Raw genomic sequence first — 57,671 nt, 5'->3', positions numbered from 1 at the left:
ATGCTACATGAAACTCCAAATAGATTTGGAAAAGAATTATCTCAAGGAATAATGGGAATACAGATGGCTACTGCATATGTTGGAAGTACTTTTATGCCACCTTTATTCGGTGCACTATCACAAATTGTTGGATTTGAAATTTTACCATATTTTATATTGATATTAATGATACTTATGCTTATATTGACAGAAAAAGTTAACAAAGTTTGCAAAAATTCTAATAATAAATCATAGTTTTTTAGGTTATTTTTACTTAAATAAAAAGCCTTAGCTATTAATATCACTAGCTAAGGCTAAACTTATCCTTAAAAATAAATATATGACTCTAATTTACTTCACTAGCTTTTTAACATTCTCGATGTCATCTGTATAAAAAAATATATACCCACACTTTGGACAAACTGCCGCCTTAACAGTTATTTTATTCATATTTCCTTTAGGTAATCTATCACTTAACTGAATCTTTTCACCATGAAATCCCCCAATTAAATTAAGTCCTTCAACCATTTCTGTATTACATTCAGAACATATCCTCATAAAAATCTCTCCTTAAAATTTCTCTATATATCAACATAAAATTAGAATTTAACTGACACTCTAAATCTCTGATTTAGCTAGTGGAAATTACTTCTACTAACATATGTAAGTAGTGAGTTTCATCATTATAACATATTGACTTTATAATTTACTATTTATTTCTTGTAATATTCATGCCTAAATATGGTATAATTCTAAAGTAATATTTTGAAATACCGTAGAGAATGGCTACGGAGGTTTTGAACGTTTTATCTCCCTAGGACTATTGGTGATATCTCATCGTAGTTAGGGGGTGGTATTGAATATGCTAGAATTAATTATAAAAAGCATTTCTGTTATTTATATTATAAGATTAATCTTAAAACATAATCTTTTTATTTCTAAATTAATTATCAAGATTAATTTTCTTGGAATTCATATAGAGGTTGATGGCAAAGAAAGAAAGCACCCATTCCGCTAAAAATAGTGTGCTTTCATCTTAATTAAATTATTTAATTCATTCAATAGCCCTAAAACAAAATAAATGTTCTAAGGATTGCTTAGTGTTGACGCACTAAGCTTTTCTTATTTACACCTCTGTGTAAGCACGAATGTCCAAATAATAAATTTGAATTCTTACTTATATTATATCAAATTTTTATAAAAAATAAACCTAAATAATTTAAATAATATTTATAATTTTAACAGTTATCTTGTTGATATTTCACTTAGGAAATCTATAGTTTAACTGAGTTTTTGGGCCATGAGAGCCCCCAATTTAATTATTAACATTTCTCTTAAAAGTATAATAGGTTCCTCCAAAGTAACATATATAAACACCAAGCATTAAAGCAACTCCAAAGATCGAGCTTAAAATAAATGTTTTATCTCCAACAAAAACTGTGATTATATTCTTATAAAACAGATAATAATTATATATAAATATTGAGACCCCAATTATTGCTATAGCAATAGGAACTATAAAATATACTGAAATTTGTTTTAAAATAATCTTATTTACTTCATTTTCTTCAATACCTAATTTTCTAAGAACATTAAACCTATCCTTATGCTCAATGGAATCTGAAAGTTGGCTAAGTGATAAAATAGTTAAGCTTATCATTAAAAGTACTACTCCCAAATATATACCAAGTATTCTCATAGCTAAAGTTGTATTTAAAATATTATTAGTTTCTAGGGATTTAATTCTTGGATCAATTACTCTAAATGTCATGTCCCCTTCGGTACTATATTTTTTTACAAACTCAGAATTATTTTTTATAAACCAATCATTTATATAGTTACTTTGAAAATAATTAGCCTCTTCATAACTCATTTCATTTTCAATATTAGCTACAAAATTAGTTTCTACAAAATCAAGATTATCACATACTTTATCTGGCAAAATTATAATATTCTCTGTACTCCTATAAATTCCTTCTCCAATAGATTCTTTATAAGCTGAATTACCGCTAATATTATATATTTCTCCTCTAATATTCAAACTTGGATTTTTACTTACATAATTATTTATTACTTCATCTTTAGTAGCATTATGCCATTGAGTAGTGAACTCATTATCTTTAAGCTCCATTTCTTCATATCCTAACATACTTCTTAGCTTATTAAAGTCACTTAATCTAATTGCTAAAATTGATTCATTATTTGCATTTACAATATATTTTTCTACCTGGCAGTAACTTTTTACATCATATCCATTATTGTTTAAGTAATCTATAACATCACTATAATCTAACTTAGGTAGCTCTTTAACACCATCTATATTAACTTCTTTCAAAAAGCTTGTACTATAATTATTTCTTATATCTATATCATAAGGAACCCTCATATCTAAATATCCAAGCGCCCATTGAGCCATTACAATAGTTATTATAAAACTTATCATAGCTCCTAAAAAAGTCATTGATATTGTAGCCATTAATATTGGAGCTGTCTTTATTTTAGATACTATTGATCCTATTAAAAATAAATTTGTTCCTTCATATTTAAAATTAACCCACTTATTTTTTGTGTATATCATTATATAAGAAATAGAATAAAACAATGCATAAGTTCCCATTATAAAAGTAATTAAAGATATGCCTATATACATCAATGATTTTACACTATAATCAATTTTCAAATTCATTAATTTAATAGTACAACTACCACAAATAACATATAAAATTACTGATAATGCAAATATTCCACTATATACTTTGCCACTTCTTTTAAATTGGAACTCAACTTGTTTATGTGCATTTAACATATCTATAAGTTTTATTTTTCTTAAAACTATAACGTTATATAATCCTATTATAAAAAACATAGATATAAAGAATATAAATGTAATTCCTAATGTATCCATATATAACTTTAGGCTAAATATTACTTCTTGCTTTGCACTTATTAAAACTATGGCTGTAATTGCTTGAGAAAATAAAGTTCCTATAAATATTCCTGCTATTATGGCTAAAATTCCGATTATTAGTGTTTCAATAAAAAACATCAATGCTACACTTTTTTGTTCTGCTCCAAGCAGTACATATGTTGCAAATTCTCTTTTACGTCTTCTTATCATATATTTATTTACATATGCTACAAGTAAAATAAGAGTTGCTGTAATTACATAAGTTGCATATTGTAATATTAATTTTAAAGCTCTAAAATTATAAGATTCTTCAGTAATTAGTTCATAACTTGAACTAGAAAGTGATGTAATTGCATAAAATAAACTTACGCATATTGTTATAGTTATAAAATAAATCAAATAATCTTTAATAGATTTTTTTGCATTACCCTTGGCTAACTTAACGTACATCTCTAACATCACCACCTAATAATGCTACTACATCTAATATTTTATTGAAAAATTGTTTTCGTGTATTTTCACCCTTCATTAATTCTGCAAATATTTTCCCATCCTTAATAAATAATATCCTATCACAATAACTAGCTGTAAATGAATCATGTGTTACCATTAATATTGTTGCATCTAAATCTTTATTTAAATTTGATATCATCTCTATTAACATTTGAGCTGATTTTGAATCAAGTGCTCCTGTTGGTTCATCAGCTAAGATTAATTTTGGATTAGTTACTAATGCTCTTGCACAAGCTGTTCTTTGTTTTTGTCCTCCTGATATTTCATAAGGATATTTTGAAAGTAAGTCTTCTATTCCTAGCTCTCTTGCCACCCCTAAAACTTTCTTATCTATTTCACTTTTTTTAGTTTTATTTATAGTAAGAGCTAAAGCTATATTTTCATGAATAGTTAATGTATCTAATAAGTTAAAATCTTGAAATATAAATCCTAAATTTTCTCTTCTAAATTTTGCTATATTCTTTTGATTTATTTCTGTTAAATCTTTTCCATCTAAATAAATATTACCTGAACTAACATCATCAATTGTGGCTATCAAATTTAATAGTGTTGTCTTACCTGATCCAGATGGTCCCATTACACCAACAAATTCACCTTTTTTCACATTAAAGCTTATATCATCAATTGCTTTAACTATATTTCCCTTATTTCCATAGTATTTTTCAATATTACTTATTCTTAATACTTCATTCATTGATTATCACCTCAAAGATATTTTAACTTATATATCACATGCTAGATTCGATTTAATATTACTTTTAGGTGACAATGTTGTAACATTACTAAATCAAAACTTAATTAACACTCTAAATCTCTAATTTAATCAGTGAAAGTTAAATGACATTCAAAACTTGCTCTGGGTTAATGGAACTTTTACATAGTGCACTCCTACTAACATTTTTGAGTAGTAAGTTTCATTACAAAACTTCCTATTGGAAAAGTAATAATAACTTTTGTATAACTATCTATTTCTGATTCTATGTCTATTAATAATCCTAATTTATCGCATAGTTTTTTGCATAAATATAATCCAATCCCCGTAGATTTACTATTTAATCGACCTGCATTTCCTGTAAATCCTTTTTCAAATACCCTTTCTAACTCATCTTTAGGTATACCAATTCCATTATCTTCAACAATTAATTTAATTCCATTTTTTATACTACATACATATACCTTAACTTTAGGATTTTTGTTATTCCTGTATTTTATAGCATTTACTATTATCTGATTCAAAATAAATTCAAGCCATTTGCTATCGCAATATACTGTTTTATCTATATTATCAATACATATATCTATGTTATTTAAAATAAAGCCTTGCTTATTTCTTCTAATCACACTGTTCACACAATCCTGTAGACTTATTTCCTTAACAAGATAATCCTTATTTACATCTTCACTTCTTGCATAAAATAATGCTTGCTCAACATATCTATCAATTTCTTCTAATTGCATAAGTATCGCTGAACTTTTAGTTGTTCTATTATTTTCTTCTATTAACTTTATAAGAGATATAGGTGTTTTTACTTCATGAATCCACTGTTCTATATATTCTTTATAATCTTTAAGTCTTGATTTTTCTTTGTTAATTTCTTCTCTCATAGATTTGCTTGATTTCTTTAGAAGATAATAATATGGTTCTGCTTCAATGAAAGGTGGCACTTCTACTACTTCGCTTATTAAGTATTTTTTATCTATATTTGAAACACATTTCTCGATTATTTCAAAATAATCCTTTCTTTTTCTATAGGCAATCGCTAAGTATATAAATAAAATAATAATCCATGAGAACACTATTATACTTACTGATTCAAATTCATTACCTATACTAAGAAGAAAGATAGATAAAACTATTAAAGCTATAATATTTAAGAATATTGTTCCTATCTTACTTTTTAAGTAATCTTTCAATCTCATATCATATAACCTTGTCCTCTTTTAGTCCTAATAAAATCTTTTAGACCTATTTCTTCTATCTTATTTCTTATTCTTGTAATATTCACTGTAAGTGTATTATCATTTACAAACATGGAACTATCCCATAAATACTCCATAATCTCAGCTCTAGATACAATTTTTTCTTTATTAATTAATAAGTAATATAATATTTTTAATTCATTTTTTGTAAGCTCTTCACTATTTCCATTATGTTCAATCATACTTGTTAAAATATTTAACTTTAAGCCATTATACTCAATTACATCTAAATTAGTATCATTTGGATATGCCCTTTTAATAAGTGCATTTATTCTAGCTAAAAGTATTTGGGTATTATAGGGTTTCGTAATAAAATCATCTCCACCTAAAGTAATTGCCATAAGTTCATCAATATTTGTGTTTCTACTTGTTATAAAAATTATAGGTATTTTTGAAAAACTACGTATCTCCGTACATATTTTAAATCCATCATCCTTAGGTAAATTTATATCTAATAAAATTAAATTCGGATTATTTTCTTTTACTATTTCAGGTATCTTGTCAAAAGCTTTTGGTTTTAAAACTGAATAACCATTTATTGTTAATACACTTCCAATTTCATTTTGGAGTTGTTCATTATCATCTATTATCATTACCGTAAACATGCTTTTCTCTCCATCTATAATTTGTCTATCTTATTAGTTATTTCATAATAAATTTATAAAAATATGTTCGTTGAAAATAATTTATATAATTTTGATATACACACTAAAAATACCGCATATTCTCTTGAATAATACGGTATCTCTCTAATTTAATATTTAATTTTATCCTAGTAATATATTAAAATTATTCGTTAAATTAAATTTTTCACCATATATTATACTTATTTTTCTATAAATCTTTGCAATACATAACTTCAATAGCACCACTAAAATTCTTAGACTTATCTGTTAAAACAAATCCATGATTTTCATAAAATTTACGTGCTCTACTATTTTCTTTAAACACCCATAACATAACTTTACTAAATCCAGCATTTTTAATATCTTTTAAGATATAGTCCATCATGGCTGTTCCATATCCTTTTCCCCAATTATCACATAAACTATGAATACAAATAATTTCTGAGTATCCTTCCATTTCTTCATCTCTTGCCTTATCCCAATATGCTATACAATGGGGGTTATCATCAATTGCCATAATAAATCCATTTCCAATGTTTTTACTTAGCAACATATTATATAATTCTATTGCTTTATCCAGATTAGTGTATTTATCTAAATCTTCTTTAGATAAAATTTTATTAAATGAACTTTTCCATGATTCTGTTTGTATATAAGCTAATACATTAGCATCGCTAACTTCTACCTTTCGTATATTAATAACTTTTTCCATAATTCTCCTCATTTTGACTCTATATTTTTTATATCCAAAATATAACTATATTATAAGTTTAGCATAGCATTTTTTTCAATATATTACTATTGAGTTTTCAAAAATTAATTTTAGTTCACAGTAACTCCAAATTATTTCTTTTTAAGGTAATGAAGATCCTATCACTGTATGTTTTCTTACTAAATAATAAAACTCTTCAGTAACTTTCTCATCTAAAGGATTATTTTGAAGTTTTTCTATTACAGGTATCAAAATCGATAAGTCATTTTCATTTAACACATCTTCAATATTACTAACATTAGTTAGATTATTATTTAACATCATTAAAGCAGCACTTAATAGCTCATTTTTATTATAAAATGATGTTGACCTATATACAGAATAAGCCTGACCCGTTGCAGAAGCTAATCCTGACATATCCACAATCTGGCTATGTCTACTTTCTTCAATTGATTCTATCCTATTAGAGAGCATATCTAATGTATATCTAAACTCGACATCATTCTGTTCTATTAATTGGTTATAATTAAACAATTTAATAAACTGATAAAAAATTATTACTACTAATACTGCTATAACACCTATAGTTTTACGTTTTTCACTTATATTTTTCATATTCCCTCTTTCTATGCATAACTTAATTTTATTTCATTAATTTAGATTTACTTTTTATTTATCTATTTTTTTCTTTTGTCTGTTATCTATTGCTACTCCAATGGCTAAACCAATAGCTATACCAATGGCTAAATTTTTATATATTATACCAAAAGTAACACCAAAGCATAATCCTACTCCCAAATAACTTCTGTTTATTCTTTCCATAGCTACCTCCCATAAACTTGTTATTTATATATTGCTTTTTACAATAGAATCAATATATATTTATATTATCTTTTTTAGTCAATAATTTTTGAACTATATAAATAATAAAGTAGATAATTAATATATTTATAAGCAATGTTCCAAGATTTATATAGAATGAAGATAATAATGTTTTATTTAAAGAGTTATCATATATTGTTAAATAAGCAAATGGATAACCAAAGTTTGTTGCAAATTCTCCATAATTATGGGAAGGTAATAAATATGCTAACAAAACTACTATCCATGCTGACATATTAAAAATTTTCTTATTAAATTTCATAATCTCCTCCTATTTAATTTTTAGAAAGTTATTAAACATTGCAATTACAATTTAACCATAAGACATATCATTATCTTCCATTACATTCCTTTTCAATAATCAATTGAATCTCACAGGTACTGCATCTATATACAGGTATTTTGCATCCTTTTAAGAAATTAAGCTTTGCTAATAAAATTTCAGTATCTTTCGGAGTATTTATTACTCTCCCTACCTTTTCATCCTTTGGAGTCCATTTTATATCCTCTTTAGCTGAATACACAAAACCTTCAATCATTATTTTATTACAAAACGGACATTTCACTCTGATTCCTCCTTATACCATAATCACTTTTATTAGGATTAAAACATCCAAAAGCAAGTGAACCATGTATAACTATTTATCATTATAATCTATTATTTCATCTATTTTACTCTCAAGTCTACTTAGTCTGATATACAATTCTTTTAAGTACAATGATTGTTTCTCTTCTTGTTCCTTTAACTTATTAGGTATATAATAAACAACATTAAATATAATTAATAAAATTAATGCCATAATAAAAAATTCTATCCCCATTTTACATGTCCCTTTCAACTTCCTATTTTTTAAGCACAACCATATACAATATAAGTTAATTATATCATATTTAACCAATATAAGACTATTCACTTTTCAAAGATCATTTAATCCCCAACAATTTCATAATTGAATTTTATTTTTGAATTTTAAAGTAAAAAGGTGCTTCTATATAATTTGCTTATTCCGTCGCATATACTCCAAGTCATGGAAAAATTAATAAGTGCACTTCAGAACTAAAGGAATGAAATTATAAGACGTTATTGATATATTAACATTTTAATAATTTTCTCAAGAGTAAAAAATACCGTATATTTGCTTGTTACATGCTCCCTTTCAATTAACAGATTTTTATTTTAAATCTGTCTACCTTAAAGGAAGAATATCATTGCGAATACTACGGTATTATAATTAATTTATATTAAATTTTAAAATAACATTTCTATTGTTCATTATTTAATTAAATTCTCTTAAATATTAACTCTAAATCTCTTAATCCTTGTAATACTTCTTCTCTTGAAAAATTATTTTCTATTAAATCTTCATCACTTTTTGTTAATAATTCTTCATAAAAATCAACTGCAACCTTATAATTTGCTTCGGACTTATCTTTTTCTATTTCCTCAAAAAGAAAATTCTCTGCCTTATTATATTCCTTCTTAACTATTAGGCTTTTTAAAATAATACGAAGAATCTCAGATGAACCTGTATCTTCTAAATTCATTACTTGCATATTATCATCCTCTTTCTTAACTAAAGCTTTTCCAAAATTCCTTGCTAGTTCATTAATTAATTTCTCTATATTCATGTTTCCCAATTCCCTTAATAACATTTTAAATAATATAATTATATACTATACCTATTAAAAAAAGAAGTAAATATGTTATATTAGCTACTCCGTCGCAAGTTTCATATCTTTATATTCATTATCACTAGCATCGTGAAAATATATCTTTAAATCTTTACTTTCTTCCCCATTATAAATATTATATATCTCAAATGAACTTGTAATAACTCTAACTAAATTTCCTAGCTTAGTTTTCTTGATTAGATAATAAAAAATATTAAATATAATATACCTTATAATTGCGCCTAAAGTATTAAATATTATGTCATCTATATCTGTAGTATTAAATGATGTAACTAGCTGAATTATCTCTATTATAAGAGATGCTAAAAAAACATATAATGCTATTAAACAAAGCTTATTCTTTTTATAAAAAGTAATGGAATAAATAATATTATATTTCCTATAACATTATATAATGCATTCCCTATTTCCATAAAATTATCATTAAACATACTTATAGTTTTTACTAAAGGTATATAATTAACATAAAAACTATTATCTAAATTAAAAAATTTATAATTAACCCTATTGATGATAGAGGTATTAATCCTACTTTTGAATCATATATCTTTTCAAAAAAATTTCTCATCTTAAAGCTATTAATTTTTAAGCTCTTTTCTTTTTAAAATTATATTTTTTATTTTACTATTTAATATTTTATTTTTAATATAATTAATGAAATTATTTTTTTCATCTTCGCTTTTAAAAGCATTATTTGGAATTATAATTTTACTTTTATAACTATATAAACTCTTAGGTACTATTATTACATAGTTATCTACTACATATACTCCAATAAAAGGATTGTTCAAATTTATTTCTATTCTATCATTAATACAATTTATAATAAGTGAATCTTTATCTAAAGTTAAAGTCTTTTCAGCAGTAAAATATTCATCTTTTCTACAATACTTTCTAGCATCTCTTTTAGAAATTCTATTTAAATAATAAATTTCTCTCTTCTTTAAAAAGAAAAATACTATACCAGTCATTATTATTGTATTTGTAAAAATGTATAGTGGAGTTTTTAAAGTTATTGAATAATATATACCACTAATAATACCAATGGAGCTGATTACATACTTATATTTAGTAAATCCTAATTTTAAATTCCAATATTTAATTAAAAATTCTATATCCCCAATACTATTCTTATACTCAATTTCCATAATTATCTTCCCCTATAAATATAATAAATTTAAATTTTAGTCCCTAACCATCTATAAACCTCCATCTAAGACTATCTGCTACAATAAAAGAAGCCATATCCTCATCTAAAAGTACATTTTCACATGGACTATCAGGATTAAAACAATCATTGTCTGCCCAAATTATATATCCCTTATATAAAGCTAAGTAACATGAAAAAATATCACAAAAGTAATTTTCTCTATATCCAATTAAATTAATTCTTCTCAATCCACTAAATTGCATCTCTAAAGATTTTTTTATAATTTGACTTTGAAAAGTAATATTAAGTTTAAAGCTTTCTGAATCTTCACATCCCATATTATCTTCCTTATCTACTTTTGCTCCACTAACATATTCTATATGTCCAATACAAGAATCATGAAAATAGGAATACTTATCTAAAATATCTTTAATATCATTATTCTCTCTTATATCTTTCCAAATATTGCTCATAGTAATTCTCTACCTACTTATTTTCCTCTTTAAATTCTTTTACTTTATAATGTAATATTTTTGTATACTTTTAATTCACTCTTCTAATATAAATATTCTTTTATTAGTTGCATCTAGTTTGATCTTGCACCCAATAGGTAATGTTAACATTGGATGTGTATGGCAACAATCAAAGTCTGCTAAAAATGGAATCGTGTTTTCTCCTATAACTTCTAATAATATCTCATAAGGTTTTCTACCCGTATTATTATCATTAAATAGTTCATGTTTTCCTAATATAATTCCAGAAACTTTATCAAATACTCCACTTAATTTTAGTAATGAAAAACTTCTTTCAATAGTTGCATAATCTTTTAAAGAATCTTCTATAAAGAGGATATCTCCATTTTTTATTTCTGGCATATACTCAGTCCCCCAAATTCCCATCATAGTATTTAAATTTCCTCCAATTAATCTTCCTTCACAAATTCCGTTATTAACTGTGATCCAACTATTTTCTAATATAATTTTAGACCTATCTTGTTTTTCCCAATTAATATATTCCTCTGTCCAAAACTTTGGCTTTTCTAATTCATGTGGATAATCTAGTTTATCAATTAATATATTCTTAAAATAATTATAAGTTTCACTGACAAATGGTTCTAGCTCTCCGAAAGAAGCTACTAATGCTGGTCCATAATAAGTAGAAATACCCGTTTTAGCATAAATACCAAGTAATATAGCTGTAACATCAGAATATCCTATTATTGGTTTAGGATTCTTTTTAAAGAATTCATAATCTATATATGGAAGTAGTGAATTAGAATTCATGCCTCCAATAGTTGACATAATACATTTAACATTAGGATCTCTTATAAGAATATTTAATTCCTCAGCTCTTTCTTTTATACTACCCGATCTATAAAAATCGCTTTTTCCTGTTAAAGAGCCTTTAATTATCTTAAAGCCTTTACTTTCAATATAATCAATAGCTCTCTTACTCCTATTTGGACAATTACTAGTTATAGGTGTCGATGGGGAAAAGATACCTATTGCATCACCTTCAGTTAATTTCAACTTAGTTAACATTCTATCTAAACCTCCTTACCATATTTATTAGTTTTTCTTAAATAACACATGCAGCAATATTCTCCAATACCTAATTATTAAATCATATTCTACTTATGACTATTATAAAATTCTTTTAGATCTGCTTTTACATCATCTGGAATAAAATTCTTCTTAATTCCTCTAATAGCTCCTTCAAAGGCATATAACCTATGGATACAAGCTGAATTATCTATTTCTTGTATTCTTAACCATGCATCCTTGCTTCCAACTTTTTTTAATTCTTCATAAGTTGATATTCCAACCTCATTTAATTGCTTTTCAACAACTTCTCCTATGTTAAGGCACCTTGATAACTCTCCCATAATTGTCACTCCTACAATACTTACTTAATTATTCATTATCTTAAGTATATCTTCTCCATACTTTTCGTATTTCTTTTCTCCCATTCCTCTTATACTTAGAAGTTCTTCTTTAGTTTGTGGAACTTTATTTGCAAGCTCCATAAGGGTTGAATCTGAAAATATAATATATGGCTTAATTCCTTGAGAATTTGCTTTATCTTTTCTCCATAACCTTAGTTTATTAAATAAATCTTTATTGATTATTTTTTCTTCCATATCTTCACTAAGCTTACAAATGACTTTTTCTTGTGATTTTAATACCTTAATTGATCTAGGATTTAACTTTAACATTGAATATGTCCCCTCTTTTAAGTTTACATACCCTAAATCTATCAATGTTTTAATTAAATCTCTTATAAATTTACTACTATATTCTTTCATTATTCCAAATGTAGTTAGCTCATTTAATTTATTTTGAATTATTTTTGGTCCAGTAAAACCTCTTAACACATCTACTAAAACTGAAATCCCAAATTTTTCTCTGCTTCTATAAACACATGATAAAATCATTTGAGCCTCTGTAGTATAATCTCTAAGCTCCTCATTATTTAAACAATTACTACAATTATTACAATATGGTTTTACATTATTATCTTCAAAGTATTCTAATATAAAACTTCTATAGCATTTATCATACTCACAAAAATCAATCATACTTTGAAGCTTTTTTATTTCAATTTCTTTTCTTGTGCTACCAGCTGTTGTATATAGCAAATATTCTAAAGTTCTTATATCATCTCTGTTAAATAAAAGATGACATTCTGTTCTTTCTCCGTCTCTTCCGCCTCTACCTATTTCTTGGTAATAGCTTTCAATATTTTTGCAAAGACTAAAATGTATTATATATCTTACATTTGATTTATCTATTCCCATTCCAAAGGCATTAGTTGCTATCATTACATTATAATTATCTTTTAAAAATTCATCTTGATAGTAGTTTTTTTCTTCATCCTTAAGACCACCATGATATTTTGCTATAGATAATCCTCTTTCTTTTAAGTAATAATATAAAGCATCTACTTCTTTTCTTGTGGCACAATAAACAATTCCACTTTCTTCTTCATGTTCTTTTATATAATCTTTAACAAACTCTGCCTTATCTTCTTCCTTATGAATAGATATAGCTAAATTTTCCCTGTCAAAACTACCTAGATATGTATAGGGATTAATTAATCCTAATAAATTTAAAATATCTTTTCTAACTTCTTTAGTTGCTGTTGCTGTAAAAGCTGTAACAACAGGCCTAACCTTTAAGCTATTAATAAAAGGTAATATATATCTATAGCTTTTTCTAAAATCATGTCCCCACATAGAAACACAATGTGCTTCATCTACTGCAACTTGACTTATCCAAAGCTTTCTTAACATCTTATTAAAGTATTCACTTTCTAACCGTTCAGGAGCTATATATAAAAGTTTTATTTTACCCTCATAGCAAAGATTTAATATTCCCTTTATCTCTTCTAAGCTTTGAGTACTATTTATATAAGCTGCACTAATTCCAACATCATTTATTGAATCTACCTGATCCTTCATTAAAGATATTAAAGGAGATACTACTAAGGTTATTCCATTAAAAATCAAAGCAGGAATTTGGTAGCAGACAGATTTTCCCCCTCCTGTTGGCATAATACAAAGGGTATCTGAACCTCCTAAAATATTACTTATAATCTCACTTTGCCCTTCCTTAAAGGAGTTATATCCATAATATTTTTGTAAAATTTCTATTGCTTTATTTAAAATGCTAATCACTCCTTTCTTCTTAAGATTTTACCATATTTTTTACATATTAAACTACTAATGATATAATTATGATAAAAATTTTTATTATATGGAGGTTGTGTTATGCTTATCGCTTTAATATTCTTTGCAATTTTATTTGTCTGGTTTGTTTGTGTAGTTCTTCAACATGATATGGAAAATATCAAGTTAATTTTTATTTCTATTTTTACCATATTAATTAGTATAGGTATTAATATTTTTGTAATCAATGTAGATACAACTATAGGGTTTATTTTTCGCTCTATCTCTTTTTTATTTTTAACTTATGGAATCATTTCTGGAATTCAATATCTTATAAGAAGATAAAAAAGGTGCTGCATCAGATTGATTTATAAAATCAATCTGATGCAGCACCTTTTTCTTTAAAATCCATCACAGTTAACCTTTACATAATTATTATTTTAAAATACTAATTAATTTTTCACTTTGATCTTTTGTTAAGTTTACCTTTTTAGTCACTTTTAATAATTTTTCATATAATTCTTCTTCTTGAAGTGCTCCTCTTAAATAGTTGCTTATATCATTACTTATTTCTAATACTATTTGAAGTGCTTCTATCCTATCTTCATTATTCAACTCATTATGCTCTATTAATCTATATAAAATATATCCACATACAGAACATAATTCAACATAATCAAGAATATTACTATCAGCTATAGTACTAAACATATATTCAATTTCTACAGATGAATATTTTTTATAAATATCATTATTTATATTAAAGTGAACTGATGCATTTATAAACTCATCCTTAAGATCCCCTGTTACTTTATTATTTAAGTAATCTAAAACTAGTCCGTATATCATAGAATCCATCACCGTGTCCCCCTACTTTATTCCTATACTTATAATTTATCATATAATTAAAAATTTTTGAATTGTATTTTCTTATTATTTAGAAAATTTAAATAAATATTAAATAATGCTTTACTTATTCATATAATAGATATATAATAAGTATATAGAAAACACAACATAATATCGCGGGATGGAGCAGTTGGTAGCTCGTCGGGCTCATAACCCGAAGGTCGTAGGTTCAAGTCCTGCTCCCGCAACCAATAAAAACAGTGTAAAACTAAATTAGTTCTACACTGTTTTTTTATTGTTTTATATTTTTTTCAATTAGTATTAATGTATTGACATTTTATTCCTACATTGCTACCATTATATTAAACACTGTTAAATAAATAAACATCGTTTAACTAAGAGGAATATTATATTAGGAGAATTACAATGGCTATAGAAAATAGAAGAGAACGTGAAATTGAAGAAATGAAAGAATTAATTCTTTCATCAGCAAGTGCTATTGTTACATCAGAAGGATTTGAAAAACTATCAATTAGAAAAATAGCAAAAAGTATTGAATACTCCCCTGCTATTATTTATCACTACTTTAAAGATAAAGAAGAAATTATTAATATTCTAATGCAAAGAGGATATAAAAAAATTATATCTGCAGTATCTTCTGTAAATACTGAAAGTCTTTCTATAGAAGAAAGACTAACTGAAATGACTAAAAACTACATATATACAGCGCTAAAAATGCCCGATGAATTTCTAGCAGCTCAGTTAAATACATCTAAGGAAGCTTTGAATCATACATCTTATTTATTTAAAGGCGCTTCAAAAGATAAACTTGCACTATCTGCATTATATAAATGTCTTACAGATATGCAAAATGATAAATTAATAAGTGAAGATAAAATTGAATTAACTTCTCAAATTATAGCAGTTTCTACTCTTGGACTTATTATAAAGTTAATTGTTGAAAAAGAAGTTATCTCTGAAGAACAAAAGGAAAAATTAATTGATTTCTATTCAAAAGAAATTGTATTAAAAATAGCTACTACCATTCAAATTAAAAATTAGGGGATGATAATTTGAAAAAGATCTTTAAAATACTAATCTCATTACTGCTTATCTTAGTAATTATTTTTGTTAGTGGAATATTTTATTTAACTAGGGGTCTTAAAGAAGGTGAAAATATTACTATTAACAGTATATACTTATCTAATCTAAGTGATGGAGTTTACTTAGGAGAATTTAAGGAAGGAAGATGGTCTAATACTCTTAATGTTATAGTGAAAGATCATAAAATCACAGAAATCATTCTAAAAGATGATGTGAAATTTCCTATGCCTAATCTAAGTGATGAATTGTTTAGTGATGTAATTAAATCTCAAAATGCAACAGTTGATACTATCTCAGGGGCAACTGTTACTTCAAAAGCATATTTAAAATCAATAGAAAATGCCCTAAATAATTAAAATGGAGGAGTTTATATGAATGCTTTAATTGCTTATTCCAGTAAATACGGATGTACAAAAAAATGTGTAGATTTACTACACAAAGAACTTAATGGAAATGTAGATATAATTAATTTACAAACTTCAAAGAATATTGAACTTTCAAAGTATGACAAAGTAATTATTGGTGGCTCTATTTATATGGGAATGATTCAAAAAGAAGTGAAAGAATTCTGCAATAATAATTTAGAAATCTTAAAAGGAAAACAAATCGGTCTTTTTATCTGCGGAATGCAAAAAGGTCAATCCATAAACACAGAGATAAATGAAAACTTTCCTAAAGAATTGCTTGAAATCTCAATTGTAAAAGAACATTTCGGAGGAGAATTTACTTTCTCTAAAATGAAATTCTTTGAGAAAATGATTGTTAAGATGATTTCAAAAACCTCATCTGATAAGTCCAATATATTAAAAGATAATATAAATAAATTTGCTCTAGAAATGAATTCAATTTAATATATCTTCTTTCTAAATAATTTGGCAGTATAAATATTCTACTTAAAAAATATTTATACTGCTTTATTTATTTAGATATTACCCCTTTTAAATTTTTATAAATATTTCTATTAAAATATTTATATAGATTAAGTAAACTTCCATTTACTTGGCCTCAGTAATATACATATATAATTTATCATTATTCTATTTAATATTAGTAAACTCACTCTATAATGAGACTACCTCATCACAGACCTCTTCAAATAATTCATCATGAGAAATAACAATTATAATATTATCTTCTTTAATCTTAGATATCTCTTCTACTAATAATTCTCCTCCTTTTTTATCTAAAGCAGAAGATGGTTCATCTAATATCAAAAGACTATTATTTATATTATGAAGCTTTAGTAATGATCTAATTATTGATATTTTTTGCTTCTGACCACCAGAAATATTATCTGATTTGCTATCAATTATAGTGTCAAGTGCTGGGATATTAAATTTATTTATTAAATAACTTAAATACTCAGAATCATAATTTTTATTGCCATAAATGAGATTTTCTAAAACAGATGCATTTATTAGTTTCGGTTCCTGCTCAACCTTGCAAATTAATCTTTTTCTAGTATCATATAAATCAATATTTTTTATTGATTCACTATTATATAATACTTCTCCATCGTAATCTTCATATAAACCTAAAACAACATTTAAAAAAGTACTTTTTCCTCTTCCATTATGCCCTTTTAAAATATAAAGCTTGCCTTTTTCAAAATTGGTAGTTATGTTTTTCAATATATCATTTTTATTATCATATCCAAATGTTAAATTATTTACCGATATAGTATTAATTTCATCTATAACCTTATTTCCATTGTGTTCTCTAGGTATATCTAAAACTTCTTTAAATCTAGAATAATATGCTTTTATCTCATGATAACTTGGTATAATTCCTATTGCTGTAGCTAAATATCCTAATGCAATACTTGAATAAGAGTATATTAATTGAAAATTACCTACGCTAATATTACCTTTTATCATTCCATCCGCAACTATTAATAATAAACATAAAATAGATATATATTTAAATGATTCTATTAACACTTTATATGTATTATCAATTTTTGTTTTTTTCATAAAAGCAACTTTTACATTATCAAAAGAATTTTCAATTTCTTCTTCAACCTCATTAAACCATACATTTGTCTTCACAAGTTTTATATTTGTAATCTGGTTATTCAATGATGCAAAGAAAACACTTTGGGTTTCTTGCAACTTATAATTTATTTTATTAAGCTTATTTTTAAACAACTTTACTACAATTAAATTTAACCCTAATATAATTAATGTTGCTAATAAAACTAGCTTATTTATATATGCCATTACAAATAATATAATAACTAATCCTATAATGCTTAATAATACCTGTACTCCTGTATTCAGAAAAAATGCAGGTATTAAAAAAGCTCCATTATTAATTTTAGAAGTCATAACTGTTGGATTATCTACATTTATTTCTTTCAATTTTGATTTTCTTATATGCTTGAAAGCATCAATTTGCATATCATGAGCTAAATAATTACATATTAAATTCAATAAAAATGTAACTAAATAGCTTGATATTCCCCAAATTAATATTATTCCTATAAATGCAGCTATTAATCTAGTATCACTAATCTTATCGTAAAACACTTTGTCAATATATTCAGAAATAATAATCGGTATTAAAAGTAAACTCCCCCATTGAAAAATAGCCATTAGCAGATATACTAATATTTTAAATTTGAATTTTTTTAAATAATTTGATATAAACTTAAACATAAATCCACCCCCATTTTATACATTTATTACATTAATAGTATTTTTTATAACAATTTGTATTTTATCATATTAAACTACTTTTGTCATTTTTTACAATTTAATACTTTAATCTATATCTAAATTAAAAAGACACCGAAGTGTCTTTTTTCTTTAGTTTCCAATAGTTTATCTCAGGAATAAATAATCAACTTTTGAAAATTTATTTAATTTATCTGAATTTATATTTATAATTTCATCTAATAAGTATTCTTTTAATTTTATATTTTCTCTATAAATTAAATTCTTTTGTTCAGTTATTTTTTCACTTACTGCCATAGTCATAATAGCAACTAAGACGCCTTTAAACCTTTCTTCAGTATTGCTTGCAGCTGCAACTCCAACAGAAATTAATCCACTTAGTATAGCTTGAATTTCTAATAATTTATTTTCTTCATTTATCTCTCTATTTATATAAAACTCACTAAATCCATCTGTTAAATAGTAATTATTACATTTTACTACTACTATAGTATTATATATTTTCGAAAAATTTCTTAAGCTAACTCTAAGTGCTGTGTCTTCTTTCAATTTATAATTAGAAGATTTTTCTTTTTCTAGTTTATCTTTTTTTAATACTAGAACCTTAAATTCTTCAAGTTTCCCTGTTACTACATTTATATTGTATCTATTTATAAATCTTAAAGCTATTTCCTTCCTTAAGAATGAAATATTTACTCCTAATATATCTAGAACTATAGGGATCCCCTTTCGCCTGGCAATCCTTATTGATTTTTCAATTTCATCAATTTTTGTATTATTTAAATCATCAAGACTTATTAATAAAGAGTATGCTTTAGAAGTAATTTCTGCGTATTCCTCTAGAGAATTTGAAAACATAGGATTTCCATTATAATTTATTATACTTTTCTCTAAATCCTTTGCATAAATCGAATTGAAAATACAGTGTATAAGAGGTTGCTTATTTTTCTGCAAGCTTAAGCTATCGTCTAATGCCCTTATACCAATTTGCATTTTTAGTTTCCTCTCTTACATCCTAAAAATATTTATGTCAATACAAATAGTATCTATACTATAATATTCGACATTATTTTTATATGTGCACTTATTTTCCCTTAATAGTATTTTTATAAATGTTAGTATATAATAAGAATTAAATAATTTTAGGATTAAGGAGCATATTATGAATTGGATTGAAGAAATTAAAGAATATCAACCATATAATGAACAAGAAGCTTCTGATAAAGAAGCTATTCTTTATGCCATTAGTAATTTTAACAACTTACTTACTAGAGAAAATCCATTAGCTCATGTATCTAGTTCAGGATATATAGTAAATAAAGATAGGACTAAAGTTCTTATGATTTATCATAATATATATAAATCTTGGTCATGGACTGGTGGACATTCAGATGGAGATGAAGACTTACTTTATGTAGCTATCAAAGAAGCAAAAGAAGAAACAGGTATTAAACATATTAAGGCATTAGATGAAAAAATTTTTTCCTTAGATGTACTTCCTGTCCCAGCTCATATTAAAAAAGGGAAAAATATAGCTTCACATCTCCATTTATCTGTAGCTTATCTTTTAGAAGCAGATGAAAATGATGAACTTACTATTAAAGAAGATGAAAATAGTGGAGTAAAATGGATTCCAATAGATGAAATTGCTAAATACTCTACTGAAGAAGATATGATTAAACTTTACGAAAAGTTTAATGAAAAGATAAGAAATCTTTATTAGAAATGTATAATGTAAGGTGCTGTCTCACAATAAAAATTGATTATTGTTTTTGACAGCACTTATCTGTTTCCTCTTTCTTCTTCAGTTATTTTTCTAATTGATTCTAACTCTGAACAATTTCCTTCACAATTATATCCCCTATGTATATCAGAAACTCCAAAGTTTATATTTAAAAACATTAACTCAACTTCTTCTTCTCTAAGTATCCGTAATATTTCTATATTGATTTCTTCTTTTAATGCCTCATATTTAATATAATTCATTTCATTAGTATAAAAATATACAAAAACTCCAAAGCCATATGTTGATAATTCATTAAAACTAACTATAATTAATTCTTTATCTATCTTTTCATGATTATTTAGTAACTCCCTAATTCTATCTAATGAACTTTTAATATTTTCTACTGGAATATTAAACTTAATAGTAAATTTAAAATGTATTCTTCTTAAACCTCTTTGGCTCCAATTAATAATATTCTCATTAGCTAGCTTCGAATTAGGAATTGTTGCAACAGCCATAGAAAAAGTCTTTATTTTAGTACTTCTAAAAGTTATTTCTTCCACTATACCTTCTATATCTGCAGTCTGTATCCAATCTCCTATTGCAAATGGTCTATCCAATACTATAATTACTCCACCAAAAAGGTTCGAAAAAGCATCTTGAGCCATTAAAGCAAAGGCTATTCCACTTATACCAAGCCCTGTTATAAACCCAGTAAAGCCAAACTCTTTAGCAATACAGCTTACTCCTATAATAACGATAACTAATCTTATTATTATTGATACAAAAGGAAAAACAATATCTCTTTTTTTAATTTTCCTATAAATAAAAGAATTTTCTAAAGTTAAATTATAAAAAAAATAACATATAACTATCACTATAAATATTTTTTTAAATCTATCACTTGTGACTGTATTAATGTTTAACCCATCAAAATCTATAAATTTTAACGAAATATAAATACTATAAAAAGTTATATATAATTTCATAGGTTTTTCAAAAGCTCTAACTAAGCTATCATCTGCATAATTTTTAGTTTTCTTTACTAATCTAATAGCATAATCGAAAATTCTAGTTATTACATACTTATTTATAATAAGAGCAAAAGCTATAATTATTAGAGCCAATATATATTTGCTTATACTTACTTTTAATAATGCTTTAATAATTTCTTCTACTTGTTCCATATTTACTCCATAATAACCCTATACTAATAAATATTATTTTTACCTATTGATTTTATTTTATCCCTTAAATAACCTAAAAGAGAGGTAGAAAAATTTCTACCTCTCTTTTCATAACTATTGCTATTATTTTAATACGAAAGAGTTACAATCTGTACATTGTACTTGTGTTGGATTTTGTTCATGAGTACCAACTTCAATTACTGATAATGTACAATACTTTTCTTGTGTATTATTGTACTTACATTGTTCAACTGTACACTTTATATTTGGATTCTTATCCACCGAAATCACCACCTTACACACTTAGTATTTACGTTAAAACTTATACTATTCATAAGGTGCTTATTTTTCAAAATGGTAATTTAAAGTAAATTAAAATTCTTTTGCAATTTTCTTAGCTTCTTCTATAGTATCTGAAAGTATCTTGTCTATATCTACTCCAACTACATCAAGATTTTCAGCAGCTACACTCTTTATATCCTTAATTCCAAAGAATGAAAGTATAGTTCTTAAGTATCTTTCTCCCATTTCAAATTGTGATCCTATTTCACTTGAATAATCTCCGCCTCTTCCTGAAACTATTAAAGCCTTATCTGCTTTACAAATTCCAACTGGACCTTCTGCTGTATATTTAAATGTTATACCTGTTACACTTACATAATCAAAATAAGCCTTAACTATAGCAGGAGCTCCTAAATTCCACATTGGAGTTGCAATAACAACCTTGTCTACTTCTGCCATTTGATAAGCATATTTTAAAATTGGATGATTCTTGCTTTCTTCAGATTTAGGTCCAAATACTGCTCCTAAATCTGCTGGTCTTAAAAAGTCTATTTTTTCATTATATAAATCTAATGTTATAATTTCATCTTCTGGATTTAACCTTCTATACTCTTCGATAAAACTATCTGACACCTTAAATGTTCTTGATTCACCTTCTGGTTTAATGTTTGCTTTTATATATAATACTTTACTCATTTTTGCCTCCTACTTTCAATTACCTTTGGTAATATCTCTCTTCTTTGATATAATATAAATGATAGTTTAAATATTATCAATTTACAAGTAGACACTTTTTTTATACATAGTATCTAAATTGATACTGTTTCTCAACTATTATTCAAAAATTTTACAAGGAGATCATATATGGAAAAATTTATAATCGAACATAAAGATTGCTATATAGATGATGATACAAGCCCTCACGAAGTTTGCCCTATGGTTTTGGTTCAAAAAATACTCTCTGGTAAATGGAAGATTCTTATACTTTGGTATCTTGTTAATGGACCATTAAGATTTAGTGATATTAAAAGAAATTTACCAAATGTTACTCAAAAAATGTTAACAAATCAACTAAGAAGTTTAGAAGAAGATAATCTTATTTATAGAAAAGTTTATCCAGTAGTTCCTCCTAAAGTTGAATACGGACTAACTGAAATAGGAAACAAAATAATTCCTGTATTAAAAACAATGCATGATTATGGACAAGAATACATTTCTGATATTAAAAATGAATAATGTAAAATGCACTAATATTAAGGTATTTCTACTAATCCAGCAACTGGATCACAAACAAGTCCTAAGATATTTTTAAATACTGTTGATGCATAGGAGCTGTTTTTACTTCAAGTATAATTTTAATATCTTTTTTATTAACTAAATTTACTACCTTCCTTATAGATGGATATATGGGAATTGTTATTGCTCTTTTAATATTATATGCTGGTTTTTCAATAACTAATAAAGTTTCTGAAATAATTGAGGAAATTAAAAGTAAAATTAGAAAAGAATATTCTCAATATAATTACATTATTACAATAGACTCCGACTTCATAAGTAAGATTTAATTACACTTATATTGATAATGTAACTTTGAGAAAATAAATAGCTATACTTTGTTATCAATAGCTATTTATTTTCTCTTACCGTACATATAATATAAGCTTATTTGAGAGTAGAAATTTATATTAGAGGAAATAATTCAGCTGAGCTGAATTCTAGAATTTTTTAGAAAAGAATTTACCTTAATTACTTATTCAAAATTTCACAGCTCTTTCTTTCCACCAAAGTGACTGGTATTACATAATTAGCCGAAAATTTCATATCATTTTCTATAGATGTAATAATCGACTTTGTTGCTATATCTGCCATTTGTACTAACTCCATTTTTATTGAAGTAAGTGGCGGGTTAAAATATTTTGATGACTCAATATCATCAAATCCTATAACAGAAATATCCTCTGGAACTTTGAGCCCTTCTTCTTTTATAGCCTTGATTGCACCAAATGCTATTTTATCATTACTAGCGAAAATAGCCGTAAACTTAATGTTTCTACTGAATAATTTCTTAGTAGCATCATATCCAGCATTTTCAATAAATTCACTATTTATGATTAAATTTCTATCTACTTTTATACCCGAATCTTCTAACGCTTTTTTATATCCTCTAATTCTGTCGTTTGATGAAAATTTAGCTGTGCCTCCTGTAATATGTGCTATTTGTGTATGATTCATATCTATAAGATATTTTGTAGCATTATAGGCACCATTGTAATTGTCAGCATTTACTATCATGCACTTATTGTATATAACATCATCAGGTTTAATTGACTGATCAACTAATACAACCTTATACCCTCTGTCAATTATTGTTTTTATGGATTCATCATCATCATTCTGTCCTATAAAAATCCCCCCAGAAATAGTCTTGTTATAAAAACACGCTTTAATTTTCTCGTAACCTTCAACAGTATGTATTATATGAACAAGAACTGTATATTCCATTTCACTGGCGGTTTCTATTACTGAACTAGTAAATTCTAAATAATATGGACTTTTTGTAATTCTATTTTTAAGCCCCTCTTCTTTATGTATCAAATCTATAATAAATAAACCAATAACCCTGTTTTTACTTCCAGCAAGCATTCTTGCTGAAGCATGTGGTACATAATCATATTCTTTAATTACCCTTAAGACTTTTTCTCTTGTTTCTTCTGGAACATTTGAATAATTATTTATAACTCTAGATACAGTACTACGTGATACTCCTGCAAGTTTTGCAATTTCACTGCTATTCATAAAAACGTATCCTCCTCTCACTCATAAACTCGTATTTATAGTATAATACTATATTATTTGATTTGGCTTTTCAATATTTTATTATTTATCAACATAACGAAACACCTATATACTAAATACTTTTTTGAATTTAATATATAGGTATTTTTATAAATATACTTATTTAGTATCCTTTTTGCTTTTTAACTTATTTATCATTTAACTGTTTGAACATTTCTATCATTTCTTCAATTAATGATTTAATTGTCTCAGCTGCCATCATTTGATCTTCTGCATGCATTATTATTAATGAGAATTCAACCTTTTCTCCAGCTGCTTCCTTTTGTATCAATGAAGTATGTGCATGATGTCCTTTTAGAAGATATTCAGATGCTTCATTCATCTTCTTTTCTGCTTCATCATACTTTCCTTCTCTGACATCTCTTAATGCTTCAATAGCTAATGATTTTGCCATTCCAACATTACTAATTATATCAAAAGCTATTAATTCAATTCCATCCATTTGTAAATCTCCTATTCTAAATCCTTAAATTTTATGATTGTTTAGTTCATTATCTTGATGTACTATAATTCTTTAACATACTTCATCAGCAGTTATATTTTTAGATTGATTTTACTATTTCATTTTGTGATTCTTCTTCAACCATTTCTGCTTTATTTGCTGCTATTACAAAAGGTGCATATATTAATACACTCACTGCAAGACATATGAATCCTACAATTAATGCTGTGATATTTCCACCTGTTCCTAAGAAAGGCATTAATGGTCCTGGGGTTGTCCAAGGAATACCAATTACTACTGGTGGCATAATTTTAAGAACCATAACTGCTGTATAACCAATCATTATATTTACAATTGGTGTTAATATAAATGGAATTATATAAATTGGATTTAAAACTATTGGTAACCCGAATATAACCATTTCATTTATATTGAATATTCCTGGTGCTAAAGAAAGTTTAGCTATACTCTTTGTTTCCTTTGTTTTACAGAATATTAACATAGCTATAATTAAACCTAATGTACATCCTGAACCTCCATATTCAGAGAAAGCACTAGCTAATCCACTATATGTTATTGGATAAGGAGCTCCCCATGCAGTAGCCTTATCAGCAACATACAAAAGGTTTGCATTAGCTGCTTCTGAGAACATAGTATCTCTTATTGCTGCTATAGTATTTGGTCCATGTATACCCATAACCCATAGTGATTGAGATAAGAATGATAATATAAGTACTGAGAATATACTTTGACTCATTTTAGTTAATGGAGTTTGGATTATGTTGTATATTAATTCATGTAATCCACCTGGTGCAACCATCTTAACAAAGTAGTTAATAACTGAGAATAATATAGTTGTAATAATAATTGGTATTAATACTTTAAATGATCTTGCAACTGCTGGTGGTACTTGTTCCGGCATTTTAATTTCTAATTTATCAGAATTTGATAATCTAGACATTAATTCACCAACTAATAAACCAACTAAAATTGCTACGAATAATCCTTGAGCTCCAGTATATTTAGTTGTAATATAGTTTACGCCTTCATTATTAAAATAATCAGGATAAATTATAAAGTAAACAGAAATTGCTGTTAATCCAGTTAGTAAATCATCACCCTTAAGTGACTTTGCAAGGTTTCTTGCTATTAAAAATACTATTAGTATTGAGAAAATATCGGCTGAACCTTTAACAACTGGAGCAAATACAGCCTGGAATTTGACTATATTAGGAAATATTTTATCAAACTGTAATAATTTAAACATAAATCCATCTGCTGATAAGAAAACACTATTAAGTAATACCATTAAAGAGCCTGCCATAGTTAATGGGAATGATAATATAAAGGCATCTCTTACTGCGCACACATGTCTTTGTGCATTTAACTTTGAAGCTATAGGTACTAATATTTTTTCAATAGCTCCTTGAAATTTTTCCATAAATCTCATTGTATTTCCCCCTATTTCTTAATTAATTTTGCTTAGTGCATCTTCTAAAATTGCTTTTCCATTCATAGTTCCATATAATCTCATGTCCATTACTTCTACTGGTATTCTGCCATCTACAAGTTTTTCAACAGTTGGTTTTTGAAAACGTACTTGAGGTCCTAAAAGAACTATGTCTACCCCATCAATAGCGGTACTGCATTCTGCTACTGGAAGAGCATCTATTTCTACTTCAATTCCTTTTGCCTTTGCTGCTTCTTTCATTTTATTTACAAGTAAACTTGTAGACATTCCTGCTGAACATACTAATAATATTTTTTTCATGATTTATCACTCCTTAAATTTTTGTAATTTATATTAATTGATTATGAACTAAATTTATAATTCTTCTCCATTAGTACTGATAACATTCTTGTACCAATAGAAACTTTTCTTTTTAATTCTTCTTAAATCCTTTTGATTATTTTCATCTCTATCCACATATACGAATCCGTAACGTTTTTGATATCCATTTAACCAGCTTAATAAATCTGTAAATGACCAAGTGCAGTAACCTAAAAGATCAACACCATCTGTTATTGCTTCTTTACAAGCCTTAACATGTGAGCTTAGATAATTAATTCTGTAATCATCGTTTACAACATCATTTTCTTCAAGCTTATCGAATTCTCCAAGGCCGTTTTCTGTAATAAGTATAGGAAGATTATATCTGCTTGTTAATCTTCTTAATCCAATTCTTAAACCTGTAGGATCGATTGCCCAGTCCCAGTTTGTTGTTTCCAAATGTGGATTCTTTGAGTTTTTATAAACTCCAGGTAGTCCACTTTCTTTAGTAGTTCCCTTTTTACCTGTATTATTCATACCTTCAGATGCTCCCACTCCATCAAGCGGATTCATTGAAACTGTACTTGTTTGGTAATAATTTATACCTATAAAATCTGGTTTTGCTCTTTCTAATAATTCAATATCACCCTCTTCAATAGTCGGTGCTACTCCAAGTCTTTCATAATATTTAAATGCAAATGCTGGATATCTTCCTTTACAGTAAACATCAAGCCACCAGTTGCAGTTTAAATCCTCTGCATTTTCTGCTGATAAAACATCTCCTGGATTGCAGCTGAATGGATAAACAGGTCCATATGCAAAACTTGGCCCAATCATACCATCTGGTACGTAAGTTTTGAATGACTCAATTACTGTAGCATTAGCTAAGTTTGCAATATGATTTGCATTAAGCATTCTCTTTTGATCTTTAACGCCTGGCGGATGCATAGCTGTTAAATAACCTAATGTTAAGAATACATTTTGTTCATTTAATGATACCCAGTGCTTAACTTTATCTCCAAATCTCTTGAATAATGTTACACAATATTCATTAAAATCATTAATTATTTCTCTTGATTCCCATCCACCGTATAAATCTTGAAGATGTTGAGGTAAATCCCAGTGATATAATGTAATTATTGGTTTAATATCATTTGCTATAAGTTCATCTATTAAATTTTCATAGAACTTTAAGCCTTCTTCATTTATTTCTCCTCTTCCGTTAGGATATATACGTGTCCATGCAATTGAAAACCTGTAAGCTTTTAATCCCATTTCAGCCATTAAAGCTACATCTTCTTTATATCTGTTGTAATGATCTACTGCAACATTACCATTTGTATTTTTAAAAGTTGTTCCAGGTATTCTTGTGTATACATCCCATATACTTTCTCCCTTCCCATCTTTGTCCCATGCACCTTCAACTTGATACGCTGCTGATGCTGATCCCCATAAGAAATCCTCTTTGAATTTGTCTAACTTTTCGTATATCACTATATGCACTCCTTTATATTAATGTAAATTAATTATTTAGTATTAACCTATATATAAATTTATTTTTAAACTATCTCTTCCTGAAACAAAACACTCTATCTTTTTATAGAAGCATTTATAATTGCACCCAATATGTTGGCATCATTATTGTACTTGCATCTATCAATTTTAGTAGTAATAAAATCTGCTTCAAGATATGCAATGCAGGTCTTCTTATACTGTTCCTTTACTTTCTTGATAAACCAGTCTTCTTCTGATATTCCTCCACCTATACATATAACTTCTGGATTATAGAAAACTGTAATTACTATTAATTGAGCTACTATGTTTATTATCCATTCATCTACTGATAATTCCGCTATTTTGTTTCCATCTAAGTACTTCTTGCATACTTCATATCCATACTGAACCTGCTCATCCATGTCAACTTTGCTGTTATATATATTTATTAGCCCAGTTATCGATGCATAATCGCCCATCTTATCAAGGCCACCTATCTTATCGTTTACAAAAGGCATATTATGAAATTCTCCTGCAAATGCGTCTTTTCCATATACAACTCCATTTTCATCACATATGCATCCTCCAGTTCCTGTTCCTATAATTAAAAATGCTGAAGATTTGCTTCCTTTTGCATTTCCTATTTTAAATTCACATAATCCTGCTGATTTTGCATCATTAATTGATGACACTTTTTTATGTGTTCTTTTCTTGATTTCATCGTTTATATTTGTACCATACATAATGGCCACGTTAGGAGCGGCATATGATTTAACATTTGAATCTTCATCAATAAGCCCCGGTGCACTTATACCGATTACATCAATTTCATCAATTAGTTTTATGTTTGAACATATGTAATCATAAAATTCTGCTGCAGTATCACATTTAATAGTTTCAATTTTCCACTTATCTTTAATGTTATATTGTTTGTCCATTAATGCATACTTTATGAATGTTCCTCCTATATCTATTCCTAAATTAACTTTTTCCATAACATCTCTCCTTAAAATAAATGTCTTATAAATTACCTGCTTATAATATAATATGAATCATTTCGTAAACGCGTGTTTATTTATTGTTAAAAAAATAAATCCGTATGTTCTTTTTTTTGGGATTTGTTTACTTTTTTTGTCTTTATAACAACTTTAATTCATATATTTTATAAGTACTATTAATCTATAAATACTATTTTAATGTATTGATTTAGAAAATCTTATATCTTTTATTTCTCAGTTATATCAGTTTAACTGTCTTCCACCTGTGCAATAAATAGCTTTCCTATTACTTTATAAATACTTTAATATAATTCTGTAAGTTATTAATTTATAAACTATAGGTTACGCATTTATAACTTTGAATTATATCAATTTATAATATTTAATATAGCTTCATCATAAGTGTAAGTATAATTTATAAACACATTGTGTAATATAAAACGCTTAATAAACTCGCGTTTATGTATATATAATACAATAAAAACAATTACATTTCAATATATTTTTTTTCATTTTTTCTATAATAATGCAAAAAAGAAATAATTTATCTAAACTAAATTATAAAAACTACATTTAGAGTATATAAATTAATAATTTAATTCTAATTATACATCTGTTAATTTTCTAATTGTAAACTCATCACTCTATTAAATAGTTCAATTGTTTCTTTAATTTAGAGTATTTTTATAAATTCGTCATTCTAACTAATGGTTTTGGCATACCATTAAAAATACATTTTTTCGATTAAGATTTCTACTCTTCTTACATGGTTATTATCTTTTTCTACTCAATAATATTCTACATAATCCATAATAACCAACCTTTACTAATAGTACACCTTGTAATGAAAGGTATATTTGTAATTACTATTTTAAGTTTAAACTTAATCTTATAAAAAAAGTAACTGTTGATAAAACTTTAAAATATGTTTTATCAACAGCTACTTTTCCCTTAATATGCATAATTTAAATAAAATTTAATTTTAAAAACTACATCAAGAGTTTTATCCTTAATTCTCCATTATAAATTTTTCATTATTATTTATTCATCACCGAAAACTTTTTTCTTTAGTTCTAGACCTGCTTTAGTTACTGCAACTCCTCCAAGTCCTGTTTCTCTTAATGAAGCTGGTAAACTTTTTCCTACCTTATACATAGCAGATAATGCATCATCAAATGGTATTTTAGATTCTACACCAGCCATAACTAAATCTGCCGTACATAAAGCACTTACAGCACCTGAAGAGTTTCTTTTTGCGCAAGGTATTTCTACTAACCCAGCAACAGGATCACAAACAAGTCCTAAGATATTTTTAAATACTATTGCTGCTGCATCTAAAGACATCTTTGGAGTTCCCCCCATCATTTCTACAATTGCTGCTGCTGCCATTCCTGATGCAGAACCACATTCCGCTTGACATCCACCTTCTGCTCCTGCAAAAGTTGCATTTCTTCCTATTATCATTCCAACAGCTGCTGATGCGAATAAAGCCTTTATTAATTCATCATCACTTTTTCCAAGTTTCTCTCCTGCAGTTAATATTACTGATGGTAAAATTCCACAGGACCCAGCTGTAGGACAAGCTACTATTCTTCCCATGGATGCATTAACTTCTGATGATGATAAAGCCATAGCCATTGCTAACACCATAGTATCTCCAGTTAATGATTTTCCTTTTTTTAAATATTCTTGAAGCTTATAAGCATCTCCACCAATTAATCCACTTACAGAATATACTTCTTTTTTTCTTGCCTCTGTTGCTGCACTTCTCATGGCTTCTAATGTTCTTTGCATCTTTGAAAGTACTTCTTCTCTTGATATATCCTTATCTTCCATTTCTCTTCTTATAGCATATTCACTTAATGAAATAGAATTTTCTTCACATATTTTAATAAGTTCTTCTCCAGATTTCGCTATTTCCATATTACTCACCATCCTCTATCTTATTAATAAGTATTACTTTTTCAATTCCATCTACCTTTTTAATTTCTTCAATTAATTCATCAGATATTTTACTATCTACTTCAAAGGTCATAGTTGCATTTTTCCCTCTTTGACTTCTTCCTAATGTTAAAAATGCTATATTTACATCACTATCATATAAAATATTAGTAACCTTTGCCACAGTTCCAGGTATATCTCTATGAGAAGTGATTATAGTAGAATATGCGCCAGTAAACTTAACTTTATTTCCGTTAATTTCAACTATTTCAATATTTCCTCCACCAATGGAACAACCTATAACTTCACATTCTTTAGCGTTTTTAAGCTTCATTAAAAATTTAACTGTATTAGGATGATAATCTCCTAAATCTATATCTTTAAATATAATCTTAATTCCTCTTTCCTTTGCAATTTCAAGAGAATCTCTAAGTCTCTCATCTGAAGGCTCCATTCCCATTATTCCTGCAACTAATGCTCTATCAGTTCCATGTCCCTTATAAGTTTTTCCAAAAGATCCATGTAATAAAAAAGTAACTTCAACTACATCATCACCTGCAATAGTTCTTGCTACTTTTCCAAGTCTTGCAGCCCCTGCTGTATGTGAAGAAGATGGTCCAATCATTATAGGACCTAATATATCAAAAACACCCATGCTACTCATGATTTTTTCTCCTTTAGTGTAAATAATTTTTCAATATAAACATTATATATTTATGTCAAATAAATATCCATATTAATTAAAAAGTTTAGTTAATATAGTATCATATATTTTATTGAATAGTAATTTATTTAAATCATATAATATATTTATTCCCACTTTTCTTAATTTTAATGTTATTTTAATGTTCTTTAGATCTTATTAATATATTTCTAATAATAATTTCATTTTACATAATCTTTCTAAAGAGCATTTAAATCACCTTTTAACCTTAATATTACTAATAAGCTTAATTGCAACTTTATGCAGAATACTTAAAGTAATAAAATAAGATGATATTATTACAATTCTATACTGTGTCATTTTTTTCACTTCAATCCAAAATGATAAATAATAACCAAGTGGATATGTAACCCACAATATGAAAGGATTTTCTACCTTAAACTCATAGCCCCCAAATTTTGAATTCATAGACATTGTGATAGACATAATCATCATAATTAACAAATATATATTTAAAACCTTATTTTCTACTTTAAATAATATAACTAATATCAAAAATAAAATGGTACAAATCACCAAATGTTTTATTGTAAAATTTGGATGTAATATTTCCACAATAAGCAGAGGATCACTATTAGATGGATCATAAATAAATATTACAGTAGAAACAACAAAGACAATTAGGTGTATGATTGCAATTTTAAGTAAATTTTCTTTAACTCTAATTTCTTTCATAAATCCTCCTATTAAAGTAAAAGTAACTATCACTTTCATTTTTTCATATATTAACTTATTCTCTATATTGTACCATATTATATTTTATAACTTTTTTAGTTTACAAATTAAATAAATTCTTCTTTTTAATTAATGACTAGTTACTCAAGCTAGCAAAATTAACTTTTAAAAAGAAGTGATTTATATATGACTATTGATGAAATGGTACAACAAACTCAACTTTGGTTATATTCAACTTATTCTTGCAAATAAATTTGAATGGATTCTTAATGAAGTATTTGGAAAATACGATTTGAATTTTATTTAATTTATTGATATCATCTTAATATAGTTTATTTAATTTGTACAAAATACTATTTATCTAAAGTTTGGAGATGATTAGTTGGTAAATTTAAGAAATATTAGAATTTCTTTTTTATATATTATTAAATTAATTATGTTTATTTTAGTATTTTCTTTTTTAATTAGTGGTATTATAGATTTGAATATTTTAACCCAAAACTCCATTAAAGGTGGAATTATCCTTACTATACTATCACTTTGTATTATTGGAATTTTTTCAAGCTTGCTATATTCAATTAAATATATATATGAAGCTTATAAAGTTTATAAAATTTATAACCCTAAAGATTATATTATTAAATGGACATATATTAATGAGTTATGGAGCAAGTTTATTATCAATAATTTTAAGTTAAACTTTTCAATTGAAATAGAATCATTATCCAAAGCAGCCATAAAATTCTATTCAACAATTATTCCTATAGCACTTATATTTGTAGCTTTTGTTGAGGATTATAGAGACCATTATAAAACTATATTATCAATTTTATTAATTTTATTTATTATTGGTTATTTTTTACCTATAATCATTAAAATGTTTATAAGTATGCTTGATCACATTATTTTTACAAATAAAAGTATCATTTTAAACGAAAATTATATAATCATAAATGAAGAAATATTTCCATTAAATATTCCTAAAGAAAAACAATTAGAAAGCAAAAAAATTATAAATGGAAATATTGAAATAAAGTATGCAACTATAAGTAGATCAGCCACTAGATATGATAATAGATTCCATCTAAATAATAAAGATGTCCACCTTTTAATTATTCCTATACCTAAAGATAAAATTTCTGAAGCAAAATTATATATCAATAAATAATAAAATGTTATAAAAATATTTTATTTATAATTTCACTAAAGTATCTTTAATAAAAAAAGCAGATTATAAAATCTGCCTAAAAGTGTCGACAAAATTAACTTTTAGTATTATATGAATTTCTTCTTCTAAATCTCTAAAATCAGATACTTTAAAAGTTTTAGAATTACTTTCTTTTAAATTTTTTATAACAGGTGCATAATTAGTAGATATATTAGGTGACTGTGGATTAAGCAAATCAATAACTATTGACTCTGCTACACGAATTTTATTAATTCTATATCCTGCTCTTATTAATTTATCACTTAAATATATATCTCCTACAAATGTTTTACTTTTAATGAATTACCTTAGGAAAGGTTAATGAAATTTCAAATCCCTCAGTATAATTTTCATTTACCTCTAAATTAATTTTTAGGCCGTCAGCTACTTGTTTTGCTAAATATAATCCCATTCCTGTAGAGTTTTTTCTTTGTTCTCCAATCTCACCAGTAAAGCCTTTTTCAAATATAAATGGTAAATCATAAGCCTTAACTCCAATTCCATTATCTCTTATATTAAGTCTTATATTTTTTTCATTATCATCTGAAGAAATAACTATCTGTTTTTTACTTACTTCAATATTTTTATATTTTATTGCATTGCTAATTACTTGTCTTATAATAAATTGAATTCCTCTTTTATCTGATAAAACATTATAATCCTTAATGTCTAATATTACCCCTATACCATTTTCCTGTAATATTACTTTATATTCTTCAATTATTTCTATACAACTCTCTTTTAATGATAGCTCTTTGAAAAAATAATCATTACAAGTAGATTTTAGTCTTGCATAATATAGCATTCTTTCTATATCTTCTTGCATTTTAGTCCTTGAATATTGTAATCTTTTATATGCTATTTCTGATATTTCTTCTTTTCTATTATCTAATACAAAGGTCATTAACCCTAATGGTGTTTTTATCTCATGTGCCCAGGCTTCTACATACTCCTCATACTCATTAATTCCTTGCTTATAAGTATTTATAGTATTTTGCTTTTCTCTTAAAATTTCACCTATACTTTTAATTACTTTTACTTCTTCATAATAAAACAAACTGATAATTTCATTTTCTTTATCTTTAGTAGGCTCATTCAAAAAGTTGTTAATTGCTTCTTCTCTTTTTAAATCATTTTTATAAAGAATAAATACTATAGAAAAATATAAAATTAAAGATCCAGTAACCATTGTAGGGAAAATATAAATAAAAGCCTTATCATTAACTAACCATAGCAATACTCCAAATATAAAATTTAATATAAGTATAACAATAATCCAAATCCTGTTTTTTGTTAATATTCCACTTAACTTTTTAATCATTCTTATTGTCTCCTATGGGCACTAAAGAATACCCCTTCCCCCTAATTGTACTTATATTATAATTAGTATCTAAATTATGCAATGATTTCTTTAGCCTAGTCATATTTACATGAAGAGCATTTTCATCTATATATTCTGTTGTACCCCAAAGTTTCTCAAATAGCATCTCTTTAGTAACAAGCTTTTGGTAGTTTTTAAGCAATAATTCCATTATCTTTCCTTGATTTTCAGGTAAAATTGTAGCCTTACCTTTAACATTAATAGTAAAGGTTTGTAAATCTAATTTAATATCTTTTATTTCTAAAAAATTAGTCCTGTCTTCTAAACGACGTAGCAAATTAGTTATTCTTGCTAATAAACGTTCTTTATGACAAGGCTTATTTATATACTCATCTGCACCAATATTAAGGGCATGTAGCTCATCCTTCATTTGATCACGCCCCGTTAATACAAGAATTGGCACATTACTTTTATTTCTAAGTCCCTTACATATTTCAAAACCAGATATTCCAGGTAAATTTAAATCTAATAATACAAGGCTTGGTGAAGCAGATATAATCTCATCTATTGCATTTGAAAATTTGGTTATACAAAAGGTATCATAACCTTCATTTTCTAAAATATACTGAAGCTCTTCTCTCATAAAAAGCTCATCTTCTACAATTACAATCTTCTTCACCATCATCACCTCTAATTATCTTCTCTTTTCATATCCATAAGCTTTAAAATATTTTTATCACTACTTTTCTTTACAATATTCATATAAATTAATTCTATCATACATATTAATACAATGACAGAAGCTGAAATAACCATTAGTTTCCCAACATATTCTTTCATTGCTGTTGTAACCATTCCTGCAAATAATGTTCTTACTGCAAATATGCTACTTACTGCTGCAACTGCTATTGAAAGTGAAAAATACCACGTTATTTGATTTCTAGCAGATTTACATAGCATTTCATAATTTGCACCTAGATATGTTAATGCTTGATATCTCTTCTTAGTTTTTTGTTGATGCATTAAGAATTGTACACCCATTACTGTATTAGCTATTATAAGGAAAATAACAGCTAAATATATTGTCGTATAGCTTGCTGCAACAGTGTAAAATAATTCCCTTCCAATATTTTGAAGATAACTTTCATATCGTACCCCATTATATTCATCATAAACTGCTTCTGTAGTATTAAGTTTTTCATTAACTTCACTGATTGCCTGCATTAAACCTTTTTTCTTAACAAAGTCCTTATCTAAAGTCATATTAATATAAGTACTAACATTATTCTCATCAGTATATTTCTTAAACACATTATCAGAAACTATTAATCCCGTACTTATGGTTATCATACTATCTGTTATAATGTTATCCGAATAGCATATATCTTTTAATTTATACTCTTCATCTTCTAATGTTATAATAGGCCTCTCCTTTAAAGCCAACTCTATAATAGAGCTAAAATTAAAGTCTGGGTCTTCATAAAGTGCTGCCTCATTATCATTTAATTTAATTGGATCCTTCCCTTGTATTTCTAAAAGCTTATTATAAGAACTTAGCGAAATTAAATAAGGTCTATCAAGATATTGAAGATTATTTAATAATATTTCCTTACCTTGTGAATCATCTTGTTTTTCTACAGCTTTTATTAACCCTTCTGCTGAAAATTTATCATTATAAAACATTCCTATCTTCATTTCATATATTCCATCAATATACGCTTCCAAATCAAGTTCTTTTATTATTGCTTCTACTTCTTCTTTATTTGCCTCAAAAGTATAATCCATAATATGGGCTTCCTTTGAATTAAATAGATAACCTACTGGAACCCCATATGCAAAACAACTAATTGCAATTAACACTAATAATGATGAAACAGCTAAAGTATTTGGCTTTAAGAAAACAGACTCTTGTATTTGCCTGAAAGTAAACATCTTTAATCCACTAATATTATTTTTCTTTTTAAGTATTCCTTCAAATAAAACACCAATTCCTTGGAATAATAGAAAAACTCCCAAAAGCCCCAGTATAACTATTAGTGCCATAAACTTTAATTCTCTCCATACTATTCCCTTAATTCCTATAATAAATGCTACTGAAAGTAATATTACTCCTACAATTAATTTAATAATGACGATAACCTTATTTATTTTTCTTTTCTTTTCACTTTGAGATTCTGAAAGTAATTCTAGAACCTCTTTCTTTGAAAATTTACCACTTAAAATAATAAGTGCTATAAATCTAATAATAAAATACCCAAATATAGTTCCTATAACAGCTGAAAAGGAAAATGAAAAACTATGTCCTATTATTCCAAGCCCTACTATTTTAGCTGTTACTAAGCTTATAATTTCCGATATAAATACTGCAACAGGTATTCCAATTATTAATGATAATAGGCTGTTCCATAATTCTTCTGCAAAAAGCATTAACAATAACTTACTACGTTTCATACCAAGCATTAAGTACATTCCAAGCTCCCTGCTTCTTCTTTCTAACTGATATTTTCCTGCAAAATATACAAGAAAAAATAAAATGAATAATGATAATCCATATAATGCTGGAATAAGTAAGAACAACTTACGTACTGCTTGACTTTCCATAGTCTTTAAAAATATAATAACATCTTGTTTTTCAAGAGATAAAATAATATAAAATGCAATAATAGATATTATTAATGATATAAAAAATAATCCATTCTCTTTTCTATTTCTCTTACTATTTCTATTAACTAAATCATAAAACATTTGCACTTCCACCTCCTAGTTGTGCCATAACTAGAAGTATTCTTTCATAAAAATCTTGTCTAGATTCCTCTGGCTTTTTGCGTCTTAATTCATGAAAGAACTTTCCATCTTGTATAAATAAAATTCTAGAACAAAAGCTAGCTGCATTTGCATCATGAGTAACCATTAAAATAGTTGATTTTTGCTCCTCATTTAAATCAGATAGCTTCTGCATTAAGGATTTTGCATTCTTAGAATCTAATGCTCCTGTAGGTTCATCTGCAAGAATAATTTGTGGATTTAAAATCAGAGCTCTTGCTGCCGCAACACGCTGCTTTTGTCCACCTGAAATTTCATTAGGAAATTTATCTAATACATCTTTAATTTCCATATATTCTGCTAGAATTTCTACTTCTTCCTTACTATTATTCTGTAATTTATTATGAATAGCTATTGGAAGTAAAATATTTTCCCTTGCTGTTAAATTTTCTAGTAATTCAAAATTTTGAAATAGATAACCTATCTTATTCCCTCTATAATCTGCTAATTTATTTCCTTTAAATTTCTCAACATTTTCTCCATTTAATAAAATATTACCTTCCGTAGGATGAGTTGTAGTTGCAATACAATTAAGCAACGTTGTTTTTCCTGAACCACTACTTCCCATAATTCCAATAAATTCACCATTCATAACTTGAAAACTAATTCCATCTAAAGCCTTAGTTGCAGAATCTTTTTTGCCATAATATTTTTTCAAATTTTTAACTTCTAATATTCTTTCATTCATTGTAATCACCTTTCGCATCATTTCTTTATATCAAACAAATAAAACTCCGGAATTTCATTTATTTCTAATTATCATCTTCTAAAATTATTATAAATGGAATTATTAAAATAAAACACTTACAGTTGGTGAAAGGTTTTGTAAGTAAAAACTTAGCAATGATTTCTGAATCATTTTACTTTTTAAAACAAAATCATAAAATCTCCTATTTTGTAAAATAAATTACAAAGTAGGAGATCTTTTAAATATTATCAACTCTTTATTATATTTAGTATTTATAAAAATCACTACCACCAATAAATTCTCTAAGAATACTATTAGTTGGTACATAGTCTTTATCTATTTCTTTAAAGAATCCTAAGAATGATTTAAGTCTAGTTGCTAATATATACACTGGACTATCTGAATCTATTTTATCTAATTCTTCTAAAGCATATTTTTTTAATACGCATAACTCATATACTAAAGTGGAGTTAAACATAACATCTGCCTCTTCTTGATAGACAAATATATTTTTTTCTTCTCCTCTTCTAATAGATGGCCACATTTTCAAAGTGTCTTCTGCCCCATACCCTCTTGATAGATAATCTCTTACTATCCTTCTAACTCTTCTTATATCTGTTGTTGCTATTCTATTGTGATTATCTAAATTTAATTGAGTTAAAGCAGATATATATATTTTAAATTTTTGTTTATCTGCTATAGAGGATGTTAGCATTGGATTCAAACCATGAATTCCTTCTATTAATATTATTCCGTTATTAGGTAGTTTTAGTTTATTTCCAAGCCACTCTCTTTCGCCTTTTTTAAAATTATAACTTGGAATTTCTACCTCTTCTCCTTTTAATAAACTTCCTAAATGAGAATTGAATAATTCTAAGTCTAAAGAATATATGCTTTCAAAATCATACTCGCCATTTTCATCCTTTGGAGTATGCTCTCTATCAACAAAATAATCGTCTAATGATATTGGAACTGGTACATATCCATTTACTCTTAGTTGTACAGATAATCTATTGGCAAAAGTTGTTTTTCCAGATGAACTAGGACCAGCTATTAAAACTATCTTAGTTTCTTTTCTTTCATTAATCATATCAGCTATTTGGGCAATCTTTTTTTCATGTAAAGCCTCTGAAACCATTATCAAATCTCTAAGTTCGTGATTTTCAACTTTATCATTTAAAGATCCTACTTCTCCAACACCTAAAATACTTAACCATCTTTCAGTTTCTAAAAATATTTGAGATAGTTTTCTATTTTCCTTAAATTCTTCTACTACGTTTAAATTTTCCCTTTTAGGATATCTTAAAACGAATCCTGGGCTATAATACATTAAGTCAAAAGCCTTAATTACTCCTGTTGAAGCTGCCATTTGTCCATAAAAATAATCATATCTTCCATCTAATTCATATAGATTTACATACTCAAAGGATACATGATTCAATAAGGATACTTTATCATCCATTCCATATCCCTTAAATATTTCAATAGCTTCTCTTCTCTTCATTTTTATTTTCTTTATAGGAATATCTTTATTTATAAGCTCTGTCATTTTTTCCTTAATCTTAATTATATCTTCCTCTTTCAAAGCTTCTTCCTTATGAAGCTCCCCAAAGACTCCATCTCCAATGCTATGTTCTATTGTAATTACTGAATTATCAAATAGATCTAAAGTGGCTTTAATAAATATAAATTGTAATGTTCTTGCATATATTTTATATCCAATTGAGCTATCAAAAGTAATAAGTTCTAGTTCTCCATCTTCTGTAATATTTTTAAATAGCTCATAATATTCTCTATTTAATTTACATAATGCTATATCATAAGGATTAATTTTTAAATGATTTTCTAATAACTCTTTATAAGTAATGCCTTCTTCAATTAAATGCTCTTTATTTTCATAATTAATCTTAAATTTACTCATGTCTCTCCTCCTTGCCATAAGCCAGTTATATTTGTCAGTATATTCTAACAGCTTATCTAATATTATATACTTATTACTCAAAAATTCTACATAGATAATTGATATAAGTATAAAATTTGCCTTTACACAAATAATACTTATTGCGAGGTGGTTATATGTTTATAGTATTATTAAGAACTATCTTTCTTTATGCCTTAGTTGTTCTAGTAATAAGACTAATGGGTAAAAGACAGATTGGAGAGCTTCAACCTTATGAATTTGTAATCACTATTATGATTTCTGATTTAGCTGCTCTCCCAATGCAAGATACAAGATTACCTTTGATTTTAGGTGTAATTCCTATAGTAACTCTGCTATTTATTAAAACCTTATTATCTTTACTACAGCTTAAAAGCCAAAAAGCTAGACAAATACTTGAAGGAGAACCTTGTATTCTAATTGCTAGAGGAAAAATTAAATATGAAAATTTAAAAAAACAACAAATTAATTTAGATGAACTTATGGAAGAAATACGTCTTGCTGGATATTTCGACTTAAGTGAAATTGAATATGGGATATTAGAAAACAACGGACAAATGTCTTTTCTAACTTCTAATAATAATTCTAACGGATCTTCAAATAACTCCAATTCTTCATCAAATAATAATAGTAATTCTAAACCTAAATTACCTATTATCTATGTTTTAGATGGGGAATTTAATAGAAATTCATTAACTTCTTCTAATAAAGGTGACGAATGGGTTATAAATGAACTAAAAAAACATAAAGTCAATTCAATTAAAGATGTTGTAATTGCTATGACAGATACTAATGGAAAATTTATTTATCAGCTTCATAGAGATAAGGAGGCTACATAATGAAAAATACTATTATATCTATTGGTCTTTTTATAGCCTTAGTTATAGGGCTTTTTTTCTTAAACAACAAGTTTGTTGACCTTTGTAATGAAATTATAGTTAAATGCAATTTAATAGAAGAAGCTTTAAATAATTATGACGAAGATAAAGCCTATGAAGATGCAGTGGCTTTAATTGAGCTAATAATAGAAGAAGCTGATGTACCAGCTATTTATTTAAATCATGTTGATTATGATGTTTTAAAAAATGATGCATTAAAGCTATCCTTATATATAAGGGGAGATGATAGAGCTGAATCTCTTGCAACCCTTCATGCAGTTCGCTCAGCAGCTGAACACTTAAGAGATTTGCAAATGCCTAACATAAAAAATCTTCTATAATAAAAAGTGCCTAATCAGTAGGCACTTTTTGGGGTTTATTAACATCTTTTATTCTATTATTTCTTTAACCTTTTCTTCGGATATATTACATATTTTTGCTATATTAGAGATTGACTCTCCTTTACTTAAAAGTTTGAACACCTTCTTCGCAAGTTCAATACCTTCTTCTCTTCCTTCTTCTAACTTTTCTCTATCTCGTTCTAATAGTGTCATAAACTCAACCTCCACCTTAGGATTATTCTTAACTTCAATTACTCTTTTATGAATATTTTTAACTAAAGTTCCTGTAGCTTCTTCTGCTGTTTTATCATCTGAATGCTCTACATATTTTAAAAATTCAATAAGTTCATCACTTAAATCTTTAATAACTCCCGTAGTGTTTAAAATAATTTTATCTTGTTAACTGAACTAAATACTCTATAGTATCTTCTTCAAATTTCTTTTCACCAGTTAAATTGAATCCATGTTTTTTATAAAAAGAAATTGCCCTTTTATTTTTTTCTAATGCCCAGAGATTATTAGCGTGATACTCATTAATTGCATATTCTATAATTTCTTTTCCAATCCCTTTACTTTGAAAAAAAGTATCTACATATATTTTACAAATCTCTGTCCCATTCATTTGAATGAATCCCTTTATTAAACCATCATCATAAACCAATATATTTTTTAATATTTCATCTTTTCCAAAATAATTGTCAACCATAGTAACTACTTGCAATTCTCCAAATGAAAATCCATCATCTTTAAAAATTGGCCAATAATTTATTCGATTATTAAAAACATATATTTCTGCTATTCTTGATAAATCTTTTTTTGTTGCTTTTCTAATATTCATTCTTCCAAGCTCCTATATGATGTAAATTTAAAATTGTGTATCAATTTTCTTATAAAAAGCCTTTTTTAAAATAAATTCTACACTTATAAAAACCATAACTACTATTACAAATTCAACTTCTAGCATAATAACACTAACATTATTAGTATCTAAAAGGTTTGTAGCATTTAAAATCTCTGCTTTATTTATTATTAATACTATAGTTGTTATAATGAATGTAACTACTCCCGATATAAACCAAATCAAACCACACTTTTTATTAGACGATTCTAATGAGTTTTTATCCTTTAAAAAATCACTATTGTCAGCACCACCTAATCCGCTACTAATCATAGCAATAGGCATAAATAAATCTAATATTTTATTTATTTTTTTATTGGAATGTCTGTTGTACAATATACCTATCCAAATCATAATTACTGGAACAATAATGTTACAAACTAAAACAAATATTTTCATACTAACCTCCTTCTTATAAATACATAATTAATATAAATTATAACATATTTTGTAAATTATATATTATTCAATTTTCAAAAATGAAACTTTCTTAATTAGTTCTATATTTGAATTTCGAACTAAATAACACCGTATATTCCATTTTGAATAATACTGCATTTCATTAATTTAATATTAAATTCTATCTTCGTAATACTTAAAACAAACATTAAATTAATACAGATTAAAATGATTTAATAGAAGTCGTAATAAATTTGAACATACATAAATCATCGCAAATATTTTTGCCTTTGCATAGTTTTTATTTTTTAAACCAATCAAAAAATAAACAATCATTGCAATAAATGTAACGAGGATAACAATAGCAAGTGAGTATCTAAATAGATCTTGAATACTAACAGTCATTTTATTATAGCCCCCCTTATTCAATTATACATAAATAATACAATTACGAGTTAATTATAACATATTTTGTAAATTGCATATTATTCAATTTTAAAAATGAAATATTGATATTTTTATTACATTCATCGCAAACCCATTTAGCATTAAATGTTTTCCAACTAAGTAAAAACCATAAAATTATAAAATATAACAATAAACATAAAAATACTAAAAAAGGATTTTTATGTTTATTAAAATAGATATAATAACTAAGGTTATAATATAACTATATAATCTTATAGAATTACTCATATATACGTCCTTAACTTTTCTTCAACATTCTAATCAATGAACTGGAATTTCTCTAAAATCTTGAAATCAATCTTTTGTATTTATTATCAGAATCCTCTATTATTTTAATTCTATTATTTTCTATCATATATTCAATTCTTGATGCATACCACCAGTCTTTAATTCCTAATTGATAACGTAAAAGTAAATTTCCAATTAATCTAACTTCTTCTATTGGTTCATATCCAAGATGTTTATAAATCAAATTATCGTAAAAGTTATCGTTAACTCCTATTAGCTGTCCATTTACTACTACTCTTAAAGGACTATTATCTTTTACAAGCTCCATCCAATTATTACTAAACATTTTTATTTCTATCTCTGATATTCTCTTTTCATAACTAATAAGTGTACTAAATTGCTCTGGTGAAATTTCTTCAGAATATTGATATGATAAAACTACATCATCTATTTTTATATATTCTGGCAATTTTACAGCAAAAATTTCAGTTGCAATATCTTTTAATAAGTCACATATATAGTACAAACCACACATTTCATATGGAGCATTACTATACCATATTCGAATTGCTTCTCCTTTTAAAACATAATTTATAAGCCTATTCTGTTCATCTTTATACTGCTTTCCAACTTTTTGAATCTCTTTTAATGTATCTTCACTATTATCGTAACTATTTTGTGTATACATATTAAAAATAAGATTCTGTCTATAATAACTATCTACTTTTTCTTTAATATCACCAATATCTAACATTAAATCAAGACAAATAACCTTATCTGCACTTCCTGAAATAACTTCTTTTTCTATTGCTATTTTCATGCATGCAGCTCCACTTTCTCCAAATAAAACTTCTACCATAAAATCTCCTTTACAACCTCTAGCTACATAGTATTTACAAACCATATTATAACATATTTTGTAAATTCCACACTATTCAATTTTCTCCTAAAAATAACCAAGTAAATTTAATCTAAAATTATCTTTTTCCCAATTAGCATTTACATATTTATAAGTTAATTATTCGCAATATAAGATATTATTCAACAATTATACGTAAATTTTGCATAAATATAAAAAATGTCCTTGCATAATTATACTGCTAAGTGTATAATTATAAACATATTCGAAATGTAATGAAAATTTAGAAATGAATAACAGAAAATTTATAAAAAATCTATTTTAGTAATTTGGAACAAATTACATCCTAAATTATTCATTCTTAATTTTTCATTCTTAATTACAAAAAGGGGGCTAATTAATATGAAAAAATATAATAAAGTTGTACTTGCTTATTCTGGGGGACTTGATACTTCAATTATTATCTCTTGGCTTAAGGAAACTTATGATTGTGAAGTAATTGCAGTAGTTGGTAATGTTGGACAAAAGGATGAACTTGTAGGCTTAGAAGAAAAAGCACTTAAAACTGGGGCCTCTAAGTGTTATATAGAAGATTTAAATAAGGAGTTTGTGGAAGATTATATATTCCCTACTATTCAGGCTAATGCAATTTATGAAGGTAAATATCTTCTTGGAACTTCTTTTGCAAGACCTATAATTGGAAAGAGACTTGTAGAAATTGCATTATCTGAAGGTGCTGATGCTATATGTCACGGTTGTACTGGAAAAGGAAATGATCAAGTTAGATTTGAACTAGCTGTTAAAGCCTTTGCACCTGATATGGATATTATTGCACCATGGAGAATTTGGGATATAAAATCTAGGGATGAGGAAATTAAATATGCTTTAGATAGAGAAATTCCTATATCAATAAGCTATGAAACTAATTATAGTAAGGACAAAAACCTTTGGCATTTAAGTCATGAAGGTTTAGATTTAGAAGATCCTGCTAACGAACCTAATTATGAAAAAATATTAGAGCTATCTAATACATTAGAAAAAGCACCTAATACACCAACATATATTACTTTGAAGTTTGAACAGGGTATTCCAGTTGCTTTAAATGGTGAAGAATTAGATGGACCTACTTTAATAGAAAAGCTTAATAAAATTGGTGGAGAAAATGCTATAGGAATAATGGATATAGTTGAAAATAGATTAGTTGGTATGAAATCCAGAGGTGTTTATGAAACTCCTGGTGGAAGTATTTTATACAAAGCTCATAAAGACTTAGAAGAACTATGTTTAGATAAAGAAACTTCCCATTATAAAGAAATTATAGCTTTAAAATTTGCTGAATTAGTTTATAACGGTCAGTGGTTTACACCTCTTAGAGAAGCGTTATCTGAGTTTGTTAATAAAACTCAAGAAACAGTAACTGGTGAAGTAAAACTAAAACTATATAAAGGAAATATGGTTAATGCAGGAATGAAATCTCCTTATTCATTATATAGTGAAGAATATGCTACCTTTGGCGAAGATGCTGTTTATAATCAAAAAGATGCTGCAGGATTTATAAATTTATTTGGACTACCTATTACAGTAAAATCTAAGATGAATGAAGCAATAAAGAAAGCTGGTAAATAATCATGAAGCTTTGGGGAGGACGTTTTGAAAAAGGAGTTAATTCCTTAGTTAATGACTTCAATTCATCTATAAGAATAGATTCTAGAATGTATAAAGAAGATGTATTAGGTAGTTTAGCTCATGTAAAAATGCTTGGAGAGCAAAATATAATTCCAAAAGAAGATAGTAATAAAATCGCTGCAGGCTTAGAAACAATATTAAAAAGAATTGAAAACGGAGTAATTAAAATAGATGAAGCTTCTGAAGATATTCATAGCTTTATTGAATCAACTTTAACCTATTATATTGGTGATGAAGGAAAAAAGCTTCATACAGGAAGAAGTAGGAATGACCAAGTAACTTTAGATACTAAGCTTTATTTAAAGAATGCTTTAATAAGCTTATCTAATGATGTAATTAATCTTCAAGAAATCTTATATAAAAAGGCTTGTGAAAATATAAATACTATAATGCCTGGTTATACTCATATGCAAAAGGCTCAACCTATAACCTTTTCTCATCATCTTTTAGCTTATGCTGAAATGTTTAAAAGAGATATTAGTAGAATTTTAGACTGCTATAAAAGGTTAGATGAAATGCCTTTAGGTAGTGGTGCTCTTGCTACATCTACCTATAATTTAGATAGGCATATGATTGCAAAGGACCTTGGTTTTGCACAAATTACAGTAAATAGTTTAGATTCAGTATCAGATAGAGACTATGCTATTGAAGCTCTTTCTGTCTTATCTATGATAATGATGCATTTATCAAGATTTTCTGAAGAAATTATTCTTTGGGCTACTAATGAATTTAGTTTTATAGAATTATCAGATGAATATAGTACAGGCAGTAGTATAATGCCTCAAAAGAAAAACCCAGATGTAGCTGAATTAGTTAGAGGAAAAACTGGAAGAGTTTACGGAGATTTAATTACTCTTCTTACAGTTATGAAAGGCTTGCCTCTAGCTTATAACAAGGATATGCAGGAAGATAAAGAAGCCTTATTTGATGCGCTAGACACAGCAAGTCTTTCTCTTAAGACCTTTGCAGGTATGCTAGATACTTTAAAAGTAAATAAAGATAATATGAGAAAAGGAGCATCTTTAGGCTTTACCAATGCTACTGATGTAGCAGATTATTTAGTAAAAAGGGGCTTAGCCTTCAGGACTGCTCATGAAATAGTTGGTGCTATAGTTCTTCATTGTATAAAAGAAAATATATCCATAGATGATCTTACTTTAGAAGAATTTAAGACCTTCTCTCCTATATTTGAAGAAGATATATATGAAGCAATAAATTTAGTAAACTGTGTAGAAGAAAGAAAAGTGTTTGGAGGACCAAGCTCCTCTTCAGTTAAAGCACAACTTGAATTACTATTGGAGTCAATAAATAAAACTAAGGAGGCAATTAAATGCTTAAAGTAGGAATAATTGGGGCAACTGGCTATGTAGGTGCTGAACTATTTAGACTTTTATTAAATCATCCAAAAGTTAAAATTGAAGCTATTAGTTCTGTTTCTTACGAAGGTGAAAGTATTTCGTCTATATATAAAAACTTTTATGGAATAACTAATTTAATATGTGAAAATCAAGAAGATGTAATAAAAAAGTGTGATGTGATTTTTGCTGCTCTTCCCCACGGATTAAGTGAGGAAATAGCAAATTTAGTTCATAAAGAAAATAAGATTTTAATAGATCTTGGGGCAGACTTTAGATTAGAAAAAGAAGAAGACTATAAAAAATGGTACGACAAAAATTATAAATACAAGAATCTTCATAAAGAAAGTATCTATGCATTACCAGAATTTAATAGAGAAAAAATTAAGGAATATAAAATAATAGCAAATCCTGGCTGCTACCCTACATCTATAGAGCTTGCCTTAATACCCTTACTAAAGAATTCCTTAATTGATCTTAATAATATAATTTGTGATTCAAAATCAGGAGCAACAGGTGCTGGCAGAGGGCTTACTTTAAAGTCTCACTACCCTGAACTTAATGAAAATTTCGCACCCTATGGCATAGGATTCCATAGGCATACGCCAGAAATTGAACAATGTTTATCTGACATTGCAGAAGAAAAAGTTCAAGTAACCTTTACTCCTCATCTACTTCCGATAAATAGAGGAATAATTTCAACAATCTACTGTAACCCTAAAAAAGATACTAAAGAAAAAATAAACTTAGAAGAAATCTATAATTTATATACAAACTTTTATAAAGATGAATTTTTTATAAATATATTACCATTAGGAGATACAGCATCCATTAAGGACGTTAAATATACAAACAACTGCAATATTTCTCTTCATCTAAACCATAGAGGAGATGGAATTATTATAGTAAGCGCTATAGACAATATGGTTAAAGGCGCTGCAGGACAAGCAATTCAAAATATGAATATAGTTTGTGGTTTTGAAGAAAAAGAAGGACTGTTCTTAGTGTCACCAGGACACTAAGAAATGAAAAATGAAAAATGAAGAATGAAAAATTTAGGAATTAATTTCTCATTCTTCGAAATTAAGAATTATAATTTATATTACCATAAATACTTTCTTTGCTATTTTTTACTATATTAATTAATAAAGCTTTAATTTCTGAGCAAGTATCATAATATATTTTATATTCTTTATCACTTATAATTTCAGCCTTTGATAATAATTTAAGCCAGTATTCAGACTCATTTGATTCTTTTAAAGCAATACTCATTTTATTTATAAAGTCCTTCTTACTTTGGGCATATTGAGCTTCAGTTATATTAGCTCCTATGGAAGTTGCTGATCTTACTAATTGATTTGATAGAATATATTCTTTTTCATTTTTTAATTTTAAGTATAGTTTTACAATATTTAATGCATAATTAAAGCTTTTATCTAAAACTATATTTTTAGACAACTATCTCACCTCTTTATGAGTATATACCTAAAGTTATCATATTTATTCAAAAATTAAATTATTAATTTTAAAACTAAAATTATTACAATAATTTTTCATTCTTAATTTTACATTCTACATTTAAAAATATATTTATATAATTTGTCTTCGGACAAATTATTACCACAATTTTTCATTTTACATTTTACATTCTACATTTTACATTATAAAAAGGGGGACTTATTTTGCATTTATTATCTAATGAAGGAATAACTGCACCTCAAGGATTTCTTGCATCTGGAATTCATTGTGGTCTTAAAAAAAATAATTTAAAGCTAGACTTAGCTCTTGTATATTCAACAGTTCCAGCAAATTCTGCTGGTGTTTATACAAAAAATAAGGTTAAAGGAGCTCCTATTTATATAACAAAGGAGCATTTATCAAAGAAAAAGGCTCAAGCCATTATTATAAATAGTGGAAATGCCAATACTTGTACTGGTGATGATGGCTTAATGAAGGCTAAAAGAATGACAGAGCTTCAGGGAAAAGCTCTTAAGCTTAAAACTAGTGATGTTTTAGTAGCCTCTACAGGTGTTATTGGTGTTCCATTAAATATAGATGCTATTAAAGATGGGATTCCACTACTTACTGAAAGATTATCAAAAGAAGGCTTTGAAGATGCAGCTAGTGCAATAATGACTACTGATACCTTTAAAAAGCAACTAGCCTTTGAATTTACTATTAATAATAAAAAAATTACTATTGGGGCAATGGCAAAAGGTTCTGGAATGATTGAACCTAATATGGGAACTATGCTTTCTTTTATAACAACGGACTTAAATATTTCTGGAGAAATGTTAAATGAAGCTTTAAAAGAAAGCGTTAAAATAAGTTATAACAGAGTAAGTGTAGATGGTGATACCAGCACTAACGATATGGTTTTAGTATTAGCAAATGGTCTTGCTGAAAATGAAGAAATAACTGAAAAAGATGAAAGCTATTATATCTTCCTTGAAGTTTTAAATAAACTTAATATTACCTTAGCTAAAATGATTGCAAAAGATGGAGAAGGTGCTACCAAACTAATAGAATGTATTGTTAGCAATTGCAAATGTGAAAAAGATGCTGAAATTCTATCAAAAAGTGTAATTAACTCTCCTTTAGTTAAAACTGCAATCTTTGGTAGTGATGCTAATTGGGGAAGAATTTTATGTGCTCTTGGATATGCAGGAGTAAATATTAATCCTAATAAAGTAGATTTGTCTTTTAAAAGTTCAGTTGGAGAAATAGAAATATGTAAAGCTGGAATGCCTCTTCCCTTTGATGAAGTTATGGCAAAGGAAATATTATTACAAGATGAAATTACTATTTTAATTAATATGAATAGTGGTGAACATTTATCTACAGCTTGGGGATGCGACTTAAGTTACGACTATGTAAAAATCAATGGAGACTATAGAAGCTAAAGGATGGTATAAAAATGAATTATATAGAACATGCTAAAGTGTTAACTCAAGCACTTCCCTATATACAATCACTTGCTGGGAAAATAGTAGTAATTAAATATGGTGGAAATGCAATGACTAGTGAAGAACTTAGACAAAACGTTGCAACAGATATTGTTCTATTACAATGTGTTGGTATAAAACCAGTAATAGTTCATGGTGGTGGACCTGATATATCTGAGTTTTTAAGTAAAATAGGACAAGAAAGTAAATTTATAAATGGCCTTAGATATACCGATAAAGAAACTATGGAAATAGTTCAAATGGTACTTGGCGGAAAAGTAAATAAAAATATTGTATCACTAATAGAAAGTGTTGGCGGAAAAGCCCTTGGACTTTGTGGATTAGATGGATCTTTTATAAAAGCTAAAAAATTAGAAGGCTCTGATGATTTAGGCTTTGTTGGAGAAATAACATCTATAGATACTAAAATAATTGAAACTGCCCTAGCTTCTGGATATATTCCTGTAATAGGTTCAGTTGCTATAAGTGAAGATTGTTCTATATCCTACAATATAAATGCAGATATATGTGCTTCAAAGCTCTCATCTGCACTAAATGCTGAAAAATTAATACTTTTAACTAATGTTCCAGGACTTATGAAAGATTCAAAAGATCCTTCAACTCTAATTTCAACTTTACGTCCTCATGAAGTAAAAGAACTTTATGCAGATAATATAATAAAAGACGGAATGATTCCAAAGATCAATTGCTGTGTTGAAGCAATAAGAATGGGAGTTAAAACAACTCATATTATAGATGGAACACTGCCACACTCAATTTTATTAGAGTTATTATCAAATGAAGGTATTGGAACAATGATCTATTAACAATTCATAATGGACAATGAATAATGCATAATTAAGGAATAAACTTCTACACAGTTTATATATTTATAATGCATAATCCACAGTTAATGATAAAATTCCTTTGGAATTTATTAATTTAATTTTAATAACTCAGCTTGCCTGAGTTATCCCAATAATTATCAATTACCCATTACTAATTGTCAATTAAAAAAAGGGGGTTTTTTAAATGGAAAATAATTTACCTTTAATGTCAACTTATTCTTATCTTCCTGTTAACTTAGTTAAAGGGGAAGGTTCTTGTCTTTTTGATGATAAAGGAAATAAATATATAGATTTTACTAGTGGAATTGGAGTAAATAGTCTTGGTTATGGGGACTCGGATTGGCTTAAGGCTATAACTGATACTGCTGGTTCTTTACAACATATATCAAATATATTTTTAAACGAAAATGCTTTAAAACTAGCTGAAAAGCTAACTAAAATATCAGAAATGAGTAAAGTATTTCTTTGTAATTCTGGTGCTGAAGCTAATGAAGGAGCAATAAAACTTGCTAGAAAATATAGTTTTGAAAAATATGGTCCAAATAGAAATAAGATTCTAACTTTAAAGCAATCTTTCCATGGTAGAACACTTGCTACTTTAACTGCCACTGGACAAGATAAATTTCATAATTACTACTTCCCTTTTCCTGAAGGATTTGATTATTTTGAAGCTAATAATATAGATGATTTTATCAACAAATTATCTAATGAGGTTTGTGCTGTTATGATGGAATCTATCCAAGGCGAAGGTGGAGTTAATCCTTTAAAAAATGATTTTGTTAGTAGTATTTATGAAGTTTGCAGAGAAAAAGATATTATACTAATTTTTGATGAAGTTCAATGTGGAATAGGCCGAACAGGAAAAATATTTGGATATGAGAATTATAACATTAAGCCTGATATAGTTACAGTTGCTAAGGGGCTAGGAGCTGGTTTACCAATTGGTGCCTTTCTATGCAATGAAAAATTGTCTAAAACTTTTAATCCTGGAGATCATGGCACAACCTTTGGAGGAAATCCTGTTGTATGCTCTGGTGCATTAGTAGTTTTAGATAAAATATGCAATAAGGATAAACTAAAGGAAATAGAAGAAAAAGGGTTATACTTAATGTCATTATTAAAAGATATAAACTCACCACTAATTAAAGATATTCGTGGCAAAGGCTTAATGATTGGAATTGAAATTGATGGTACTACTAATCCATCAGATATTCAAAATAAATCTTTAGAAAAAGGCTTATTAGTATTAACAGCTGGTAAGAACGTTGTTAGACTACTTCCACCACTAATAATAAGCAAAGAAGAAATAGAAAAAGGTGTTGAAATAATAAAAGAAATACTAATAACAATGCATAATTAATAATGTACAATGCATAATTAAAGAATAAACTCCACAGGAGTTTAGAAATTTCATAATTCAGCTTGCTGAATTATTTCAACAATTATGCATTATTAATTTCTAATTATCAATTAAACTTGGGGGTATCTATGAAAAAAGATTTATTGAAAATGGAAGATTTATCGAAAGATGAACTTTTAGATATATTAAATATAGCTGACCAATTAAAATATGAGCTTAAGCATGGAATAAAACATCATCATCTTGATGGAAAAACACTTGGAATGATATTTGAAAAATCATCTACTAGAACTAGGGTTTCATTTGAAACTGGAATGTATCAACTCGGTGGTTATCCACTATTCTTAAGCTCAAATGACTTGCAGATAGGACGTGGGGAACCTATACAAGATACTGCTAGAGTTTTATCTAGATATTTAAATGCCATAATGATTAGAACTTTTTCTCAAGAAGAAGTAGAATCTCTTGCAGAATGTTCTGATATTCCAATAATAAATGGTCTTACTGACGATGAACATCCATGTCAAGTTTTAGCTGATTTAATGACTATAAGAGAAAGTAAAAATATTTTAGATGGCTTAAAGGTTGCCTATATTGGTGATGGAAACAATATGTCACAATCTCTTCTTATTGGTTGTCTAACTTCTGGAATGAATATTTCACTAGCAATTCCTAATAACTATATGATTAAAGAAGATTATATTAATAAAGGTATGCAAATAGCAGAAAATAATAATCTTTACTTTAATATAGTTAATGATCCTAAAGAAGCTGCAAAAGATGCTGATGTAATCATTACTGATGTTTGGGCTAGTATGGGAAAAGAAAAGGAAGTTAATGAAAGAATTAAAGCCTTCAAGGGCTATCAAGTTAATGCTGAACTTATGAAATTAGCAAAAAAAGATGCCATTGTACTCCACTGCTTACCTGCACATAGAGAAGAAGAAATTACTGAAGAAATCTTAGAAAAACATTCCGATACAATTTTTGAAGAAGCAGAAAATAGACTTCACGTTCAAAAAGCTATTTTGGTTAAATTAATGAAATAAAATTAAGGTTTAAGAATAATTTTAGTTTAACTACTACCATCCTTAAACTTTTTTCCTTCAGTTTTTAATTGGATATATATAAGTTTGCCTTGGATTAAATCAAATTAACCAAAATAAGCAAACTTACATATATCCACTTTTTATTAACAATACTTATACTAAAATCAAATCAAATTATATCATAACTACATATTCCTATAAATAAATATCCATTTAACTTGCCATATATAAATATTTGCTGTAGTATAATGAATATAATTTAATTAGCATCTTATAAATTTATTGGAGGTGGGACTTTTTGAATAAAAGAAGGTTGCTATCTGCTATAGCTACTTTACTTATAGTTATGAATATCTCAACTATAACTTTTGCAGATCAAGATTCTTCAGAAACACAAGAAATCCAGGAAAATAAAGTGAAATATGAGCAATTAGATAATGAAACATTAGAGCTTAATTCTGAGATTGCAGAGCTTAATAATGAAATAGAAAGTATTAATTTAAAATTAGATAAAAATAATTCTGAAATTAAAAATACCGAAATCGAAATTGAAAATATTAACAAAAAAATAGAAGATGCTAAAATTCAAATCGAAGAAAGAGAAGCTACTATGGATAAACGATTACGTTCCATGTACAAGACTAATGTAGCTTCTAGTATGATTTTATACTTAATTACTTCTGATAACATATTTGATTTATTCTATAGAGTACAAGCTATGGGTAAGATTATTTCTATAGATAAAGAGATAGTTTCTGAAATTAATGATACTAAAAATGAACTTGAAAATGATGCAAAAACTGTTGAAGAAAAACAAGATAATTTAAATACTCTTAAATTATCTATTGAAAATGACTTAAATGAAGTTAATAAGAAAAAAGAAGAACAAGAAGCTGTACTAGCTGATTTAAATTCTAAAAAAGATGAAATTATGTCTATAATAGAAGCTAATGAAGTAAGTTTATTATCTCATTCTCTATCTATTATTGATTCAGGCTCTTCATCTATTTCAGATCTTAAAGATGCCTTAAGTACTTTAAATTACATGTTACCTCAACTTAATAGTGATTATGCAATTTCTTTAGCTGAACAAGGAGTTACTTCTGCGAACACTCAAATTGAAGCTTTAGAAGCTGCAGCTTCAGTTCAAACTTTTAATGAAAATGAAACTACAGATAATTCTGGAAGTACAAATGGTGAGTACTTAGCTACATTTTCTATGTCTGCTACAGCCTATACTGGTGGCGAATATACAGCTATGGGTCTTAAGCCTACTCGTGATCCTAATGGTTTAAGCACAGTATCAGTTGATAGCAGTGTAATTCCTTTAGGTTCAAAGGTATATGTAGAAGGTTATGGATATGCTATTGCCTCAGATACCGGCAGTGCTATTCAAGGTAATAAAATCGATCTTTACATGAATTCATTAGAAGATTGTACTAATTTTGGAAGAAGAAATGTTACAGTTTACATAGTAGCTTATCCTAACCAATGGTAATAAGCTACTTGTTCAAAGCTTTCATTGTAAAAAATCTTTAAAACTATATTTTATATAATTCTTTAAAATAATAAAAATAAGCTATAGAATATTTTTAATCTATAGCTTATTTTATATTATTTATTTTTTATATTTAAGAACGATGTAACATTTAATAAATTATTCCAAACTCTTTAGCTTGTCTTAATAATTCTTCTCTAAACTTTGGATGAGCTATACTTATTAATCTTTCAACTCTTTCTGCAATACTTGTACCTCTAAGTTCTGCAACTCCATATTCTGTGACAACCATATCTACATCATTTCTTGATAAGCTTACAGCTGCTCCTTGTTTTAAGAATGGAACTATCTTAGAAATTTCCTCTTTCTCTCCAGACTCTTTATTCCTAACCATAGCAGTAGAGTATAGAGCTATAAATGAACGTCCATTTTTAGACATTTGAGATCCAACAGCAGTATCAGATTGTCCACCTGTTGCACTAAATTGAATTGGTCCTATTGATTCTGAAGCACATTGACCAGTTAAATCAATTTCTAAAGAAGTATTTATTGAAACTTGATTATCATTTTGTGCTATTACATATGGATCGTTTGTCCAATATCCATCCATCATCATAACTGATGGATTATCATCTAAGAAATCATAAAGCTCTCTTGTACCAAGTGCAAAACCTGCTACATGTTTTCCATAGTTAAAATTCTTTTTCTTACCAGTTATAACTCCAGCCTTTATTAACTTCATTATACCAGTAGTAAACATCTCTGTATGAAGCCCTAAATCTTTTTTACCCATTAATGATGCTGCAACAGCATTAGGAATTCCACCTATTCCAAGTTGAATACAATCACCATCATTAATTCTATCCGCTATATATTTTCCTATTAATAAGTCTTTTTCATTTGGTTCAGTATCTGGTAGTGTTGGAACCGGATAGTTAGTTTCTACTACGTAATCTACATCACTTATGTGTATTTCTACATCACCTAATGTTCTTGGATAATTTTTATTTATTTCTAATATTACTATATCAGCTTCTTTTAATATTCTTTTCTCATAAATATTACTTAATGATAAAGATAAATACCCATGCTTATCTGGTGGTGTTGCTGTGCCCATATAGATATTAGTCTTTTTATGAAACTGCCTCTTAAAAGCTGTTAAATGAAGATGATTAGGTATAAGTGATACATTTCCATTTTTTTGAGCCTTTCTCATAGGTCCAGTATAAAACCATCCATCCATCTTAAATGAATCCTTATATGCTGGATTCATAAAATACTCAGCAGGCTCTTGAGGTAAGCAAGTAGTAACTGTAACATCTTTAACTCTATCAGCTATCTTATGTAGATTTTTTAAAATCTCTCTTGCTTCAGCAGCTCCTAACCCAGTAACTATTACATCACCACTTTTAATTAAGCTTAAAGCTTCATCTACTGTGATATATTTTCCCTTATACATATTATTTTCTCTCATATTAATCCTCCCTAACCATTAAATCCGTACTAAAATTTAGTGGATTATTATTTTGTAACACATAATTTTTAATTTTTCTAATATCTTATAAATTTCTCAATTATCAATATGCATTATATATACTTAAATAGTAAATCTTTCTAATTTATCTGTCAATATTAACTATTAACTTTTATAAACTTTCAAATAATAATAACTATTATTTATTTTTTTTTAATTATATGATTCAATCTATTATAATATTTATATTTTCTTATAAAAAAAGATAAGATATAAATAAGTTCAAAACTAAATTTACATCTTATCTTTTTTTAATTAAAGTTATCTTAAAGAGAAGAAAATAAGGTTTCTAATAAATTATTCCTATTTTTTTTGCTTCTCTTAATAATTCTTCTCTAAATTTTGGATGAGCTATTTTTATTAATCTTTCTACTCTTTCAGTAATACTAGTTCCTTTTAATTCTGCAATTCCATATTCTGTTACAACCATATCTACATCATTTCTTGATAAGCTTACACCAGCTCCTGGCTTTAAGAATGGAACTATCTTTGAAATTTCTTCTTTTTCTCCTGT

The 57,671-nt window shown here is 26.9% G+C and carries 66 protein-coding genes, 1 tRNA gene and 1 pseudogene (2 of these 68 only partly in view); 21 read left to right on the top strand and 47 right to left on the bottom strand.

Annotated elements, in window-relative coordinates; translation table 11 throughout:
- On the top strand, positions 1-234 hold the 3' portion of the coding sequence (locus tag ACQPUY_RS07385) for an MFS transporter (RefSeq protein WP_430840501.1). The gene continues 942 nt to the left of window position 1, outside the view; 234 of the gene's 1,176 nt are visible here — the last part of the coding sequence; its start codon lies off the left edge, out of view; the stop codon is at positions 232-234.
- 96 nt (positions 235-330) lie between these two features.
- Here ACQPUY_RS07385 and ACQPUY_RS07380 read toward each other — a convergent pair whose 3' ends face one another.
- Positions 331-537, bottom strand: a complete 207-nt coding sequence (locus ACQPUY_RS07380; RefSeq protein WP_430840500.1) for a hypothetical protein — start codon at positions 535-537, stop codon at positions 331-333.
- 304 nt (positions 538-841) lie between these two features.
- Between ACQPUY_RS07380 and ACQPUY_RS07375 the strand changes: the two genes are divergently transcribed.
- Positions 842-997 carry a hypothetical protein gene (locus tag ACQPUY_RS07375; RefSeq protein WP_430840577.1) on the top strand — a complete coding sequence of 52 codons (156 nt, stop codon included), beginning with the start codon at positions 842-844 and terminating at the stop codon, positions 995-997.
- Positions 998-1,294: 297 nt separating this feature from the next.
- Here ACQPUY_RS07375 and ACQPUY_RS07370 read toward each other — a convergent pair whose 3' ends face one another.
- The 17 genes from ACQPUY_RS07370 to recQ all read right to left on the bottom strand — a co-directional run bounded on the left by ACQPUY_RS07370 (position 1,295) and on the right by recQ (position 14,115).
- Positions 1,295-3,337, bottom strand: a complete 2,043-nt coding sequence (locus tag ACQPUY_RS07370; protein WP_430840499.1) for an FtsX-like permease family protein — start codon at positions 3,335-3,337, stop codon at positions 1,295-1,297.
- Positions 3,327-4,094 (bottom strand): ABC transporter ATP-binding protein, encoded by a 768-nt coding sequence (locus ACQPUY_RS07365; protein WP_430840498.1) that lies wholly within the window; start codon positions 4,092-4,094, stop codon positions 3,327-3,329. Before ACQPUY_RS07365 ends, ACQPUY_RS07370 begins: the two co-directional genes overlap by 11 nt.
- A gap of 197 nt (positions 4,095-4,291) precedes the next feature.
- Complete coding sequence (locus ACQPUY_RS07360; protein WP_430840497.1) at positions 4,292-5,320, bottom strand: sensor histidine kinase; 1,029 nt, start codon at positions 5,318-5,320, stop codon at positions 4,292-4,294.
- Positions 5,317-5,985 (bottom strand): response regulator transcription factor, encoded by a 669-nt coding sequence (locus tag ACQPUY_RS07355; RefSeq protein WP_430840496.1) that lies wholly within the window; start codon positions 5,983-5,985, stop codon positions 5,317-5,319. The genes ACQPUY_RS07360 and ACQPUY_RS07355 overlap by 4 nt, the downstream gene beginning before the upstream one ends.
- A gap of 229 nt (positions 5,986-6,214) precedes the next feature.
- On the bottom strand, positions 6,215-6,718 hold the full coding sequence (locus tag ACQPUY_RS07350) for a GNAT family N-acetyltransferase (RefSeq protein WP_430840495.1): 504 nt from the start codon (positions 6,716-6,718) through the stop codon (positions 6,215-6,217).
- A gap of 141 nt (positions 6,719-6,859) precedes the next feature.
- Complete coding sequence (locus ACQPUY_RS07345; RefSeq protein WP_430840494.1) at positions 6,860-7,333, bottom strand: hypothetical protein; 474 nt, start codon at positions 7,331-7,333, stop codon at positions 6,860-6,862.
- 54 nt (positions 7,334-7,387) lie between these two features.
- Positions 7,388-7,540 carry a hypothetical protein gene (locus ACQPUY_RS07340; RefSeq protein ID WP_430840493.1) on the bottom strand — a complete coding sequence of 51 codons (153 nt, stop codon included), beginning with the start codon at positions 7,538-7,540 and terminating at the stop codon, positions 7,388-7,390.
- 49 nt (positions 7,541-7,589) lie between these two features.
- Positions 7,590-7,862 carry a hypothetical protein gene (locus ACQPUY_RS07335; RefSeq protein ID WP_430840492.1) on the bottom strand — a complete coding sequence of 91 codons (273 nt, stop codon included), beginning with the start codon at positions 7,860-7,862 and terminating at the stop codon, positions 7,590-7,592.
- A 70-nt stretch (positions 7,863-7,932) separates the two neighbouring features.
- A complete protein-coding gene (locus tag ACQPUY_RS07330; RefSeq protein ID WP_430840491.1) occupies positions 7,933-8,166 on the bottom strand; it encodes a PF20097 family protein in 234 nt (77 codons plus the stop codon).
- Positions 8,167-8,238: 72 nt separating this feature from the next.
- Positions 8,239-8,421, bottom strand: coding sequence for a hypothetical protein (locus tag ACQPUY_RS07325; protein ID WP_430840490.1), 183 nt, complete (start codon positions 8,419-8,421; stop codon positions 8,239-8,241).
- Positions 8,422-8,881: 460 nt separating this feature from the next.
- Positions 8,882-9,229 (bottom strand): DUF6483 family protein, encoded by a 348-nt coding sequence (locus ACQPUY_RS07320; protein ID WP_430840489.1) that lies wholly within the window; start codon positions 9,227-9,229, stop codon positions 8,882-8,884.
- An 84-nt stretch (positions 9,230-9,313) separates the two neighbouring features.
- Positions 9,314-9,649, bottom strand: coding sequence for a VanZ family protein (locus ACQPUY_RS07315; protein ID WP_430840574.1), 336 nt, complete (start codon positions 9,647-9,649; stop codon positions 9,314-9,316).
- 221 nt (positions 9,650-9,870) lie between these two features.
- Entirely contained in the window at positions 9,871-10,440 is a 570-nt protein-coding gene (locus tag ACQPUY_RS07310) for a hypothetical protein (protein ID WP_430840488.1), read from the bottom strand.
- A 43-nt stretch (positions 10,441-10,483) separates the two neighbouring features.
- On the bottom strand, positions 10,484-10,915 hold the full coding sequence (locus ACQPUY_RS07305; protein ID WP_430840487.1) for a hypothetical protein: 432 nt from the start codon (positions 10,913-10,915) through the stop codon (positions 10,484-10,486).
- A 75-nt stretch (positions 10,916-10,990) separates the two neighbouring features.
- Positions 10,991-11,983, bottom strand: coding sequence for a S66 family peptidase (locus ACQPUY_RS07300; protein WP_430840486.1), 993 nt, complete (start codon positions 11,981-11,983; stop codon positions 10,991-10,993).
- A gap of 89 nt (positions 11,984-12,072) precedes the next feature.
- Positions 12,073-12,327, bottom strand: coding sequence for a TfoX/Sxy family protein (locus ACQPUY_RS07295; protein ID WP_430840485.1), 255 nt, complete (start codon positions 12,325-12,327; stop codon positions 12,073-12,075).
- A 24-nt stretch (positions 12,328-12,351) separates the two neighbouring features.
- Positions 12,352-14,115, bottom strand: coding sequence for a DNA helicase RecQ (gene recQ, locus ACQPUY_RS07290; RefSeq protein ID WP_430840573.1), 1,764 nt, complete (start codon positions 14,113-14,115; stop codon positions 12,352-12,354).
- Positions 14,116-14,211: 96 nt separating this feature from the next.
- Between recQ and ACQPUY_RS07285 the strand changes: the two genes are divergently transcribed.
- A complete protein-coding gene (locus tag ACQPUY_RS07285; RefSeq protein ID WP_430840484.1) occupies positions 14,212-14,454 on the top strand; it encodes a hypothetical protein in 243 nt (80 codons plus the stop codon).
- Between the two features lie 90 nt (positions 14,455-14,544).
- Here the strand turns inward: ACQPUY_RS07285 and ACQPUY_RS07280 are convergent, their stop codons facing one another.
- Positions 14,545-14,967: a hypothetical protein gene (locus ACQPUY_RS07280; RefSeq protein WP_430840483.1), complete on the bottom strand. Its 423-nt coding sequence runs from the start codon at positions 14,965-14,967 to the stop codon at positions 14,545-14,547.
- A 166-nt stretch (positions 14,968-15,133) separates the two neighbouring features.
- Between ACQPUY_RS07280 and ACQPUY_RS07275 the strand changes: the two genes are divergently transcribed.
- From ACQPUY_RS07275 to ACQPUY_RS07260, 4 genes are all read left to right on the top strand, one after another.
- Positions 15,134-15,209, top strand: a tRNA-Met gene (locus ACQPUY_RS07275).
- A gap of 175 nt (positions 15,210-15,384) precedes the next feature.
- Entirely contained in the window at positions 15,385-16,020 is a 636-nt protein-coding gene (locus tag ACQPUY_RS07270; RefSeq protein ID WP_430840482.1) for a TetR/AcrR family transcriptional regulator, read from the top strand.
- Between the two features lie 11 nt (positions 16,021-16,031).
- Positions 16,032-16,418, top strand: a complete 387-nt coding sequence (locus ACQPUY_RS07265) for an FMN-binding protein (protein ID WP_430840481.1) — start codon at positions 16,032-16,034, stop codon at positions 16,416-16,418.
- Between the two features lie 15 nt (positions 16,419-16,433).
- A complete protein-coding gene (locus tag ACQPUY_RS07260) occupies positions 16,434-16,913 on the top strand; it encodes a flavodoxin domain-containing protein (protein WP_430840480.1) in 480 nt (159 codons plus the stop codon).
- Positions 16,914-17,123: 210 nt separating this feature from the next.
- On the opposite strand, the gene ACQPUY_RS07255 is transcribed toward ACQPUY_RS07260, so the two are convergent.
- Both ACQPUY_RS07255 and ACQPUY_RS07250 read right to left on the bottom strand, forming a co-directional pair.
- Positions 17,124-18,719 carry an ATP-binding cassette domain-containing protein gene (locus tag ACQPUY_RS07255; RefSeq protein WP_430840479.1) on the bottom strand — a complete coding sequence of 532 codons (1,596 nt, stop codon included), beginning with the start codon at positions 18,717-18,719 and terminating at the stop codon, positions 17,124-17,126.
- A gap of 165 nt (positions 18,720-18,884) precedes the next feature.
- Complete coding sequence (locus tag ACQPUY_RS07250; RefSeq protein ID WP_430840478.1) at positions 18,885-19,730, bottom strand: hydroxyethylthiazole kinase; 846 nt, start codon at positions 19,728-19,730, stop codon at positions 18,885-18,887.
- A gap of 169 nt (positions 19,731-19,899) precedes the next feature.
- Here ACQPUY_RS07250 and ACQPUY_RS07245 point away from each other — a divergent pair, with 169 nt between their 5' ends.
- Positions 19,900-20,460, top strand: a complete 561-nt coding sequence (locus tag ACQPUY_RS07245; RefSeq protein WP_430840477.1) for an NUDIX hydrolase — start codon at positions 19,900-19,902, stop codon at positions 20,458-20,460.
- A 59-nt stretch (positions 20,461-20,519) separates the two neighbouring features.
- Here the strand turns inward: ACQPUY_RS07245 and ACQPUY_RS07240 are convergent, their stop codons facing one another.
- From ACQPUY_RS07240 to ACQPUY_RS07230, 3 genes are all read right to left on the bottom strand, one after another.
- Entirely contained in the window at positions 20,520-21,650 is a 1,131-nt protein-coding gene (locus tag ACQPUY_RS07240) for a mechanosensitive ion channel family protein (RefSeq protein WP_430840476.1), read from the bottom strand.
- 123 nt (positions 21,651-21,773) lie between these two features.
- Positions 21,774-21,932, bottom strand: coding sequence for a DUF1540 domain-containing protein (locus ACQPUY_RS07235; RefSeq protein WP_430840475.1), 159 nt, complete (start codon positions 21,930-21,932; stop codon positions 21,774-21,776).
- Positions 21,933-22,022: 90 nt separating this feature from the next.
- Entirely contained in the window at positions 22,023-22,628 is a 606-nt protein-coding gene (locus tag ACQPUY_RS07230) for an FMN-dependent NADH-azoreductase (RefSeq protein WP_430840474.1), read from the bottom strand.
- Positions 22,629-22,796: 168 nt separating this feature from the next.
- Between ACQPUY_RS07230 and ACQPUY_RS07225 the strand changes: the two genes are divergently transcribed.
- Positions 22,797-23,168, top strand: coding sequence for a winged helix-turn-helix transcriptional regulator (locus ACQPUY_RS07225; protein WP_430840473.1), 372 nt, complete (start codon positions 22,797-22,799; stop codon positions 23,166-23,168).
- 20 nt (positions 23,169-23,188) lie between these two features.
- Here the strand turns inward: ACQPUY_RS07225 and ACQPUY_RS07220 are convergent.
- Positions 23,189-23,257, bottom strand: a pseudogene (locus ACQPUY_RS07220) (L-serine ammonia-lyase, iron-sulfur-dependent, subunit alpha); the annotation flags it as partial.
- Positions 23,258-23,338: 81 nt separating this feature from the next.
- On the opposite strand from ACQPUY_RS07220, the gene ACQPUY_RS07215 reads away from it, so the two are divergent.
- A complete protein-coding gene (locus ACQPUY_RS07215) occupies positions 23,339-23,497 on the top strand; it encodes a hypothetical protein (RefSeq protein ID WP_430840472.1) in 159 nt (52 codons plus the stop codon).
- 181 nt (positions 23,498-23,678) lie between these two features.
- Here ACQPUY_RS07215 and ACQPUY_RS07210 read toward each other — a convergent pair whose 3' ends face one another.
- The 9 genes from ACQPUY_RS07210 to ACQPUY_RS07170 form a co-directional block, all read right to left on the bottom strand.
- Positions 23,679-24,728 carry a LacI family DNA-binding transcriptional regulator gene (locus ACQPUY_RS07210; RefSeq protein WP_430840471.1) on the bottom strand — a complete coding sequence of 350 codons (1,050 nt, stop codon included), beginning with the start codon at positions 24,726-24,728 and terminating at the stop codon, positions 23,679-23,681.
- A gap of 187 nt (positions 24,729-24,915) precedes the next feature.
- Positions 24,916-25,230 (bottom strand): PTS lactose/cellobiose transporter subunit IIA, encoded by a 315-nt coding sequence (locus ACQPUY_RS07205; protein ID WP_430840470.1) that lies wholly within the window; start codon positions 25,228-25,230, stop codon positions 24,916-24,918.
- 100 nt (positions 25,231-25,330) lie between these two features.
- Positions 25,331-26,680: a PTS sugar transporter subunit IIC gene (locus ACQPUY_RS07200; RefSeq protein WP_430840469.1), complete on the bottom strand. Its 1,350-nt coding sequence runs from the start codon at positions 26,678-26,680 to the stop codon at positions 25,331-25,333.
- Positions 26,681-26,698: 18 nt separating this feature from the next.
- Positions 26,699-27,001: a PTS sugar transporter subunit IIB gene (locus ACQPUY_RS07195; RefSeq protein ID WP_430840468.1), complete on the bottom strand. Its 303-nt coding sequence runs from the start codon at positions 26,999-27,001 to the stop codon at positions 26,699-26,701.
- Between the two features lie 54 nt (positions 27,002-27,055).
- A complete protein-coding gene (locus tag ACQPUY_RS07190) occupies positions 27,056-28,495 on the bottom strand; it encodes a glycoside hydrolase family 1 protein (RefSeq protein WP_430840467.1) in 1,440 nt (479 codons plus the stop codon).
- A gap of 95 nt (positions 28,496-28,590) precedes the next feature.
- Positions 28,591-29,490 (bottom strand): ROK family protein, encoded by a 900-nt coding sequence (locus ACQPUY_RS07185; RefSeq protein ID WP_430840466.1) that lies wholly within the window; start codon positions 29,488-29,490, stop codon positions 28,591-28,593.
- Positions 29,491-30,534: 1,044 nt separating this feature from the next.
- Positions 30,535-31,416 carry an L-serine ammonia-lyase, iron-sulfur-dependent, subunit alpha gene (gene sdaAA, locus ACQPUY_RS07180; RefSeq protein WP_430840465.1) on the bottom strand — a complete coding sequence of 294 codons (882 nt, stop codon included), beginning with the start codon at positions 31,414-31,416 and terminating at the stop codon, positions 30,535-30,537.
- Between the two features lies 1 nt (position 31,417).
- Positions 31,418-32,098 (bottom strand): L-serine ammonia-lyase, iron-sulfur-dependent subunit beta, encoded by a 681-nt coding sequence (gene sdaAB / locus ACQPUY_RS07175; RefSeq protein WP_430840464.1) that lies wholly within the window; start codon positions 32,096-32,098, stop codon positions 31,418-31,420.
- Between the two features lie 255 nt (positions 32,099-32,353).
- Positions 32,354-32,833, bottom strand: coding sequence for a hypothetical protein (locus tag ACQPUY_RS07170; RefSeq protein WP_430840463.1), 480 nt, complete (start codon positions 32,831-32,833; stop codon positions 32,354-32,356).
- Between the two features lie 382 nt (positions 32,834-33,215).
- On the opposite strand from ACQPUY_RS07170, the gene ACQPUY_RS07165 reads away from it, so the two are divergent.
- Complete coding sequence (locus tag ACQPUY_RS07165; RefSeq protein ID WP_430840462.1) at positions 33,216-34,001, top strand: hypothetical protein; 786 nt, start codon at positions 33,216-33,218, stop codon at positions 33,999-34,001.
- 63 nt (positions 34,002-34,064) lie between these two features.
- Here the strand turns inward: ACQPUY_RS07165 and ACQPUY_RS07160 are convergent, their stop codons facing one another.
- The 6 genes from ACQPUY_RS07160 to ACQPUY_RS07135 all read right to left on the bottom strand — a co-directional run bounded on the left by ACQPUY_RS07160 (position 34,065) and on the right by ACQPUY_RS07135 (position 40,793).
- On the bottom strand, positions 34,065-34,235 hold the full coding sequence (locus ACQPUY_RS07160; protein ID WP_430840461.1) for a hypothetical protein: 171 nt from the start codon (positions 34,233-34,235) through the stop codon (positions 34,065-34,067).
- 100 nt (positions 34,236-34,335) lie between these two features.
- Positions 34,336-35,361 carry a sensor histidine kinase gene (locus ACQPUY_RS07155; RefSeq protein ID WP_430840460.1) on the bottom strand — a complete coding sequence of 342 codons (1,026 nt, stop codon included), beginning with the start codon at positions 35,359-35,361 and terminating at the stop codon, positions 34,336-34,338.
- The gene (locus ACQPUY_RS07150; RefSeq protein ID WP_430840459.1) at positions 35,354-36,043 is read right to left on the bottom strand and encodes a response regulator transcription factor; all 690 of its coding nucleotides are present in this window, start codon (positions 36,041-36,043) and stop codon (positions 35,354-35,356) included. The genes ACQPUY_RS07155 and ACQPUY_RS07150 overlap by 8 nt, the downstream gene beginning before the upstream one ends.
- Before the next feature lie 8 nt (positions 36,044-36,051).
- Positions 36,052-38,106 carry an ABC transporter permease gene (locus ACQPUY_RS07145; protein WP_430840458.1) on the bottom strand — a complete coding sequence of 685 codons (2,055 nt, stop codon included), beginning with the start codon at positions 38,104-38,106 and terminating at the stop codon, positions 36,052-36,054.
- Positions 38,096-38,872, bottom strand: a complete 777-nt coding sequence (locus ACQPUY_RS07140; protein WP_430840457.1) for an ABC transporter ATP-binding protein — start codon at positions 38,870-38,872, stop codon at positions 38,096-38,098. The genes ACQPUY_RS07145 and ACQPUY_RS07140 overlap by 11 nt, the downstream gene beginning before the upstream one ends.
- 265 nt (positions 38,873-39,137) lie before the next feature.
- Positions 39,138-40,793, bottom strand: a complete 1,656-nt coding sequence (locus tag ACQPUY_RS07135; protein ID WP_430840456.1) for a nucleoside kinase — start codon at positions 40,791-40,793, stop codon at positions 39,138-39,140.
- Between the two features lie 155 nt (positions 40,794-40,948).
- Here ACQPUY_RS07135 and ACQPUY_RS07130 point away from each other — a divergent pair, with 155 nt between their 5' ends.
- Both ACQPUY_RS07130 and ACQPUY_RS07125 read left to right on the top strand, forming a co-directional pair.
- The gene (locus tag ACQPUY_RS07130; RefSeq protein WP_430840455.1) at positions 40,949-41,650 is read left to right on the top strand and encodes a YetF domain-containing protein; all 702 of its coding nucleotides are present in this window, start codon (positions 40,949-40,951) and stop codon (positions 41,648-41,650) included.
- Positions 41,650-42,030 (top strand): DUF4363 family protein, encoded by a 381-nt coding sequence (locus tag ACQPUY_RS07125; protein ID WP_430840454.1) that lies wholly within the window; start codon positions 41,650-41,652, stop codon positions 42,028-42,030. The genes ACQPUY_RS07130 and ACQPUY_RS07125 overlap by 1 nt, the downstream gene beginning before the upstream one ends.
- Positions 42,031-42,078: 48 nt before the next feature.
- Here ACQPUY_RS07125 and ACQPUY_RS07120 read toward each other — a convergent pair whose 3' ends face one another.
- The 4 genes from ACQPUY_RS07120 to ACQPUY_RS07105 all read right to left on the bottom strand — a co-directional run bounded on the left by ACQPUY_RS07120 (position 42,079) and on the right by ACQPUY_RS07105 (position 44,882).
- Positions 42,079-42,243, bottom strand: coding sequence for a hypothetical protein (locus ACQPUY_RS07120; protein WP_430840453.1), 165 nt, complete (start codon positions 42,241-42,243; stop codon positions 42,079-42,081).
- A 178-nt stretch (positions 42,244-42,421) separates the two neighbouring features.
- Positions 42,422-42,868 carry a GNAT family N-acetyltransferase gene (locus tag ACQPUY_RS07115; RefSeq protein ID WP_430840452.1) on the bottom strand — a complete coding sequence of 149 codons (447 nt, stop codon included), beginning with the start codon at positions 42,866-42,868 and terminating at the stop codon, positions 42,422-42,424.
- 27 nt (positions 42,869-42,895) lie between these two features.
- Complete coding sequence (locus ACQPUY_RS07110) at positions 42,896-43,327, bottom strand: hypothetical protein (RefSeq protein WP_430840451.1); 432 nt, start codon at positions 43,325-43,327, stop codon at positions 42,896-42,898.
- Positions 43,328-44,075: 748 nt separating this feature from the next.
- Positions 44,076-44,882, bottom strand: a complete 807-nt coding sequence (locus tag ACQPUY_RS07105; RefSeq protein ID WP_430840450.1) for a DUF3658 domain-containing protein — start codon at positions 44,880-44,882, stop codon at positions 44,076-44,078.
- A gap of 402 nt (positions 44,883-45,284) precedes the next feature.
- Here ACQPUY_RS07105 and ACQPUY_RS07100 point away from each other — a divergent pair, with 402 nt between their 5' ends.
- From ACQPUY_RS07100 to argC, 3 genes are read left to right on the top strand one after another with little or no spacing between them, the layout of a single operon-like run.
- Positions 45,285-46,508 carry an argininosuccinate synthase gene (locus tag ACQPUY_RS07100; protein ID WP_430840449.1) on the top strand — a complete coding sequence of 408 codons (1,224 nt, stop codon included), beginning with the start codon at positions 45,285-45,287 and terminating at the stop codon, positions 46,506-46,508.
- A gap of 2 nt (positions 46,509-46,510) precedes the next feature.
- The gene (gene argH / locus ACQPUY_RS07095) at positions 46,511-47,911 is read left to right on the top strand and encodes an argininosuccinate lyase (RefSeq protein ID WP_430840448.1); all 1,401 of its coding nucleotides are present in this window, start codon (positions 46,511-46,513) and stop codon (positions 47,909-47,911) included.
- A complete protein-coding gene (gene argC, locus ACQPUY_RS07090; RefSeq protein ID WP_430840447.1) occupies positions 47,899-48,945 on the top strand; it encodes an N-acetyl-gamma-glutamyl-phosphate reductase in 1,047 nt (348 codons plus the stop codon). Before argH ends, argC begins: the two co-directional genes overlap by 13 nt.
- 61 nt (positions 48,946-49,006) lie before the next feature.
- Here the strand turns inward: argC and ACQPUY_RS07085 are convergent, their stop codons facing one another.
- Entirely contained in the window at positions 49,007-49,381 is a 375-nt protein-coding gene (locus ACQPUY_RS07085; RefSeq protein ID WP_430840446.1) for a four helix bundle protein, read from the bottom strand.
- Between the two features lie 224 nt (positions 49,382-49,605).
- Between ACQPUY_RS07085 and argJ the strand changes: the two genes are divergently transcribed.
- The 5 genes from argJ to ACQPUY_RS07060 all read left to right on the top strand — a co-directional run bounded on the left by argJ (position 49,606) and on the right by ACQPUY_RS07060 (position 55,623).
- Complete coding sequence (gene argJ / locus ACQPUY_RS07080) at positions 49,606-50,826, top strand: bifunctional glutamate N-acetyltransferase/amino-acid acetyltransferase ArgJ (RefSeq protein ID WP_430840445.1); 1,221 nt, start codon at positions 49,606-49,608, stop codon at positions 50,824-50,826.
- A 14-nt stretch (positions 50,827-50,840) separates the two neighbouring features.
- Positions 50,841-51,695: an acetylglutamate kinase gene (gene argB, locus ACQPUY_RS07075; RefSeq protein WP_430840444.1), complete on the top strand. Its 855-nt coding sequence runs from the start codon at positions 50,841-50,843 to the stop codon at positions 51,693-51,695.
- Between the two features lie 205 nt (positions 51,696-51,900).
- Positions 51,901-53,076 (top strand): aspartate aminotransferase family protein, encoded by a 1,176-nt coding sequence (locus ACQPUY_RS07070; protein WP_430840443.1) that lies wholly within the window; start codon positions 51,901-51,903, stop codon positions 53,074-53,076.
- 128 nt (positions 53,077-53,204) lie between these two features.
- A complete protein-coding gene (gene argF / locus ACQPUY_RS07065) occupies positions 53,205-54,125 on the top strand; it encodes an ornithine carbamoyltransferase (RefSeq protein WP_430840442.1) in 921 nt (306 codons plus the stop codon).
- Positions 54,126-54,423: 298 nt separating this feature from the next.
- On the top strand, positions 54,424-55,623 hold the full coding sequence (locus ACQPUY_RS07060) for a 3D domain-containing protein (RefSeq protein ID WP_430840441.1): 1,200 nt from the start codon (positions 54,424-54,426) through the stop codon (positions 55,621-55,623).
- 151 nt (positions 55,624-55,774) lie between these two features.
- On the opposite strand, the gene ACQPUY_RS07055 is transcribed toward ACQPUY_RS07060, so the two are convergent.
- Together ACQPUY_RS07055 and ACQPUY_RS07050 are read right to left on the bottom strand one after the other, a co-directional pair.
- Positions 55,775-57,097: an acetyl-CoA hydrolase/transferase family protein gene (locus tag ACQPUY_RS07055; RefSeq protein WP_430840440.1), complete on the bottom strand. Its 1,323-nt coding sequence runs from the start codon at positions 57,095-57,097 to the stop codon at positions 55,775-55,777.
- A 349-nt stretch (positions 57,098-57,446) separates the two neighbouring features.
- Positions 57,447-57,671: the 3' end of an acetyl-CoA hydrolase/transferase family protein gene (locus ACQPUY_RS07050; protein ID WP_430840439.1), read on the bottom strand. The gene runs 1,104 nt beyond the window's last position; 225 of the gene's 1,329 nt are visible here — the last part of the coding sequence; the start codon falls outside the window, past its right edge; it ends in the stop codon at positions 57,447-57,449.

The sequence above is a fragment of the Clostridium nigeriense genome (assembly GCF_050585245.1).
Classification (GTDB): domain Bacteria; phylum Bacillota; class Clostridia; order Clostridiales; family Clostridiaceae; genus Clostridium; species Clostridium nigeriense_A.
This window is presented reverse-complemented; position numbering and strand designations above follow the sequence as displayed.

Excerpts from the sequence above, each read along its gene's own strand:
- ACQPUY_RS07380 (WP_430840500.1), bottom strand. The coding sequence starts at position 537 with ATGAGGATATGTTCTGAATGTAATACAGAAATGGTTGAAGGACTTAAT.
- ACQPUY_RS07375 (WP_430840577.1), top strand. The coding sequence starts at position 842 with ATGCTAGAATTAATTATAAAAAGCATTTCTGTTATTTATATTATAAGA.
- ACQPUY_RS07370 (WP_430840499.1), bottom strand. The coding sequence starts at position 3,337 with ATGTACGTTAAGTTAGCCAAGGGTAATGCAAAAAAATCTATTAAAGAT.
- ACQPUY_RS07365 (WP_430840498.1), bottom strand. The coding sequence starts at position 4,094 with ATGAATGAAGTATTAAGAATAAGTAATATTGAAAAATACTATGGAAAT.
- ACQPUY_RS07360 (WP_430840497.1), bottom strand. The coding sequence starts at position 5,320 with ATGAGATTGAAAGATTACTTAAAAAGTAAGATAGGAACAATATTCTTA.
- ACQPUY_RS07355 (WP_430840496.1), bottom strand. The coding sequence starts at position 5,985 with ATGTTTACGGTAATGATAATAGATGATAATGAACAACTCCAAAATGAA.
- ACQPUY_RS07350 (WP_430840495.1), bottom strand. The coding sequence starts at position 6,718 with ATGGAAAAAGTTATTAATATACGAAAGGTAGAAGTTAGCGATGCTAAT.
- ACQPUY_RS07345 (WP_430840494.1), bottom strand. The coding sequence starts at position 7,333 with ATGAAAAATATAAGTGAAAAACGTAAAACTATAGGTGTTATAGCAGTA.
- ACQPUY_RS07340 (WP_430840493.1), bottom strand. The coding sequence starts at position 7,540 with ATGGAAAGAATAAACAGAAGTTATTTGGGAGTAGGATTATGCTTTGGT.
- ACQPUY_RS07335 (WP_430840492.1), bottom strand. The coding sequence starts at position 7,862 with ATGAAATTTAATAAGAAAATTTTTAATATGTCAGCATGGATAGTAGTT.
- ACQPUY_RS07325 (WP_430840490.1), bottom strand. The coding sequence starts at position 8,421 with ATGGGGATAGAATTTTTTATTATGGCATTAATTTTATTAATTATATTT.
- ACQPUY_RS07320 (WP_430840489.1), bottom strand. The coding sequence starts at position 9,229 with ATGAATATAGAGAAATTAATTAATGAACTAGCAAGGAATTTTGGAAAA.
- ACQPUY_RS07310 (WP_430840488.1), bottom strand. The coding sequence starts at position 10,440 with ATGGAAATTGAGTATAAGAATAGTATTGGGGATATAGAATTTTTAATT.
- ACQPUY_RS07305 (WP_430840487.1), bottom strand. The coding sequence starts at position 10,915 with ATGAGCAATATTTGGAAAGATATAAGAGAGAATAATGATATTAAAGAT.
- ACQPUY_RS07300 (WP_430840486.1), bottom strand. The coding sequence starts at position 11,983 with ATGTTAACTAAGTTGAAATTAACTGAAGGTGATGCAATAGGTATCTTT.
- ACQPUY_RS07295 (WP_430840485.1), bottom strand. The coding sequence starts at position 12,327 with ATGGGAGAGTTATCAAGGTGCCTTAACATAGGAGAAGTTGTTGAAAAG.
- ACQPUY_RS07285 (WP_430840484.1), top strand. The coding sequence starts at position 14,212 with ATGCTTATCGCTTTAATATTCTTTGCAATTTTATTTGTCTGGTTTGTT.
- ACQPUY_RS07280 (WP_430840483.1), bottom strand. The coding sequence starts at position 14,967 with ATGGATTCTATGATATACGGACTAGTTTTAGATTACTTAAATAATAAA.
- ACQPUY_RS07270 (WP_430840482.1), top strand. The coding sequence starts at position 15,385 with ATGGCTATAGAAAATAGAAGAGAACGTGAAATTGAAGAAATGAAAGAA.
- ACQPUY_RS07260 (WP_430840480.1), top strand. The coding sequence starts at position 16,434 with ATGAATGCTTTAATTGCTTATTCCAGTAAATACGGATGTACAAAAAAA.
- ACQPUY_RS07255 (WP_430840479.1), bottom strand. The coding sequence starts at position 18,719 with ATGTTTAAGTTTATATCAAATTATTTAAAAAAATTCAAATTTAAAATA.
- ACQPUY_RS07250 (WP_430840478.1), bottom strand. The coding sequence starts at position 19,730 with ATGCAAATTGGTATAAGGGCATTAGACGATAGCTTAAGCTTGCAGAAA.
- ACQPUY_RS07245 (WP_430840477.1), top strand. The coding sequence starts at position 19,900 with ATGAATTGGATTGAAGAAATTAAAGAATATCAACCATATAATGAACAA.
- ACQPUY_RS07240 (WP_430840476.1), bottom strand. The coding sequence starts at position 21,650 with ATGGAACAAGTAGAAGAAATTATTAAAGCATTATTAAAAGTAAGTATA.
- ACQPUY_RS07230 (WP_430840474.1), bottom strand. The coding sequence starts at position 22,628 with ATGAGTAAAGTATTATATATAAAAGCAAACATTAAACCAGAAGGTGAA.
- ACQPUY_RS07225 (WP_430840473.1), top strand. The coding sequence starts at position 22,797 with ATGGAAAAATTTATAATCGAACATAAAGATTGCTATATAGATGATGAT.
- ACQPUY_RS07215 (WP_430840472.1), top strand. The coding sequence starts at position 23,339 with ATGGGAATTGTTATTGCTCTTTTAATATTATATGCTGGTTTTTCAATA.
- ACQPUY_RS07210 (WP_430840471.1), bottom strand. The coding sequence starts at position 24,728 with ATGAATAGCAGTGAAATTGCAAAACTTGCAGGAGTATCACGTAGTACT.
- ACQPUY_RS07205 (WP_430840470.1), bottom strand. The coding sequence starts at position 25,230 with ATGGATGGAATTGAATTAATAGCTTTTGATATAATTAGTAATGTTGGA.
- ACQPUY_RS07200 (WP_430840469.1), bottom strand. The coding sequence starts at position 26,680 with ATGAGATTTATGGAAAAATTTCAAGGAGCTATTGAAAAAATATTAGTA.
- ACQPUY_RS07195 (WP_430840468.1), bottom strand. The coding sequence starts at position 27,001 with ATGAAAAAAATATTATTAGTATGTTCAGCAGGAATGTCTACAAGTTTA.
- ACQPUY_RS07185 (WP_430840466.1), bottom strand. The coding sequence starts at position 29,490 with ATGGAAAAAGTTAATTTAGGAATAGATATAGGAGGAACATTCATAAAG.
- sdaAA (WP_430840465.1), bottom strand. The coding sequence starts at position 31,416 with ATGGAAATAGCGAAATCTGGAGAAGAACTTATTAAAATATGTGAAGAA.
- sdaAB (WP_430840464.1), bottom strand. The coding sequence starts at position 32,098 with ATGAGTAGCATGGGTGTTTTTGATATATTAGGTCCTATAATGATTGGA.
- ACQPUY_RS07170 (WP_430840463.1), bottom strand. The coding sequence starts at position 32,833 with ATGAAAGAAATTAGAGTTAAAGAAAATTTACTTAAAATTGCAATCATA.
- ACQPUY_RS07155 (WP_430840460.1), bottom strand. The coding sequence starts at position 35,361 with ATGATTAAAAAGTTAAGTGGAATATTAACAAAAAACAGGATTTGGATT.
- ACQPUY_RS07150 (WP_430840459.1), bottom strand. The coding sequence starts at position 36,043 with ATGGTGAAGAAGATTGTAATTGTAGAAGATGAGCTTTTTATGAGAGAA.
- ACQPUY_RS07145 (WP_430840458.1), bottom strand. The coding sequence starts at position 38,106 with ATGTTTTATGATTTAGTTAATAGAAATAGTAAGAGAAATAGAAAAGAG.
- ACQPUY_RS07140 (WP_430840457.1), bottom strand. The coding sequence starts at position 38,872 with ATGAATGAAAGAATATTAGAAGTTAAAAATTTGAAAAAATATTATGGC.
- ACQPUY_RS07135 (WP_430840456.1), bottom strand. The coding sequence starts at position 40,793 with ATGAGTAAATTTAAGATTAATTATGAAAATAAAGAGCATTTAATTGAA.
- ACQPUY_RS07130 (WP_430840455.1), top strand. The coding sequence starts at position 40,949 with ATGTTTATAGTATTATTAAGAACTATCTTTCTTTATGCCTTAGTTGTT.
- ACQPUY_RS07125 (WP_430840454.1), top strand. The coding sequence starts at position 41,650 with ATGAAAAATACTATTATATCTATTGGTCTTTTTATAGCCTTAGTTATA.
- ACQPUY_RS07120 (WP_430840453.1), bottom strand. The coding sequence starts at position 42,243 with ATGACACTATTAGAACGAGATAGAGAAAAGTTAGAAGAAGGAAGAGAA.
- ACQPUY_RS07115 (WP_430840452.1), bottom strand. The coding sequence starts at position 42,868 with ATGAATATTAGAAAAGCAACAAAAAAAGATTTATCAAGAATAGCAGAA.
- ACQPUY_RS07110 (WP_430840451.1), bottom strand. The coding sequence starts at position 43,327 with ATGAAAATATTTGTTTTAGTTTGTAACATTATTGTTCCAGTAATTATG.
- ACQPUY_RS07105 (WP_430840450.1), bottom strand. The coding sequence starts at position 44,882 with ATGGTAGAAGTTTTATTTGGAGAAAGTGGAGCTGCATGCATGAAAATA.
- ACQPUY_RS07100 (WP_430840449.1), top strand. The coding sequence starts at position 45,285 with ATGAAAAAATATAATAAAGTTGTACTTGCTTATTCTGGGGGACTTGAT.
- argH (WP_430840448.1), top strand. The coding sequence starts at position 46,511 with ATGAAGCTTTGGGGAGGACGTTTTGAAAAAGGAGTTAATTCCTTAGTT.
- argC (WP_430840447.1), top strand. The coding sequence starts at position 47,899 with ATGCTTAAAGTAGGAATAATTGGGGCAACTGGCTATGTAGGTGCTGAA.
- argB (WP_430840444.1), top strand. The coding sequence starts at position 50,841 with ATGAATTATATAGAACATGCTAAAGTGTTAACTCAAGCACTTCCCTAT.
- ACQPUY_RS07070 (WP_430840443.1), top strand. The coding sequence starts at position 51,901 with ATGGAAAATAATTTACCTTTAATGTCAACTTATTCTTATCTTCCTGTT.
- argF (WP_430840442.1), top strand. The coding sequence starts at position 53,205 with ATGAAAAAAGATTTATTGAAAATGGAAGATTTATCGAAAGATGAACTT.
- ACQPUY_RS07055 (WP_430840440.1), bottom strand. The coding sequence starts at position 57,097 with ATGAGAGAAAATAATATGTATAAGGGAAAATATATCACAGTAGATGAA.